The following is a 55,265-nucleotide window of genomic DNA, read 5'->3' on the forward strand; positions in this document are numbered from 1 at the left end:
GTGAAAGAGTTGCAAGCCGAAGGCCGCGTGGTGGCCATGGTCGGGGACGGTATCAACGACGCGCCCGCCCTGGCCCAGGCCGACATCGGCCTGGCCATGGGCGGCGGCACCGACGTGGCCATGGAAGCGGCCGGCATCACGCTCATGCGCTCGGATTTGCAGGGCGTGGTCACGGCCATTGACCTCTCGCGCCAAACCATGCGCACAATTAAGCAGAACCTCTTTTTCGCCTTCATCTACAACACGCTGGGCATTCCTATTGCGGCCGGCCTGCTCTTCCCGCTCACCGGCTGGCTGCTCTCGCCCATGCTGGCCGCCGGGGCCATGGCCCTGAGCTCGGTGTCGGTGCTGACCAACTCGCTGCGCCTGCGCGCTTATAAGCGGACCGCATAAGGCGGCCTTTTCTTTCCTTTTTGTACGTTCCCCTATGGATACTACTCAGCTAATCGTCACCCTGGCAGGCGTGGGCCTGCTGGCCTTTGTCGGCTGGTTTTTCTTTCTGGCCCCGCACCGGGTGGCGGCGGCCGTTTCCTCGTCGGCGGGCATCCAGCAGGTCGACATCATGGTGAAGGGCGGCTACTCGCCCGACGTCATTGAGGTGGAGCGCGGCAAGCCCGTGCAGCTTAACTTTTACCGCGATGAGGAAAACAGCTGCTCCGAGGAGCTGCTGCTGCCCGACTTCAACATCCGGCGCGACCTGGCTCCGTTTAAAACTACGGCCATTGAGTTTTTGCCCCAGCAAGCCGGTACCTTTGCTTTCACCTGCGGCATGCACATGCTGCGGGGAAGCCTGGTCGTAAAATGAACATCATGACGCAGTCCGCCACTTCCACCCTACCGCCCCCCGCGGCCGGGGCGGTTCGCCTTTCCATCCGCAACATGGTGTGCCCCCGCTGCCTGCGGGTGGTGCAGCGCGAGCTGGAGAAGGCCGGGCTGGTGGTGGACGACGTGGCCCTGGGGGCAGCTAATGTGCGCATGGCGGATGGCAGTCCCCTACAGGAGCCCGTGGTGCAGGAAGCCCTGCAGGCCTATGGCTTTGCCCTGGTGGAGGATCCCCGCGATCAGCTGGTAGAGCAAGTGAAGGCTCTGGTGGTAGAGCTGATTCACTACACCCCGGTTGAGCTGCAGCCGTTTCACACCTATTCTCACTTCATCAGCCAGCGGATAGGGCGGTCCTACGCCTACTTGTCACACCAGTTCTCGGTGCGCGAGGGCCTGACGCTGGAGAAGTACATCATTCGCCAAAAGGTGGAGCGCGCCAAGGAGTTGCTCAGCTACCAAGATGAAAACGTAGCCAGCGTGGCCAAACTGCTCGGCTATAGCAGCGCCGCCCACCTGACCAATCAGTTCCGGCAGGTAACGGGCATGTCGCCTTCGGACTACCAGCGCTTAGGGCCGGGCAGCGCCGGGCGCGTGAGCCTTTCCAACCTTGTTTAAAGGTTCAGACTGGAAACTTTACAACGTTTTAGGTTCAATTGTGAGCAAACGGAGGCGGTATTCCACCGTTTAGTCAGGGGTGACACTTTCGTTACCTGTGTACCTAAATCCCTCTTACCATGCTCCGTTCTCTTCGACTTCCCCTGCTTGCTTCTATCCTAGCCTTTGGCACGCTGACTGCGTGCAATAAAGATGATTCTGATGGTCTTGAACTCATCAAGCATGATGAGAGCGTTTACATGCGTAATATGCATGAGAGCATGGCCATGATGGAAGCAATGCCCAAAACGCAAGACCCCGATAACGACTATGCCAGCATGATGATTATGCACCATCAGGTGGCTATTAAAAACAGTCAGGAGGAGTTGAAAAGTGGCAAGGACGCCACTATGAAGCAGATGGCCCAGACCATCATCGACAAGCAGCAGGCGGAAATCGCCCAGTTCAATGCCTTTCTGACGGGCCACCCGGCGCATGCCCCGGCCGTGCCAGAGTTCAATGCTTTGCAGATGATGAATATGATGCAAATGATGAAGGCAGTGGACCTTCGCCCGTTAACCGGCGACCCAGACTTTGATTTTGCACAGCTCATGATTGACCACCATCAGGCCGCCGTGGAGAATTCCGATGCGCTGCTCAAGTACGGCCGCGAGAACACGACCAAGGCCCTGGCCCAGCAAATTATCACGGACCAGAAAATGGAAATCAAGATGCTGCAGGACTGGCTGCTGGCCAATAAAAAATACTAGATGGCTGCTCTCCGGCACCGATGAAAAAGAGTGGCCCCGGTGGGGTCGCTCTTTTATTTTCTCCCTCCCCCTCCTTTTCCCCTGCGTTGCTACACATTGTACTGCATATGCTGGTGCCCGCAATAGTAGCGCTGGTTTTTTACCGGCCGCGTTGGCACCGAGTTTGGCTGGTTCTGGCGGCCGGCCTGCTATTGGATATAGACCATGTGCTGGCCACGCCCATGTTCGACCCCACGCGGTGCCGCATCAACTTTCACCCCCTGCATACTTACTGGGCCATGGGCATTTACGTGCTCTTGCTCTTTTCGCCCCTGACGCGCGTGTGGGCCGTGGGCTTTTTATTGCATATGGCGCTGGATTATGCCGAATGCTGGCAGCTGGGTATCCGCTGGCCACAGTAAGCGGCCTGGTTCTTTACGCTCCACACTGGCTTTTATGAAGCTCTCCGAAACGCTTTCTTTAGCCTTGCAGCAGTTGCGCAGCCGCGGCTATACCGAAGACTTCAGTTTGCAGCCTGATCATTTGTACTGCGCGGCTTACGATTTACCGCTCGGACCCGAGCAGTTTCAGGTCGATGTGATTTTTCGCTTTGAGAGGCATTCCGACCCAGGAGACCAATCCATTCTGTATGCTATCAGGGCAATTGGGTTAGACCTGCGGGGCGTGCTGGTAAATGCCTACGGCGTGTATGCTGACCCACTGACAGCCGCCATGGAGGCTAGGCTGCGCCAGCCGCTCCGCTGAAGATTCTTCTTTTTGGTCTTTTACTTCCTTTCCGTTTTACTTACTCCCCTCCCCTGATGCACCCAATGTCGGAGCCACTGTTTCCGCAGTACCTGCTGTGGATTTGGTTTACTTTAACCGCCCTTTCCGTAGCCTACGTGGCCTGGGACCTGTTTACCCGCACCCCAGAAATGAAGGTGATGAAATGGGGCTGGGTGCTGGTGACGCTCTACACCGGGCCGGTGGGCCTGCTCATCTACTGGTTTTCCTGCCGCGAGCCGGCCCCCGGCACCCACGAGCAGTTTGTAGCCCCGCTGTGGAAGCAAACCGTCGGCTCCACTATCCACTGCTTAGCCGGCGACGCCACCGGCATCATTGCGGCAGCCATCATTACCAGCTGGCTGCGCTTGCCCATGGGCATTGACATCTGGGTGGAGTACGCCGCCGGCTTCTTGTTTGGCTTACTTATTTTCCAGGCCTTGTTTATGAAAGACATGCTGGGGGGGAGCTATAGTAAGGCCATACAGGCCTCTTTTTACCCCGAATGGGTGTCCATGAATGCGGTCATGGCTGGCATGATTCCAACTATGGTTATCCTGATGACCCGCGACATGACGGCTATGGAGCCTGCCTCCGTACGCTTCTGGGGGATTATGTCACTGGCCACCCTGGTAGGAGCCCTCACGGCTTACCCCATTAACTGGTGGCTCGTGAAAAAACAGCTTAAGCACGGCATGGGCACCGAGCGTGCTCTTGGCAAAGGTGGCCCGCCACCCGAGCGCGCCACCGACCCCGCCATCACAGCTCACACCGCAGCCCACGCCGCGCACATGCGCGTAGCCGCTGATGCTTCAGCGCCGGGCGGTCAGCACGCTACTGGCCACCACAACATGGGCGGTCAGCATATATCGGCATCCCGCAAGGCTGCGGTAGCCTTGCTCTCCCTGCTTCTGCTGGCCGTGGGATATTACCTGGCAGCGCAGTACGGGGACCTATCGATGCGGCCGGGTATGCCAATGGATGCAATGCCCGGGATGGACATGCCCGGCCACCAGATGTAGCCGCCATTTCGCGAAATGCCGGGACCCGCGCCGGAAGCATGATGATTGGGCCCGGACTTCTGTGCAACTTAGCTACTGTATTGGTCCTACTCCCTTTTTATGTCTGCCGCCCTACCGCCCCTTATCCAATCGTACAAAGCCGATTCTGAATCCGTTTACAACACCTGGTTTATCAACAACGAGGAGCGGTTAAAGGCTTTTCGCTCCATCCGGCGCGGGGTACAGCAGGTGGTCAAGGACATCAAGGCCGGTAGCTTCGGCAACGATTTCAAGGGCACGTCGCTTGAATTTGTGCTCAGCGTCATCAGCGAGCAAAAGCAGGTGTTTCAGGGCGCGGCCCACCCCTTCTACTGGAAGCCCAAGCTGCGCATTCCCGACATCTACGAGCACGAGGACAATAAGCGTGCCTTCGGGCAATTTCTGGAAAGCTGTCTGGCCGCCACCACCGAGCAGCAATTACTACGCGAAATCGATCTGCTCGACCGCCGCAAAATCAAGGGGCTGGGCCCGGCCGTAGCCAGCATCCTGTATTTCCTGCACCCCACCTTGATGCCACCCTGCAACACGGCCATCGTCAACGGCTTCAATGCTTTATTCGGAGAGAAAATCAAGTTGGGCTCCTGGGCGGAGTACCTGCGCATGCGCGAGCGGCTACGCGACCTGAACCAGGAGCACCGTCAGCACCTGAGCCTGGACTACGGGGCGCTGGCGGGCTTGCTCTTCGACGTGGGCGTGAAGAAGATGATTGCCGGCGACCAGCAGTTTGCCAGCGACGAGGACCGCGATAAGTACCAGCAGCAAGCCCGCAAGCGCCACCAGGAGGTGCAGACCGAGGCCCAGGAGCAAAACCAGCACACCCAGATGCAGCACCACCTGCTGCGCATCGGCAAGGCCCTGGGCTGCGACGTGACCACGGCCATCAACGACCGCAACCGCTTGTGTCACGGCCAAAAGCTGTCATTTCTCTGCCTCGATCAGCACCCTGAGCTGCCCGTGCCGGCCGACGTGGCCAGCACCATTCGCCTCATTGACGTCGTGTGGTTTGCACCCGGTACTAATCGGGTGGTAGCCGCCTTTGAGGTCGAGAAAAGCACCAGCATCTACAGCGGCATTCTGCGGCTGACGGATTTGGCGTCTTCCATGCCCGAGCACGAAACGGCCCTCTACTTAATAGTGCCTGACGCCCGCGAGAAGGAAGTGCAGGCGCAGCTCTCGCGCCCGGCTATTCGGGCCGCTGGCGCAACCATCCACTACATTCTGTTCTCCGAACTCAGCCAGCACTGTGAGGCCTTGTGCAAGTTTGGCGACACGCCGTCGGCCATGCGCAAGATTGCGCGCAACGTCCTGTAATGGGAGCCAATCTTCCCGCCGCCTTGTTTAGGAAGCACCGGTAAAGCCACTACATGCAAGACCTTCAGAATTACCTGAATTACCTCGATACTGCCAGCGAAGATGTCAAGGACCATCACGCGATTACCTCGCGACTGGGCGAAATGGCTGTGCAGCTTACGGAGGCTGGGGACCATGAAAACGCCCGGTTGGCCCGAATAGAGCAGGAAGTAGTAGCCGCCAGTAAACAACTTGACAAAGGGGTAGGTTACCAAATCAGTGGTACCCGAAAAGACGAGCAGGGCGTGGAGCACGAGTTCGGCTGGCCGGATACGAGTGGGTATGGCGCGGCCGAGTATGCGTATGTGCAGCAGCGGTATCGGGCTTCCCCCAACCTTTATCTGAAGAGCGAATACGGTTTGTTTCTGTATTTGCGCAAGCAACTCCGCACCAATGAGGAAGTTCGGGACTTGGCGGCTACGCTCTTTCGATTAGGAAGCAGTTATATCGACAAACACCGCGTGGCCGGGGAGCGGGCCCACTATGCCCTGCATGCGATTGAGGTGTTGCGGAAAGCCTTTCACCTGGCCAACACGCGAAAAAACGACGCGGGCGTTGCAGAGCTGCTGCGCGCAATCGTCGACTACTTGGTGGACCTGCATGCTTCCTGGCCGTTGGAGAGCCGTTCCACCTTGCTGGTCTTGGCCTCCATCACCCGGTTGTTTACCGAGTATTACCGCTCGCTGAACAGTCCGGCGCAGGCCGATGCCTTGCTCGAACAAGATTGGCATGGGGTGCATCAACTGGCGCAAACTTACCGGCATGGCGCCATTGAGCTGGCGGCCGAGGCGGCGGAACTGGCCGTCAAAGCCCGCCGCGAACGGGAGCGGTGGTTGACGTTTCAGGCGCAGCAGCTGGAAGCGCTGGCCCAGGAAGCGGAGGCACAGCACAACATGACAGCCGTCACCTTTACGGAACGAGCCCTGCGCATCTACCGGCAAGTGAAAGACCAGCCTAATAGCCAGCGCCTGGAGCAGGAATATCAGCGCCTGCGTACGCGCTTTGCCTTGACGCAGACCCGCACCCAAATGCCGGACGAGGCCACCCGGGCGTTAATGGAGTACATCGATGAAGTTGTGCGTACCAAGGATGCCGAGGGCATTCTGACGGAATTGTGCCTGACGCCCATGTTCCATAGTTTGGATAAGGTGAGTGAGGCCGCCCAGGCCCAGCGTGACTCTTTCATGGACATGCTGCCCAAGAGCTTAGAAGACAAGCACGGCAACACGGTTCAGACGTTTTACACGGAAGAAGAGAAGGAGCAGTTTCAGTTTTTGAATACCTACAGCCTGCTGGCCCAGCTCTCTACCCAGACGTTGGTTAAACTGATGCTGGAAGCGTTTAAAGCTGGAAAGCTGACGGATGCCGCCATTGAAGCGTTCTTGCAGCGCAGTTGGCTGGGTGAGCCCCGTATGGTGGAATCGAGTGGGCAGCAAACCCAGACTTCCCCTTTGCGCCTAATCATGTCGGGCATTCGCCTGCTCTTCCAAGAACTGGAAGCGTGGCGGCAGGACCCTGATTATGAACCCGACTTCATTGCCAGCACGGATTCACTGACGTTGAAAGTCGAGTACCTGCTGCGCTACATCTGCGTACGGTTGAATATGCCGACTTTTAAGATGCGCGAGGGCTCGGAGGTGACCATGGAAAAGCTGTTGGACGAATTGCTGGCCGACTTGAAAGGGAAGCTTGAAGAAGAGGATCGGTTCTTTATCAAGTTTTTCCTCAGTGAGAAAGCCGGCTATAACTTGCGTAACCGCGTGGCCCATGGCTTGATGGACGACGACGAGTACGGCGTAGAAAACGTCTTTCTCGTCCTAACGATGATATTGAAATTAGCCTCGTACGAATTTCGTGCAGTAGTAGTATAAGAAGCGCCATGGAACCACAAGTAATGACGATTCGCAAGTCAATTGCCCGCTCTGACCGCCGGTCGGTGAAAGGCATTGACATGTGGTCGATGGACGCGGACGAATTTGTTCGCAACGAGCAGGCCAGCCGAAAAAATGCACGGGGTATTAGCAACAAATTCTCCCTGTTCGAGACCCTTGAGTTACTGGCCATCAAGACCAAGCGAAACCCAGTAACCGGCTTGGGCCTGGTTATCCCGAAGCTCTTGGCGCAGCTGGAGACGTTCCGCAACCTGTCGCCTAATTGGGATTCGTACGGGGCCTTGCCCACCGAGGAGCGCGCCCTGGCCCGTGCCCGCCAGCTCTTAAATTCCCTCTCGCTGCAGTTGGTCTACGCGCCGGCCGTAAGCGTGCATGTATTTCCTATGCGCGATGGTGGCATACAGGTGGAACTGGACCGAGACAATGCCTCGATGGAAATCGAGGTACACCCCGATGGAACCGAGGACTACCTGCTTTTCACGGCGCAAGGCGCTCTCATTGGCACTTACACTAGCCTCTTTGCTGCCTTGCGGCATTTTATTGATCCTCCGCGCCCAGCAAGCAATACATGAGTGTGCATCAGATAACCCCCGAGGATGAATTACTCCGAAGAATCATCTTACAGCCCCAGTTTTTTAAAGTAATGCCGGACGGTGTCCGCCGGCCTACCAGCGCCGCTTTCAAGATGCGCAGCGGAGAAGACGGCCTATCTGTCGATATCATGGCCCTGACCACATTGGAACAAGCCATTGCCACCCGTAGTACGCACACGGGTGCCTTGCTGGCGGCAAAGGTTCCGCTTGACAATCAGTGTCCTTGCGTCCACGACCCGGTAGCAGGAAATCCTGCCCACGCCCTCATCCGGAATGTAACACCGGCCTTGGCAAAGCTATTCGCCGTCAATGCCCGCCTCCTGTAGCGAACCGGGGCCTAGTTCTCCGTTTCCGTAGGGCCGAAGCCAAACACGCCAGGTATAAAACCAGTGGCAGTCAAGGAACCTATGTGATTTTGTAGTGGCCGCGGTACTAAGCAATTGGGAAGGGCCGGTAAATAAACTACGGATAATTCCGTGCCGCAGGCGATTCTTATATGTTGTACAAACGCAACAAACATGGTATATTTGGCCCTGTTTGTTGCGTCTGTACAACATGAATTGGTACTCTCTTTCCGACTTGGCCATCCTGCGCGAACTGGGCAGCAGCCTGCGCCAGATTCGGCTTAACCGCAACCAGTCCCAACAAGCGGTGGCCGAGGCCGCGGGCATCGACCGGGCCACCCTGAGCCAGATTGAGCACGGCCGGCCCACCTCGCTGCTCACCTTTGTGCAGCTGCTACGCACGCTGGAGCAGTTAGACTTGCTGGATACGCTGGTGACCAAAGCGGAAATCAACCCCCTGGCGCTGGCCCGCCTCGCCAAAAAGCAGCGCCGCAACGCCTCGCCGGCTTCATCCACGCCGCCCCCGCCCCCACCCGCTGAATGGTAGAGCTCGCTTTTGTTCGCTTGTGGGGCCAGCTGGTCGGCGCCGTGCGCTGGGATGCGGCCCGGTCGCTGGCCACGTTTGCCTATGACCCCGGCTTTGTGAAGTCCGGTCTGAACGTGGCGCCGCTGCAGATGCCGCTGACGGCCCGCGCCGGCCAAGTGTATTCCTTTCCCCGCCTCAACCCCGACACCTACCACGGCCTGCCCGGGCTACTGGCCGATGCGCTGCCGGACCGGTTCGGCAACCAGCTCATCGACGCCTGGCTGGCCACGCAGGGCCGCGCCGCCGCGGACTTCTCGCCGGTGGAGCGCTTGTGCTACATCGCCAACCGCGGCATGGGTGCCCTGGAATTCGAGCCCCAGGTGGGCAACGTGGCCGGGGCGGGGGCCGAGCCTGTGGAAGTGGCCGCCCTGGTCGAGCTGGCGCAGCAGGTCGTGGGCCAGCGCGAGGCCTTCCACGTCAACCTGCGCGACGAGGCGGCTGACGGACTGGCGGCCCTGCTGGCCGTGGGCACCTCGGCCGGTGGCGCCCGGCCCAAGGCCATCATTGCCTTCAACGAAGACAGTAGCGAGGTGCGCTCGGGCCAGGTAAAGGCCCCGCCCGGCTTTGGCTACTGGCTGCTCAAGCTGGACGGCGTGCGCGACCAGGCCCTGGCCGACCCCCAGGATTTCGGGCGGCTGGAGTACGCCTACTACCTCATGGCCACTGCCAGCGGCCTGCAGATGAGCGAGTGCCGCCTCTACGAGGAAGGGCCGCGGGCCCACTTCATGACCCGGCGCTTCGACCGCACGGCCGCGGGCGAGAAACTCCACGCGCAGACCTTGTGCGCGCTGGCCCACTACGACTACAACCAGCCCGCCGCCTATTCCTACGAGCAGGCCTTCCAGGTCATGCGCGACCTGCGCCTGCCCTACACGGCGGCCGAGCAGTTCTACCGGCGGATGGTGTTCAACGTGGTGGCCCGCAACCAGGACGACCACACCAAGAACATCTCGTTTTTGATGGACGCCGCCGGGCAGTGGCAGCTCGCCCCGGCCTACGACGTGGCCTATGCCTACCAGCCCGGTAACCGCTGGACCAGCCAGCACCAGATGGCCCTGAACGGCAAGCGGGACGGCTTCACCCGCGCCGACCTGCGGGCCGTGGCCCGGGAGATGAACATCCGCGGGGCCGACGAGCTGATAGACGACGTGCTGCAACAGGTGGCACGGTGGCCAGAGTTTGCCGCCACGGCCGGCATGAGCGAGGACCGTACTGCCGCAATTGCCAGTGCGCACCGGCAAGTAAAGTAGTTGGGAGCCGGTCCCTTGTTGGATAAACCAAGGAAGAATTCTGACCCGTAAGGGTAGTCCGGTTTTTCAATGCGGCCGGTTGTGGAAGTAGTCTTGAGTCTTCCTTGCACGCTGAAGCAGCTATTCAATAACGGACAGTCAACTACTCACTATACCTCATCTTTGTCTTACGCTAATTATTTAAGCGTTTGCTTAAATAAGAAAACAATAACTTTGTATAAACTCAAAGTTATGGCTGCTTCCTGCATCCGCGTCTTTGCTGACGCCGCCCACATTGAACACAGCAAGCAGCGTCTGGCTGCAGCTGCGCCGGGCATCGAAGCCATGGCGGCCGTGCTCGCGCTGGCCGGCAACGAGGTGCGGTTGAAGATGCTGTTTCTGCTGCTCGACCAGCAGCTGTGCGTGTGCGACCTGGCCGATGTGCTGCAGATGAATGTGTCGGCCATCTCCCAGCACCTGCGCAAGCTCAAGGACGGCGGGGTGATTCAGGCCCGCAAAGTGGGCCAGACCGTGTTTTACTCGCTGACCCCCGCGCATCAGCCATTGGTGCAGTCGCTGCTATCATCCGTTTCACCCGCCTTGACTGCCGCTGCCGTATGAACCAGCCCGCTTTCACTTCCTCCAAGTCCCTGGCCAGCACGGGCGTGCTGGCGGCGCTGGCCGCCTCGCTGTGCTGCATCACCCCGCTTCTGGCCATCATTGGTGGGCTGGGCGGCGTCGCCTCCACTTTCTCGTGGCTGGAGCCCCTGCGTCCTTACCTGGTGGCCCTGACGGTGGGCGTGCTCAGTTTTGCTTGGTACCAACAACTCAAGCCCGCGCCCGTGGCAGACGATGACTGTGGCTGCCCCGTGCCGGCTAAACCTTCCTTGATGCAGTCACGCGGCTTTCTGGCCAGCGTGACGGTGCTGGCCGGCCTGCTGTTGACCTTTCCCTACTACAGTGCGCGGTTCTACCCGTCGGCGGCACTCAAACCGGTGACAGCCACCAATACGGCGCCGGTGTGGCAAACGAGCTCCTACCGCATCGGGGGAATGACCTGCGAGGCCTGCGCCCGCCACGTGGAGCACGACGTGCAGCAGCTGCCGGGCGTGCAGAGCGTGCGCGTGTCCTATGACCAGGGCACGGCCCAGGTGCGCTATAATGCCGCCGTGACGCCCGTGGCCCAGATTGAAAAGGCCATCAACGGCACCGGCTATTCGGTGCTGAATCCTTCCCGCTAAATGCTCCCGGCTATGATTTCCCTCACGCCTTCTGCCCCTACCCCCTTGGTCACGCTGACGTCGGTGCTTACCTGTCCGGTTTGCCAGCATGCCCAAGCTGAGCAGATGCCCACCGACGCCTGCCAGTGGTTTTACGAATGCACCAGCTGCCACACCGTGCTCAAGCCCCTGGCCGGCGACTGCTGCGTGTTCTGCTCCTACGGCACGGTGCCTTGCCCGCCCATTCAGGAGCAGGGCACAGGGGCCTGCGGCTGCTGCTAGATGCCTTTCCTTCGCCTACTCACTCCTTTACCTTTCCATCTCATGAAAAATCTCCTGCTTGCCCTGACCCTGTTTGCCACCATCAGCAGCGCCGCGGCCCATGACGGCAAACCCGGCAAAAAGAACAAAAAAGCGGTTAAAGAAGCCACCATGCAGTGCTCGAAGGACGAGAAGCCCGGGGCCAGCTGCTGCGCCAAAAAGCCAACCACGGCCGCCGTGGTGACCCCGGCTGCTGCGGAAGCCGTTAAAAAGTAGGCTTCTTAGGCAGCGGTTACCATGCGGCCGCATGGACGCAAAAAAGCGCCTGACTCGTGAGGTAAGGCGCTTTATTGTTTGGATAGTCTGCCCCCATTACGCCTGCGCAGCCACGCTGTTCCCGTCGTACCAGCGGCGCCGAAACCAGAAGGCTAGGTTGACCAGTGCAATTAGTGCCGGCACTTCAATCAGCGGCCCGATTACGCCCGCAAACGCCTGCCCCGAGTTGAGCCCGAACACGCCAATGGCCACCGCAATGGCCAACTCAAAGTTGTTGCCCGTCGCCGTAAAGGCAATGCTGGCATTCTCGGCGTAATCGGCCCCCAGGTACTTGCCCGCCGCGAAGCTGAGCACGAACATGATGCCGAAGTACAGGGCCAGCGGCAACGCAATGCGCAGCACGTCCAGCGGCACCTGCACGATGCTTTCCCCCTTGAGGCTGAACATGACCACGATGGTGAGCAGCAGCGCTACCAGCGTCACGGGACTGATGGCCGGGATGAAGACCTGCTCGTACCACTCATTTCCTTTGAGCCGACGCAACACTAGGCGCGACAGAAAGCCCGCGGCAAACGGAATGCCCAAGTACACCAGCACGCTCTGCGCGATGTTCCCAATGCCAATGTGTACCGCGTACCCTTTCAGCCCGAAGTAAGGCGGCAGCACGGAGATGAACAGCCAGGCCAGCAGGGAGTAAAACAGCACCTGAAAGATGGAGTTGAGTGCTACTAGCCCGGCCGCGTATTCCCGCGAGCCGTCGGCCAGGTCGTTCCATACCAGCACCATGGCAATGCAGCGGGCAATGCCAATGAGAATCAGGCCCATCATGTACTCGGGCTTGTCGGGCAGCAGCCAGATAGCCAGAAAGAACATCAGCAGCGGGCCGAGTATCCAGTTCAGGAACAGCGAGAGGCCAATGATGCGCGTGTTCTTGAACACCGTCGGCAGCTGCTCATACTTCACCTTGGCCAGTGGCGGGTACATCATCAGAATCAGCCCTACGGCCAGCGGCACGTTCACCGTGCCCACCGAGAAGTAGTTGATAGCCCCGTTGATGCCCGGCACCATATAGCCCAGGGCCACGCCCAGCGCCATGGCCAGGAATATCCACAGGGTCAGCCCCCGGTCTAGGCCCGAGAGTTTCTTTTCCGCCAGCGCGGCCGGAGCCGGCGCGGCGGGCAAATGTTGATTCAAAGTCGTCATAAAAAGCAGTTGTATTAAGCGATGCCGACGGTCGGGCTGCGCCGCTCCATCTGCACCGTGTTGCGCCACACGCCGTGGTGCTGGCCGATTCGTTCGCGGTGCCCAATCACCCGGAACCCCGCCTGCGTGTGCAGGCCGATGCTGGCTTTATTCTCTTCAAACGTGCCGGCCTGCAGCGTCCAGATGCCATGAGCTTCCGAATCCGCAATCAGGGCCTGCAGCAGCTGCCGGCCCACGCCTTGGCCCCGCGCCTCGGCCCCGATGTAGATGCTGATTTCGGCCACCCCGCCGTACACGCAGCGGCTCGATACCGGCGAGAGCGCCGCCCAGCCCAGCACCGTGCCAGCCTCGTCCACCGCCACCAGCCGGCTATGGCCCAGGTGGGCGGTATCCCATGCTTCCCAGGCCGGTGCCTGCGTTTCAAACGTGGCATTTCCCGTCGCAATGCCAGCTTCGTAAATGGCCTTTACCGCCGGCCAGTGCGCGTCCGTCATCGGAATAATCGTCATGGCAGAATCCGTTTAATAGGCGTTACGGAGCATGTCCGCGTATTCGTTGGGCAGCGGCGAGGCCTCGACGGCCTGCGCTGCCTTCTCCACGTCGTACTCAACCCGCACCAGCTCCGAGCGCACACTGTTAGGGTCCGTCAGCTGGGTGTTTTCGTCCAAGTGCAGCAGTTGGTAAGCGGCCCGCGGGTCGCCGTCCTTGGGCTTGCCCACCGAGCCAATGTTGAGCGCGTGGCGGTAGCGGGTTTCACCCTCGTGCTCGTAGGCAAACGTGCGGTGATAGGGCTTGTGGGTGTGCCCAAATAGCAGGATGTCGGCGTTGGCATCGGCCAGCACCCGCAGGAAGCTGGCCTCGGGCCGGTCCTCGAACAGGTACTCGTTAATTTTGCGTGGGGAGCCGTGCACCATCAGCAGGCTCAGCGTGTAGGGCTCCTCCTGAAAGTCCAGCCGCATGTGCTTGGGCAGGTAGCGTAGGTAGCGCCGCTCGTCCGGGCCGACGATGTGATTCGTGTACGCAATGCTCTGCGCACCCAGTCCCTTTTCCACATCGGTTTTGTAGGCGCAGCCGCAGTTCTCGCTGGCCAGCCCGATGCCCTGGTCGTAGTTGCCGGCCAGCGTCGGGATGCCGCGCCGCCTCACCTCGTTCACCACCTCGTTGGGCCAGGGGGCGTAGCCCACCAAGTCGCCCAAACAAAAAATCATGTCGGGGCGGCGCTGCTCCATATCGGCCAGCACCGCTTCCAGCGCCGGCAGGTTGCCGTGCACGTCGGAGAAAAAGGCAATTGTCATCAGAAACGAAGAAGAAATGCGGGGATTTAAGCAAAACGGCGCTGCCCTGTAGGGTAGCGCCGTTAAGAGCGGTTAGCAGCACCCGCCGCCTGGGGTGCAGCAGGCGGTTTGCAGTTGCGGGAGCGCAATCTGGTGTTCCGCAATGCCGCAGGCATCCTGTGCCAGGCAGGCCGTCTGTTTGGGCGTCAGCACGAAGTCCGTGCCGTCGAACGCAAGGCCGAATTTGCCAATGGTGTCCTGCTGGTATTCTACCTCGATGTCCAGGTCCTCGCTGCCGAGAATCTTCTCCGAGAGCTTCAGAATGTGCAGGAATTTCTGTGGGGCCAGTCGGTGGTCGTAGTCGCCGGCTTCCCACAGCTGAAAGTTGGCCACGGTTTCCCGACGTTCTACGCCGCCGCAGTCGATGAAATGCTTGCTCACTAAGCCTACTTCCGTCACGTGGAAGTGGGATGGCAGGTAATCGCCGGTGGGCAGGCGGAAGTTAACGGCGTCGAGTCCGGCCAGGGACTGCTTCATTTCGGAGATTTTCATGGGTTGGAGCGGTTTGGTGAAGGATATGGTTAGCAGCCACAGGCGTCGGCCGGCCCGCAGGCCGCGCTCGTCGTGGCCTCGATGAAAAAGGCCGTGAATTGCTGGTGCACCTGGCGCAGCAGTTCGGTATTCAAACAGTAACAGACGGTGAGGCCATCAATTTCCCCGCGAATCAGGTCCAGGGCTTTCAGCTCCTGCAGGTGCTGAAAGACGGTGGTGCGCGAGAGCGGCAACTCCGCCGCAATGTCCCCGGAAATGCAGGTTTGCTTACTGGCCAGCAACTGAATGATGGCCACCCGGGCGGGGTGAGCCAGGGCTTTGGCCACGCGGGCCAGCTGCTGTTGCTCAGTCGTAAAGGCCGTGGTTTTCGCGGTTGTCATAAAGAGGTCAGTAACTATGTCGTAAATATACGACATAGTATGTCGCAAGTTTACGACATAAGGAAAATATTTTTCACAAGGCCAAAAAAAAGCCTGAGCCGGCGCCGCGCAACTGCATGGACGACACGGCTCAAGCCTATTTCAAGCGAATGACTAGCTACCTATTTTTTGGTGCAGCAAGCGGGCACACCTGCCAACGTGCAGGCCGTGCCCTTGTCCGGGCAGTTTTTCACCAAGGGGCACTCGGGGGTGCCTTTCAGGGGGCAGTCGGCAGCGGTCGGGCTGGTAAAGCCGAACAGGACACCGCCAGAGAGCAGCACCGCAGCACTGAACATCAACGCTTTGCCTTTCCTGGCTGGGTGGTTAAAACGCAACAGCCCGGCCCAGCGGATGATGTTAGCGGGAGAACGGACCGGGCGCCGTTAAGTAAAAGCGTTGCGTCGGTTAGGCTTTCTCGGCCTGGAACCCGGCGTCGGCCACAAGCGCCAGGACCTGCGCCTCGCTTAGGTCGGTGGTCACGGTTAGCACCTTGCTAGGGTTCTCCGTGTCCACTTGCCAGGAGGCAATGGCAGGCTCCCCGTTCAGAGTGGGTGTTACCGCGCGGACGCAGTTGGCGCAGTTGATGTTGGTGGTAAAGCGAAGCGTATTCATGGGAGAAAGGAAGGTGGGGCCAGCAGTGGCCGCTTCAAATAGATAACAGCACGCATGATGGGGGAGTGCGCGCAAATAGTGCAGAATTGAGCGATGGAGTTGCAGGATTTCGCTTCCCCACCGCCCCTGCATAGTAGGGCAGTGTCTTAGCCGTCGAGCAGATTGATGAACACCCGCACGTAGTAGCCGCTCACAAACAGCAGGGCGATGCCGCTCACCAGCTGAATGCCCCGCCGCCAGCGGGTCGACTGCGCCAGCGCCGTCAGCGACTTGGCAAACACGCCGGCCAGCAGGAACGGCAGGCCCCGCCCGATGCCAAAGGCCAGGGCTAGCAGCAGCCCCCGCCCCACGCTGGCCTGCCCCGCCGCCACGGCCAGCAGCAGCAGCAGCGGCGCGGCCGAGGTGCCCAGGCTGAAGATGAAGCCGTACACGAACGTGCCGCTCAGCCCCGGCTTGCGCAGGGTTTGCAGCTGGTGGGGCTTCAGGTAGGGCCCGTAAAACGCCACGACCGCGGCCAGCAGCGAAATGCCCGCCATGGCCAGGGCCCAGTACCGCCCGAAGGACTCGGTCAGGATGACCCCCAGCCGGCCGGCCACGGCCCCGAGCACCGTCAAACTCATCACGATGCCCAGGAAGAAAGCCACCGCCACGGGCAGCCCACTGCGCTTGCTGGCCGTTTCGGAGTTCGTGCTCACCAGGCCCGCCAGCCCCAGGCCCACGGGCAGCGAGCACGGGCACACGCTGCAGGCCACCACGCCGGCCATTACGGCCAGCAGCGCGGAGACACCCGGGCCCCCGGCCAACGAAGCGGCCGATTGGTGCAGGAAATCTTCTAAGCTCATTTGCCGGTGACGGTGGTCAGCGCGCCGGCCTTGTAGCCCTTGGCGTTGACAGCGGCCTGAATCTGCTCCGGCTTCACCTTTTGGGGGTCGTAGGCCACCGTGGCCGTGCGCTGCTCCAGGCTCACGGCGACCGTTGAGATGCCATCGAGGCCCTTGAGGGTTTGCTTGACGTTGGATACGCACGAGCCGCAGGACATGCCTTCGATGGGCAGCGTGGCGGTGGTGTAGCCCACGAGCTGGGCGGGTGTTTTAGCCGCCGGCGCTGCCTGCGAAGGCGTTTGCTGCCCGCAGGCCGTCGTGGCCAGGCTCAGGGTAAACAGGGCGCCCAGCAGGACGGATTTGGAAGCATTGAATGCGAACATGGGGAGGGAATGTTGAAGTAGTGAAACGGAGAAGACTGGTTGGCGCTCCGGTTAAGCCGGAGCCCGGGTTTCGGATTTAAACAAGTGGGTAGCAGCCAGAGCCAGCCCCGCTTCAAACACGGTGAAAGCGAGCAGTGCGGCGGGCAAGCCAGCTCGCAAGGCTTCGCCGAACAGCCAGCTGCCAAGCCCAAAGCCCACAAACAGGGCGAACACGTTCAGGCCCATGGCTTGCCCGGGCCGCTCCTTGCCCACGTCGGTAACAATGGCGGCCAGCAGCGGCTGCGTCAAATCGTAGCCCAGGGAAAGCACCGTCACGGCCAGCACGGCAACTGCCAGTGGCAGGTCAGCCCGCAGCAGCAACGTGGCCAGGGCACTGAGGGCCAGGCCGGCCGGAATTAGCCAGCGCCGGCCCCAGCGGTCGGCTAGTCGCCCGATGAACGGCCCCAGCAGAAAGCCCGGCAGGCCGTAGCCCACCAGCGCCAGCCCGATGCCGATTTCACCCAGCCCAAAGCGTTGCTGGAAATACAGCGCTAACCAGGTAAACACGCCGCCGTGGAAAATGCTGTTCAACAGTACGTAGACGTAGGTACGTGCCCCGCGCCCGCTGCCCAGCAGCTGCCCGTAGCCCGCCACCACGGCCCGCCAGGGGGACGGCGCGGCGGGCGGCGGAGCCGGGGTGGTCGGAGGCACCAGGCTCCGCCGAACAACGAACCAGACGAGCAGGCCCGCGGCGGCCACGCCCAGAAACAGGGCCCGCCAGCCCACGTAGGGTTCCAGCAGCACGCCCAGCGTAGAACCAAACGCGCTGCCGCCAGCCATGGCCCCAAACAGCCAGCCCAGCGCCCGGCCGCGCTCGCCGTAGGCAAAGCGCTTGCTCACGAGCACCAGCGCCATGGGCACCACGCCGCTTGCGCCCAGGCCGGTGACCAGCCGCCAGCCCACTAGGGCGCTGGCCGAGGACGCCGTGGCCGTCAACGCCGTCAGTGCTACGAAAGCCAGCAAACTGCCGAGCAGGATGCGCGGCGGCCCCAGCCGGTCGGCCAGCAGGCCGTAAAACAGCGTAGCCACGCCGTAAGGAATTAGGTAGGCGGGCACCGCCAGCCCCACCGCCTGTGCCTCCACCCCGAAGAGCGTGGCCAAGCGCGGAATCAGAGGCGCCACCATGTAGGCCTGGAAAAAGACCACGAACGTGGCCGCTGCCAGGGCCCACAGCAACCGCGGCGACGAAGCCACCGCGGCGGCCGTTGTGGGAAGGGGTGTCGCTGCTACGGGCTTCATACTTCCACGGCGGTAAAGCCGGATTCGGCCAGCGCTTCCACTAGCTGCTGCTGCTTGACTTGCCCTGGCTGGTACTGCACGTACACCTGCTTCTGCGCCACCTTCGGTTTCACTTCCTGCACACCGGGCAGCTTGGTGAGCTTGGCACTGATGGCCCCCGCGCAGCCCTCGCAGACCATGTTGGGCACGCTGAATTCCACTTGGGCCAGCGTGCTTGCCTCGGGGGGAGTTTCCTGGCCTCGGTCCAGCTTAATAGTGCGGATGCGCAGCGTGTTGAGCAGGATGGCGAAGATGCTGAATATCATCACCGCAATGGCCAGCACGGGGGTAATGTAGCCCAGCGCCGCCAGGCTCATGCCCACCACGTTGAAGAGCACGGCCACGAGCACGTTGCCGGTCATGGTCCGGTAACTGGCCTTGCCCAGCACGAGGGCGTTGACCACGTCGTCCAACCGGTCGCCGATGAGGATGACGCCGGCCGACTCGATGGCCACGTCGGTGCCCGCCCCGATGGCAATGCCCACCTCGGCCTGCGCCAGGGCGGGGGCATCGTTGATGCCGTCGCCGACCATGGCCACTTTGCGGCCCTGCGCCTGCAGCTTTTCAATGACGGCCACCTTGTCGGCCGGCAGCAATTGGGCGTGAATCTCGTCGATGCCCAACACCCGACCGATGGCCTGCGCCGCGCCGTTGGCGTCGCCGGTAAGCATGACCGTGCGGATGTTCTGCTGCGCCAACCGGGCCATAACGTGCTCGGCACCCCGGCGGGGCGTGTCCTGCAGCGCCACCAGGGCCAGCACCTCGCTGCCCCGGGCCAGCACCACCACGGTTTTGCCGGCCGCGTCGAGGGCCGCCAATCGGCTCTGCACGGCGGCGCTAAACGTTACGCCGCGCTCCTGAATAAACCCGGGCTTGCCGGCTAGCACCTCCGCGCCGCTGACCAGGGCCGAAACGCCCTTGCCCGGCGTGGCGCGGAACTGCTCGGTGGCCAGCTCCACCGCGCCTTCTTTCTTGGCAAAGAAACCGATGGCCTGCCCCAGCGGGTGCTCGCTCTGCCGTTCCACGGCGGCTAGCAGCGCCAGCGCGTCCAGGCGCTCGCCCTTAATCACTTCCACGTCGGTGACCGTGGGCCGGCCGTAGGTGAGCGTGCCGGTTTTGTCGAACACCAGCGTATCGACAATGGAAAGGCCATAAAACACCTCGCTGGCTTTCACCAGCAGGCCGATGGAAATGCCCTTGCCGCCGGCAATGGCCGCGAGCATGGGCGTGGTGATGCCCAGGGCGCAGGGGTAGCCCATGATGATGGTCGTCACCAATGCAAGCGTCGCTTTATTATAGTCGCCGGTCAGCAAGGCCCAGGCCGCAAAGGCCAGGCCCGCCACGATAAAGACTACGGGGCCGTAGTAGTTCATGAGCTTGTCGGCCAGCAGCTCCACCGGGGGTTTGCGCTCGGCAATCTGGCTCATGAGCCGCACGACCTGGTTGAGGAAGGAATCCAGACCCACCTTGGTCACGCGCACCTGCAGGGCGCCGTCCAGGTTCAGCGTGCCGCCGATGACTTTGGACCCCGCTTCCTTGGTGGCCGGCACCGACTCACCGGTAAAGCTCGACTCGTCCACGCTGGCCTGCCCCGACACCACTTCGCCGTCCAACGGCAGCCGCTCGCCGGGGCGCACCTCCACGAGTTCGCCCACGGCCACGTCGCTGGTGAGCACGTCCACGGCCTGGTCGCCGCGTATCACCCGCGCCCGCGGCGGCTGTAGGCTGAGCAGCTTGCGCACAGCCTCGGAGGCCTTTTTGCGGGTGTCGAGCTTGAAATAGGCGAAGAACAGGTGCAGCGACATCAGCCAGGCGGCCACGGGCAGGAAGTTGGGCCAGCGCGCATCCGTCAGCGACAGGCTGCCGATGATGAACGAGCCCCAGGCGCCGGCCGAGAGTAGCACGTTGGCGTTGATGACCCGCTGGCTCAGGGCCATGAGCGTCTTGCGCAGGATGGGGTAGCCCACCCAGAACAGCACCACCAGGGCCACCGCCAGGCTGAAATAGCCACGGGTTTGCGTCGGCAGGCCGAAAAGGTTGAGCGGGTCCACCAGCAGGTCGATAGCCGAAAGCACCATGCCGATGGTGCCGCGCTGCTTGATGACCTCGAACAGGTCCTCGTCATTTTTGTACTGCTGCGTTTCGGTGGCCGAGACGGTGTAGCCGAGCTTTTCCACGGCCACCGCCAGCTCCTCCCGGCTCATCTGCGCCGTGTCGGCCTCGACGAGCACGATGCCGTGCACGAGGTTGACCATGACGCTGTTCACGCCGGGGTTGCGCTTCAGGGCCGACTCAACGCTCATCGTGCAGAACGAGCACATGAGCCCCGAGACTTTCATTTGCACCATTTCGGTTGCCATAACTCACAGGGTAAGGGAGCCACTGGCCGCTTATGAGCATGGCCGGCAGCCGGGAAAGAAGGGCGTTCCATCAGGGACTGGTCCCCGGGAAAGCAAGCAGATATGGGGAAGGGTGCTACGCGGCGGGTTCCGCCGTCACGGGGGCCCCTTTGCCGATTCCGGCGGCCTCCAGGGCTTCTTTGGTGATGCCGCCGCCCTGGCAGCAGGCCAGCAGGGCGCCGTTCACGGCCACGGCGGGCAGGGTTTGCACGCCCAGCAGGCGGGCCCGGCGCAGAGCCGGGTTGCCGGCAGCCGTTTCGGTCAGGTTGTGGGTGATGATGTCGCAGCTGCCGCAGGCGGTGCTTTTGACCAATTCCACCACGGGGTTGCACAAGGGACAGCCGGCGGTGAATACTTCGATGATGCGTTTCATGGGGAAAGGGTTAGCGAAAACAGTAAGACAAAGCTCCGCTGGCCCCCCGGGTGTCTGTCAAGACTTATTTTCATCTTTTTTCCCCAGGCCCGCATTGTGCTGCTCCAGCCGCCCGCCAATCTCGCGCAACTCCTGCATCTTTTGCGTCAGCTCGGCCTCCGTCAGGTTTGGGAACTGTTGCCGAAGCTCCTCGATGCGCCCGGCGTCCTGGCAGTCGCCGGGGCAGGCCCCCACCACGTCCACGATTTGCAAGGCCAGGCCCTTGCGAAATACCTCGTCCAGCAACAGGTGCTCCGCGCTGCTCAGCCCGTTGGTGACGGCCTTGAATTGGACCAGCACTTGGTCGGGCTCGATGTTCTCCGCGTCCAGCATCTTGCCGATACCTTGCAACTGGCCGGCCAGCATGTTGAGGCGGCTTTTCAGGTCGCGGGTAAGGTCTTTGGGAAGCATAGGCAGGGGTTTCTAGCAATAACGAAGTCGCCGGGGGTGTCCGTCAAGTAAAAAGAAAAGGAATGCCCAAAACAGGTTCAGGCATTCCTTTTTGCAGGTCGCGCAAGGGCGTTAGGTATGCTATTAAATAGCGGCGCGGCAGGCTTCTTCACAGCGGCGGCAGGCGTCAGCGCACTCCTGACAATGCTGCATGTGGCTGTGCTTGGCGCACTCATCCCCACAGGCTTTGCAGACTTCGGCGCACTCGCGCAGCAGGTGCTGACCGTGGACGGAGCCACGGGCTACCAAGCGCGCGGTGAGGGCACAGATGTCGGCGCAGTCGCGGTCGAGGCTGATGCAGGATACCATCATTTTTACGTCCTGCTCTTGCAGGCAGGCGGTAGCGCACCACTCGCAGGCGGCGATGCAGGCATTGAGGGCGTCGAGCAGACTCTGATGTTGGTTGTTCATGGGTTGGGAGATTAAGTGAATGAAAGAAGAATGAAAAAATCGCTTGGTTCGGGGTTCTATTTTTTCACTAGGTCCATGCCGCACTTAGGACACTTGCCGGGCTCGTTGGCAATAATTTCCGGGTGCATGGTACAGGTATAGGTTTCGGCAGCGATGCCCGGTCCGGGGTTGCCGCTTGGCGTGGCGGTGCTATCGGAGGTGGCGTTGGTGCCGGCCGCCGTGCTGGTTTCAGCCGTGCCCTTGTTATCGGAGCAGGATGAGAGAGTGGCGGAAAGGCTGGTGAGCACCAAGCCGAGAAAAAGAAGCTTTTTCATGAATGTTGGGGAGGGTAATGAAAAAAAGTGCTGAACCGCAGCACCATAACGGATTAGGAATTGGGTTTTCGATGGCTTACATGGCCATGCCGTTCATGCTGTCGTTGGCGCCCTGGCGCAGGGAGAATTCGCTTTGCAGCAGGTAGGCGCCGGATACGACGACCTTGGTTCCGGCCGGTAAACCTGCCGTGACGGGTACGCTGCTGGCCGAGCCCTCGCCCGTGCTTACCCGCACCCGGCGATACTGCCGCTCGCCGGTTTGCGTCCAGAGGTAGCTGTTCTCGCCGTCGCGGATAAGGGCCTCCACAGGCACGCGCAAAGTGGTTTGGGCGGTAGCGGCCGTCCTTGGAGCATTGAGCAACACGTTCGCCTGAGCCCCGGGTAGTAGACGGCCTCCGGGGTTAGCCAGCTGGATGCGGGCCAGGGTGACCTGGCTGCTGCCACTGAGTTCGGGACTCAGAAAGACAACTTTGCCACGGCGTGCGCCGGGCTCTCCAGCCACCTGCACCGTGACGCTTTGGCCCAGCGGCAGTTGGGCCATGTCCTGCGGATAGAGCTGCGCTTCGACCCACACGGTGGTCAAATTGGTGAGCGTCACCAGGGGGCTGCCTTCGGTCACATACTGGCCCTGTACCACGTCGAGCGCCTGCACGGTGCCGGTGGTTGGGCTGTAGTACGTGACCACCGGGTTGGGCCGGCCCCGAGTGGCCAGCTGCCGGAGCTGGACGGAAGTCAGACCCAAGAGGCGGAGCTTCTGGCCGGTAGCTTCGGCGAATTGACGGTAGGCGCCGCCCTGCTCGCGGCTTTGAGCCAGGGCCAGCAGGTACTCCTGCTGCAGCGCCTGCAGCTGCTCGCTGTACACGGAAAACAGGGGTTCACCTCGTTGTAGCGGCTGCCCGGTCTGGCGTACGTACAAATGCTCGATGCGCCCGGCTACCCGGCTGCTCACGCTTTCCGTTTGGAGGGCATCGGTCGTTACGGTGCCGGTGAGCACGGTAGGAGCGGGCAGCTCCAACGGGCTGGTCCCGATAACCTGCGCGTGAATGTTACCCAGCGTCACCTGCTGCGCGGTCAGCGTCAGGTCCGCGCCGCTGGCCCCTGCGCTTCCCGCCGGAGTCGGATGCCCGGCCTGTTTCACCAGGTCCATGCCGCAGATGGGGCAGAGGCCGGGTTTGGATTGATGTACCTGCGGGTGCATCGGGCAGGTGTACGCGGTGGGGCTGGCAGCAGCCTTTTTGACTACTGGCCCCGTCTTCACCGCTATCAGTTCCATGCCGCAGATGGGACACTTTCCGGGGGCGTCCTCGTGAATCTGCGGGTGCATGGAGCAGGTGTAGTACACTTTCTCCCCCACGGCCCCCTCGTTAGCGGGCTTGGTTTTCTGGCAAGCCGCGCTGCTTAGGGCCACCAGCAGCATCAGCAGCCAACGGGCAGTAGAAAGCCGCCAAAAGGTTTGTAGGCTATTCATGGGTAGCATCTGATGGGGTGGAAGAAGTTTGCAGGAAGCTTTCGCTGTCGACCAGGTACTGGCCGTTGGCCGCCACGGCTTCGGTGCCGCTCAGGCCCTGCCTGATTTGTACCTGCGCGGCCGTACGCTGGCCCACCAGTACGGTGACAGGCACGAACGTGCGGCCGCGCCGCACAAAGGCCACCTGCCGGGTACCCAGGTCCACCACAGCGGCACGGGGCAGCCACCAGCCGCTGGCGGTAGGGCTCGACAGCCGGGCCGTGAGGCGGGTGCCGCGCCGCAGCAGACCCCGAGGGTTGGGCAAGGACACGCGCACGGCCGGCGTACTGGCTCCCGCCCGGTAGGTAGGCTCGACCAGCTCCACGCGGGCCGTTATGGAATGGGTTGGGTCGCTAGGCACCGTTACCTGCAGCATTTGGCCCGGCCGCATCTGCCCGAGTTCGCCGGGCCCGGGCTGAAACAGCCCCCAGACCTGCGCGGTGTTCACCACCTGAAACAAGGTCTGCCCGGTGCTCACGTAGCCTCCTTCCTGGAGCGTGAGGGCCGGGGTTGGAGCGGAAGGTGCGGCCGTTGCTGTTGCTGCATCCGCTCCTGGACTCATAGCCGAGGCGCTGCCCATGCCCCCCGCCGGGGCGCTGGCTTCGGGCATACCGGCGGAGGAAGGCGGGGCTAGGGATGCCGCGGCCACCGTGTTTTCGACCACGTACCCGTCGTAGGGGCTGAACACGGCCACCCGGTAGTCGGGCCGCCGGGTGCGGGCCAGGGCGCGCAGCTGGCCTTCACTCAAGCCCAGCAGCCGCAGCTTTTGCCGGGCTCCATTGACAAGGACCGTATTGTCAGCGTCGTTGCCCAACAAGAAGATGTATTCCTGCTCGGCCGTCACCAGCTCGGGGCTGTAGAGCTCCAGCAGCGTCTGGCCTTTGCGCACGGGCTGGTAGTTGAAGCGCACCAGCAGGCGCTCGATGCGGCCCCCCACGCGGGCGGCCACGGCCCGACTCCGGCGCGGGTCATAGTCGACTACGCCAGGCAGGGAAAGCGTATCCGAAGCGGCCCCCGAGGTTGGGCGCACGGTTGCGATGGCCGACACCACGGAGCCATTGGGGGAGGTAACCAGGTGGTCCAAGTCGGCCCCGGCCGTGTCAGCAGCGTCTTGGGCTTCGCCGTTGGCTTTGGGCACCAGGTCCATGCCGCAGATGGGGCACTGGCCGGGGGCGTCGCGCACGATTTGCGGGTGCATCGAGCAGGTGTACAGTTGCGCCCCGGCCGTGGCCTCGGGCTGCGCCGGGGCCTGCGCGGCCGGGCCGTGGGCCTTGCCTTTGCAGCCAGCCAGCAGCGCCAGCACGAGCACGCACCATGTCGCGCAGCGCAGTTTATTGCTCCAGTTCCTGGTCATAGCGCACGTGTAAGTTCATGAGTTCAGTTTGCGTATCGAGGTATTGCAGGCGGGTTTGCAGCCAGGTTTCCAGGGCTTCGACCACGGCTGGTAGTTGGGCGGTGTTCTGCTGGTAGGCGAGCAGCGTCACCTGGTAATTCTTGCGCAGGGCGGGCAGGATGCCCTTTTCGTAGTTTTCCACCTGCTGGCGCTTGGTGCGTAAGTCCGACTGCAGGGTGGTGATGCGGCCGGCCGCTTCGGTGAGTAGGCTGGCCCGCTGCTGCTGCACAGCCTGGGCCTCGTAGCCGAGCGCGGCGGTGTTGGCCTTGTACTCGCGGGCCGCCCAGGGGGCAATGGGGATGGAGACCATGCCCATCACGGTGAACTGATTGGGCGTAACCCCAATGCCGTTCATGTGGTCGTAGCGCACGCCAAAGTCGGGCCGGCGGCGGTTGGCTTCCACGTTTTGGTTGAGGCGCAGCACGGCCAGCGAGCGGTCGAGGCTGCGCACGTCACTGCGCCGGCGGGACAGCGCGGCTGTGTCGGGATAAGGCCCCGCGAAGGAGGTAGGTAGCAGCGTATCCACCGCAAACTCGCCTTCCGGGTCGCGGGCCATGAGCGTGTTAAGGGCGATGGTGGTCTGGCGCAGCTGCCCGTAGAGTTGCGCGTGGTCGTTGCCGTGCATCGCCACCCGTGCCTGGGCCTGGTAGATACTGCCCAAGGTGCTCTGGTTGTAAGGATAGCGGGCCTGCGCCACCTTCAGCAGGAAAGCCAGCAGCTCCTCGCTTTCGTCAAGCACCTTAAGCTTCTTCTCCAGAATGACCCGGCCGTAGTAGAGGCTGCGGGCCTGCGCCCGCAGCTGGTTGAACATCGCCGTTTGGTCGGCCTGGTCCACGGCGGCTTGGCCGGCCAGGTACTCCCGCTTAGCGCGCTGTTTGGCCGGGTTGGGAATCATCTGCTCGACGGACACCATCTGCATACCCTCGCCCTGGCCGTTGTTCATCTCCTTGATGGGTCGCTGGTTGTAGGGCGTCATCCAGTAGCCGGCGCTCACCTTGGGCGCTTCCCAGCTGCTGGCGCCCGCCACGGCGGCCTGCTTGGCCTGGGCCCGGTAGCCGTACTGGCGCAGGGCCGGGTTGCGGCGCTCCACGGCCCGCAGCACCGAGTCCAGCTGCAGCACCTGCTGCGCCCGGAGCGGCTGCCCGGCCAGGAGCAGCAGCGCTAGTATTATACAGTTTCTAAGGGTAACTAACATGACTTTCATGGCTTAATGCTTCACGGCCAGCACGTCGAGCTTGCCGAACTTGCGCAGCTCGTACTCCTTGGTCATGAGAAAAATCAGAGGCGTGACCAGCAGAATGTGGGTCGAGGAAGTGAACACCCCGCCAATCATGGGCAGCACGATGGGCAGCATCACGTCCGAGCCCGTGCCCGTTGCCCACAGCACCGGTACCAGGCCGAACAAAGCCACCGATACCGTCATCAGCTTGGGCCGCAGTCGCTTGGCCGCCCCGTGAAACACGGCGTCCCGCAAATCCTGCTTCGTAATCGTCTCGCTGGAATTGCCCTTGGCAGCTACCAGCTGCTGCATGGCGTCGTTGAGGTAGATGACCATGATGACACCCGTTTCCACAGCCAGCCCGAACAGGGCGATGAAGCCCACGGCCACGGCCACGGACAGGTGCACCCCGTAGAAATACACCATGTAGGCCCCGCCAATCAGAGCGAAGGGAATGGTGACCAAACTCAGCAGCGCCTCCCGCACCGAGTGAAACGCGAAGTACAGGCAGCCGAATATTACCAAAAGCACGATGGGTAGGATGAAGAGCAGCGTGCGCTGCGAGCTAATCAGGTTCTCGTACTGCCCGCTCCACTCCAGGTAGTAGCCGGCCGGCAGCTTGCCCTGGATGCTCTGCACCCGCTGCATGGCTTCTTTCACGGTGCCGCCCAGGTCCCGGTCGCGCACGTTGAAGAGCACCGCCCCGCGCAGCTGCGCGTTCTCGGAGTTAATCATGGGCGGGCCGTTGACAAAGCGCAGCCGGGCCACCGCGGAGAGCGGTACCGGCCCGTAGGCCGTGGTTTGAATGGGGATGCGGCCCATCGCGGCCACGCTGTTGCGGAAGTCTTCGGCCAGACGCACGCTGATGCTGAAGCGCCGGCGCCCTTCCACGGTGGTGGCCACGGGCGCCCCGCCGATGGCCGTTTCCACCACCTCGTTCACCTGGTCCACGCTCAGCCCGTAGCGGGCCAGCTGAGGGCGGTCAAGGTCAATCTGTAGGTACTTGCCGCCGGTGATGGGGTCCACGTAGAGGTCCTGCACGCCGGGCACGCCGGTGAGCGCGGCTCTTACTCGTTGCGACACCTGTTCAATGGTATCTAGCTGCTGGCCGTACACTTTCACGCCCACGTCGGTGCGCACCCCAGTGCTGAGCATGTTGATGCGGTTGATGATGGGCTGGGTCCAGCCGTTCACCACCCCGGGAATCTGCAGCTTGTCGTTGAGCTCGGCGATGAGTTTGGCCTTGGTCATGCCGTCCCGCCACTCGCTGCGGGGCTTGAGCTGGATGATGGTTTCAATCATGCTCAGCGGGGCATTGTCGGTGGCCGTGCTGGCCCGGCCGGCTTTGCCCAGCACCCCGGCCACTTCGGGTACCTGCTTGATAATCTTATCCTGCACCTGCAGAATGCGCTTGACCTCCGAGTTGGACACGTCGGGCTGCGTGATGGGCATGAACAGAATGGAGCCCTCGTCCAGCGGGGGCATGAACTCGGTGCCCAAACTCAGCAGCAGTGGGATGCTCAAGGATAGCAGCGCCAGGTTGATGGCGATGGTCGTCTTGCGCCAGGTCAGGCACCAGTTTATCAGGGGCGCATACACCCGCTCCAGGCCCCGGTTAATGGGGTTCTGCTCCTCGGTCTTGAATTTGCCCTTCATGAAAAAGGACAGCAGCACCGGGGCCAGCGTGACGGCCAGCACGGCGTCGATGAGCAGGATAAAGGTCTTGGTGTAGGCCAGCGGGTGAAACAGCTTGCCCTCCTGCCCGGTGAGTAGGAACACCGGCAGGAAGGAAGCCACGATGATGATGGTGGAGAAGAAGATGCCCCGCGAGACCTGCTGGCTGGACTTCTCGATGATGGCGAGGCGCTCGTCGTTAGTCATGGCGGACGGGTTCAGGCGTGGAAAAAGGAACAGTGGGCACGGGCGGCGCACCGGGCGGCCCGGCGGCCGCGGCTTCTTCAGCAGCCTGGTGCAGGGCCAGGCTGCGGTAGGCGTTTTCGGCCATCACGATGCCGTTGTCGACGATGACGCCAATAGCCAGGGCGATGCCGGTGAGCGACATGATGTTGGAGGAGATGCCGAAGGCGTTGAGTAAAATGAAGCTCGTGGCGATGGTGATGGGGATTTGCAGCAGGATGCTCAGGGCGCTGCGCCAGTGGAAGAGGAACACCAGCACCACCAGCGACACCACGGCCATTTCTTCCAGCAGCGTGTGCTTGATGTTGGCCACCGACTCCTCAATCAGTCCGCTGCGGTCGTAGACGAGGTTGAAGGAAACGCCCGCCGGCAGGCCCTTGGCCACCTCCGTCATCTTGGCTTTGACGCGGGTGATGACGTCGTCGGCATTCTCGCCGTAGCGCATCACCACGATGCCGCCCACGGCTTCGCCCTCGCCGTTGTGGTCGAAGATGCCCAGGCGGCTTTCGCCCGTCATCTGCACCGTGCCCAGGTCCTTGAGGCGCAGCGGCACCCCACCGGGCCGGGTGAGCACCGGCACGTTTTCGAGCGTGGCCACGTCCTGGATGTAGCCGCTGGTTTTGATGATGTAGCCGATGCCGGCCTGCTCGAACTTGCGGCCGCCGGCCTCATTGTTGTTACTGCGCACGGCCGCGAGCACCTGCGGTAGTGTCACGTTGTAGTAAGTAAGCTTGGTGGGGTCTACCGTCACCTGGTACTCGGGTTGGAAGCCACCGAAGCTGGCTACCTCGCTCACACCAGGCACGGTTTGCAGCCCGAACTTGACATACCAGTCCTGGAGGGCGCGTTGCTCACCCAAGTCGAGCTTGGGGGCGTTGAGCGTGTACCAGAGCACGTGGCCCACACCGGTGCCGTCGGGCCCCAGGGTGGGCGTGATGCCGGCCGGCAGCAGGCGCTGGGCGTAGTTAAGGCGCTCCAGCACCCGCTCGCGGGCCCAGTAGATGTCGGTGTCGTCGGTGAAGATGACGTACACGAAGCTCATGCCGAACATAGAGGCGGCGCGCACGGCCTTCACCTGGGCCAGCCCCTGCAGGTTGGTGACCAGCGGGTAGGTCACTTGGTCTTCCATAATCTGCGGGCTGCGGCCCATCCACTCGGTGAAGACGATGACCTGGTTTTCGGACAGGTCGGGGATGGCGTCAATCTTGCTGGCCCGCACCGAAAACGCCCCCCACACGAGGAGGCCGGCGGCGACCAGCAGCACCAGCACCCGATTCCGCAGGGAAAAGGAAATGAGTTGCTCTATCATCGAGAAACAGCAATAGGGAGAAGCGCCGGCCAACCGGAAACCCGTAACGGGACATCGGCAGGCCCCGTGGCAGTAGTGCCCGGACGCGGGTGCGGCCCAACCGCCGGGGCCGGACGCACCAAAGCCCCAGCGCCGACCGGCGTGGGGAACAAAGCAACCTGAAAAGCTAGACTAAAAAGGCGTGCCCGCGCACGTAGGCCGGGCATTCGGGCGGCGGGGCCGCGTGGGCCAGCAAATCAGCGGCCGGCTCATCGGCAGGGTAAGCCACTTGCGCGAGCTGCCACACCAGCCGCAGCACGGCCGGGGCCGGCACCGCGTCGGGGGCCTGCAGCTGGAAGTGGGCGGCCGAAAGCTTAACGTCCTTGAGCGCGCTGCTTACCTTCTGGTCGTGGCAGCAGCCCGAAGCCGGCTTGCCCGTATCCTGGCAGCAGCAGTTCGTGTCGCCGTCCTGCGCCACCGAAACCGCCGTCAGCTCCTGGCCACAGAAGTGCATGCTGTACACCAGTCCGGGGCTGGACAGCAGGTAGCTAAAGAGCAGAAACAGACTGGCGAAACGCTTCACGCAAAGACGACCCATACTGGGCCAAGGTGGACTGCAAAGTACGGGAACTACACCCGCAGGTTATGAACAGTATTTGTCCGGGAAAGTGCACAATTACGAGGCGCCTCGCAGGGACGCCTATGTCTTATTTTAAGGGAACTGGCTTTGAACACGCCAGTATGGCCTAAATAAAAAGCTTACTGGCACACAAACTGACGCCGGCTGCAAAGTGCCTGCTAGCCCTGCGCGGCTGTGGGCCCGGCGTGCGCCACACAGCTGCGCAGGGATGCTCCGGCTATCATAACGGGCCAGCAGCAGGGGAAAGCTTAGCAGGGGGCAGGTTGAGGCAACAGCATTCGGAATGTTGAGCAGCATCAAGAGCAAGAAGTAGTTAGTTGGAGGGCGCCAAGGCATGGGCCTTCAGCCAGCGCTGGTACTGCTTGACCTCCACTTGCTCATCCCGAACAATGTTGCGGGCAGCGGCTTTGACCTCCTCATTGCGGCCGAAAGACAGCTCCACCCGCGCTAAGGCTACGCCGCTCTGGTGGTGGAGCTGCATGAGGGTGGCAAAATCAGCATCAATGCTGCCCGTAGCGGGCGGCAACTCCCGTAGGGGCGCTAGGGCGGCCGTCATCCGCCGCACAAATGGGTCTTTGGTATTGTCCGGGCGGTATTCTTGTCCCGCCGGCGGCTCGCGGGTAAGGGCCAGCGTGAGGACGTGGTTGTCACGCTCATGGCCTTTAAGCACGTGCTTCGCCATGGCCTGCAGGGTTGAATCCTTGCCCTGCGCTATTTCCACTGCGGCCAGGCGCTGAGCCCCGGCGTGGTGCACGGTCATGACGCGGGCAAAGTCCTCGTCCCAGCAGCCGATGCGACGCACCGTGTCGAGCTGTTGCATCAGCAACTGTACGGTGTCACGCAGGGAGGTCGGCCGCTTCACGGGTGCCGGCACCGGCTTCGTCTTGGCTCCGGCTTGGTCCTTCTGCTCGTATTCGTCGGAATCGTGCCGGGAGCTGCAGCTGGCGGCGACCAGACTGCCGACCAATAAGCCGGCCACAAGAACAAGGTGCGGTTTCATGATAAGAATTGATAAAGTCGGTTAGGATTCAGAGCGAGGTGATTCCCCTTTGCTGGTGAAGTCCATGCGCTGAATCCGCACGGCGTTCAGAATCGCCAGCAACGCTACCCCCACGTCGGCAAACACCGCTTCCCACATGGTGGCCAGGCCGCCGGCGCCCAGGGCCAGCACCACGGCTTTCACGCCAAAGGCCAGCCAGATGTTCTGCCACACCACCGTGTGCGTGGCACGGGCAATGCGCCGGGCGGTGGCAATCTTGCTGGGGTGGTCGGTTTGAATCACCACGTCGGCCGTTTCGATGGTGGCGTCCGAGCCCAGCCCACCCATGGCAATGCCCACGTCGGCCAGGGCCACCACGGGCGCATCGTTTACCCCATCGCCCACGAAGGCCAGCTTGTGCCCGTCGTTGAGGTACTGCTGCACGTAGCGGGCTTTGTCCTCCGGCAGCAGCCCGCCGTGCGCCTCATCAATGCCTAACTCCTTGGCCACCCGCTGGGTGATGCTGTCTTTGTCGCCGGAGAGCATCACGATTTTGGTGATGCCGTCGGCCCGCAGCTCGCGCACGGTCTGCTGAGCGTCGGCCTTGGGGGCGTCGGCCACGGTCAGGTAGCCGGCGTACCGGCCGTCCACGGCCGCCACCACGATGCTGTCGACCACTTGGTCGACTTCGGCCGGATAACTCACCCCGTATTTGGCGAGCAGCTTGGTATTGCCGGCGAGCACCTCGCGGCCATCGACCCGGCCCCGTAACCCGTGGCCGGCAATTTCCTCCACGTTGTCCACCACGACGCCAGCCGCAGCCGCGCCCACGTGCTGCACCACGGCCTTGGCGATGGGGTGGGTGGACTTGGTTTCCAGCGCCCCAACCAAGCGCAGCAGGGCAGCCGGCTCGGTGCCGGGCACCGCAACCACCTGCTGCACGGCAAACACGCCCTGGGTGAGCGTGCCGGTCTTGTCCATGACCACGGTGTCAATTTCGCGCAGCACGTCCAGGAAGTTCGAGCCCTTGAACAGAATGCCGGCTTTGGAAGCGGCCCCGATGCCACCGAAGTAGCCCAGCGGAATGCTCACCACCAGGGCGCAGGGGCAGGAAATCACCAGAAACACCAGCGCCCGGTACAGCCAGGTGCGAAACACGTAATCGTCGACCACGAAGTAGGGCACCACGATGAGCAGCGTGGCCAGTAGCACGACGATGGGCGTGTAAGTTTTAGCAAACTTGGTGATGAACAGCTGGGTTTTGGCCTTGCGGCTCACCGCGTCCTGCACCATGGCCAGGATTTTGGCCAGCTTCGTGTCCTGGTAGCCTGCCGTGACGGCCACCTGAATCAGGCTTTCCAGGTTGACCATGCCGGCCAGCACGACTTCCCCCGTTTGCTTGGTCTGCGGGGCCGACTCGCCGGTCAGCGCGGCCGTGTTAAAGCTGGCCGGCCCCTGGGTCAGGGTGCCGTCGAGGGCCACTTTCTCGCCCGGTCGTACTTCGATGGTGTCGCCCAACTGTACCTGCTTGGGGTCCAGTACCATGCTTCGCCCACCGCGAACTACAGTCACTTCGGTGGCTTGAATCTCCAGCAGGGCGCGGATGCTGCGCTTGGCCCGGTTCACGGCTGCGTCCTGAAACAGTTCGCCCACGGTGTAGAACAGCATCACGGCCACCCCTTCCGGGTACTCACCGATGGCAAAGGCGCCCAGCGTGGCCAAGCTCATGAGCAGGAACTCGTTGAAGATGTTACCCGAAGGAATGCTCTGTACGGCCGAGCGGATAACTTTCCAGCCCACTAGCAGAAAGGCCACCCCGTACCAGAGCAGGCGGACGTACTTGGTGAAAAAGGCCACGTCGTAATAGTCCAGGGCAAGCCCCGCCAATAGCAGGATTAGGCTCGCTATGGCCGGCGCGTAGGGGTTGCGCCACCACGACTCGCTGGGTTCGGCGGCCGGTGCGTGGTCGTGGCCGGCTACGTCGTGGCCCTGGGGTTCGGCCGCGGCGGTTGGGGTTAGTTGGTCGCGGGTCAACGCGCCCACGTTCTCCAGCTGCACCTGCTTGGCCGTGTTCAGCTCTTCGTTCAGTTTTTCAGGGGTTCTATCAGGCATGGCAAGTCGGAAATGGGCACAGCGGCCGGTTGCGGGGACAACCCCTGGACACCGGTGCATGCAGTCTTGGGAATTAAGATGTCGCGGAGGGGATGAGTCAGGTCTATTCTTCCTCTTCGGCGTTTTTCATTTTAGCTAGCAGCGAATAAGCTCCGTCGGTAACGAAGGGCGTAGTGGCCGGTACCGACTCGGGCAGGGTGACTTCGGTGAAGCCGTCCTCGCTGCGGCCCAGCGTGACGGGCACCATGCGGTAGCGGCCGGGGGCCTCCACCGCATAGGCGTAGTTCTTGCTCTCGAAGCGCACCAGCGCCGCATCGGGCAGCGTAGGCGCCTGGGTGCGGCCCGTTTCGATGGTGGCCCGCACGTAGAGGCCGGGCAACAGGGCGGGGTCGTTTTCCTGGTCGAGGTGGCCGTGCACGCGGACGGTGCGGTCCTCGCCAATGGCTTTGCCCACCAGGTACACGTGGGCCGTGCGCTCGCGCCGGGAGCCGGTGGAGTCGCTGGCCAGGGTGAAGCGAATCAGCTGCCCTTTCTGCACCCGGGCCACGTCGCGCTCGAACACGGTGAGCTCCACGTGCAGGTGCTCCGGGTCCACGATTTCAAACAGGGCATCGGTGGCTGTCACTGCTTGGCCCACCGTCACGTTCACGGCCCGCACGAAGCCGGCCCGCGGGGCGCGGACGCTGGCCGTGGTGACCATCCGGCCGCCCACGGGCAGGCCGGCCAGCCGCAGCCGGGTGGCCTGGGCAGAAGTTTGCACCTGCAGGGTATGATAGTCGGCCTGGGCGCGCTGGTAGTTTTTCTGCGGGGCCACCTCCTGCTCGTAGAGCTCTTTCTGGCGGGCCAGCTCGGTGCGGGCGTATTCGAGGCGGGCCCGGGTTTCGAGGTAGTCCTGCTGCAGGGTCACGAACTCAGGATTGCGGATGGTGGCCAGCACTTCGCCTTTGCGCACCCGGGTGCCCTGCAGCAATTCCGTGTTTTCCACGAAGCCGCCCAGCGGGGCGGTGATGGAGACGGCACTTTCCGGCGGCACGTCCAGCGTACCCGTTACGGCCAGACCGGAGCCCATGGGCCGGTCGGCGAGGCGCCCGGTTTTCAGACCGGCGGCCTGCTGCTCGGCGGGCGAGAGGCGGACCATGTCGGAAGCTTCTGCGGCCTCGCCGCTTTCCCCACCTTCGGCGGCCTCCTTCGTTTCGGCCGCTTCGGTATCCGCAGGCTCGGTTTCTTTCTTGTCGGTGGTGCAGCCTGCCAGGGTTAGGCCGAGGAGCAGCACCAGGGATGCAATCTTATTCATGGTTGTCAGGTCAGAGGGAGCCAAAGGCTTATTGAGCGGCAGCGCCCAACAGGTACTCCAGGTCGATGGCGGTTTGGTTGTGTTCAAGCACGGCGTCGAGGTAGGCCGTGCGCACGCTCAGGGCGCGCTCCAGGTTGAGCAATAGCTCCGAGTAAGTGGTTTCGCCGGCCTTGTAGGCCCGCTGGCTGAGGCGCACGATGACGGCGGCTTGCGGCAGGCCGGTCTGCTGGTAAAACTCCACCCGCTGCCGTTGTTCCTGCAGGCGCAGGCGCAGCTCATCCAGCTGGGCGGCAGCTTCGGCCTGGTAGCGCTGGTAGGCCGTCGATGCCACCTGCTCTTGCAGCTTGGCCGCCTGCACCCGGGCCTTTTGGGGCCCGCGCAACAGCGGTATGGCCACGCCGGCCTGCACGCTCTGGAATCGGTCGCCGGCCCCGTAGGTCAATGTTTGCCCTACTATCTCGTAGGTGCCGCGCAAGGACTGGTTGGTGTAGCCCACCGTGACATGGGGCAGGGCCTGGGCCTGCTCTACCCGGGTTTCGGCGCGGCGCTCCGCCAGTTGCTGCTGCAGCACCCGGGCCTGCGGGGTGGCGGCCAGGGTGGCCGTATCCGCAGGACCCGTAAGGATAGGCAACAGACGCAGGGTGCTGTCGGCAATGGCTACCGGTTGGGCGGTTTGCAACAGTGCCTGCAGCTGGCGCCGGGCAATGGCGTAGTCGGCCCGGGCGCGGGCCAGCAGGTTCTGCGTTTCACCCTGTTGAATCAAGGCGTTGGCCGGCTCCAGGCGGGCTACTTCGCCGGTCTTGAAGCGCAGTTGAGCCGAGCGCAGAAATTCGGTGTAGATGCTGTCCTGCCCGCGCAGGGTGCGCAGGCGGTGCCGGGCGTGCACGGCCCGCTCGTAGCTCAGACGCACCTGGCGGCGCAATTCGGCCTGCACCTGCTGGAGCTGCTGTTCCCGGCCCCCAATCTGGGCCTGGCTCAGGCCGGCCTGAGCCCGGTAGTAGCCGGGCAGGGCCAGGGTCTGGCCGATACTGAGCAGGTTGTCGGAAAGCGGGGAGTTCACCTGCCCGTAGGTACCTGAGATGGTGGTACGGCCCACGTCGAAGGCGGTGCGGCGCAGGGCCTGCTGGGCTTCCAGGGAGCGTTGGGCGGCCTGCACGGTGCCATTGGCCTGCAACGCTTGCCCCACGGCCTGGGTGGCGGTAATCGGGCCCTGAGCCCGGGCGGGCGTAGCAGCGAGCAAACCACCCAGCACGAGCAGCACCGCCGAAACCGGCACGGCCGTGGCGGATTGCGGCTTTTCTTCTCCCTGTTGTTTCGACCTGCGTTCAGACAAGGCGTAAAGCACCGGCAACACGAGCAGGGTTAGCAGCGTGGCCGTGACCAGCCCGCCGATGACCACCGTGGCCAGGGGGCGCTGCACCTCGGCACCGGCCGACTGCGACAGGGCCATGGGCAGAAAGCCCAATGAGGCCACCGTAGCCGTCATCAGCACCGGTCGTAGGCGCACCTGCGTGCCCTCCAGTATGCGCTGGTAAAGGTCGGTGCGGCCTTCGTCCTTGAGCTGGTTGAAGTAGCCGATGAGCACGATGCCGTTGAGCACGGCCACGCCGAAGAGGGCAATGAAGCCCACCCCGGCCGAGATGCTGAAGGGCATGCCCCGCAGCCACAAGGCCAGCACCCCACCAATGGCCGAGAGCGGAATGGCCGTGAAAATCAGCACCGACTGTTTGAGTGACTTGAACGTGAAGAACAAGAGCACGAAAATCAGGAGCAAGGCCACGGGCACGGCAATGCTCAGCCGTTCGGATGCTTGGCGCAGGTTCTCAAACTGGCCGCCGTAGGTGGTGTAGTAGCCGGGCGCGAACTTAAGCTGCCGGTCTACTTTGCCCTGCAACTCGGTCACGACGCTTTCCACGTCCCGGCCCCGCACGTTGAAAGCCACGGTGATGCGGCGCTTGGCGTCGTCGCGCTGAATCTGGTTGGGGCCTTCCTGCAGCTCCACCGTGGCCACCTGCTCCAGCGGGATTTGCTCCCCGCTGGGGGTCGCCACCAATAGCTGGCGCACGTTGCCGATGTTCCGGCGCAGTTCGGGGGCCAGGCGCAGCACCACGTCGATGCGGCGCTCCTGCTCGTAGAGCTGGCCAGCGGTCTGGCCAGCGAAGGCCGTTTGAACGGTACGGTTCACGTCCTCGGCGTTGAGGCCGAACCGGGCCAGCCGGTTGCGGTCCAGCTTGACCACAATTTGGGGCAGGCCGGTGACCTGCTCCACGTACACGTCCTCAGCTCCTTCGACCTGGCGCACCAGGCGGGCGGCCTGCTGGGCATAGGAAGCGAGCTGCTGCAGGTCCTCCCCGTAAATCTTGAGCACCACGTCCTGTTTGGCGCCGCTGATGAGCTCGTTGAAGCGCATCTGGATGGGCTGCTGGAAGCCGAAGGTCATGCCGGGAATCACGCTCAGTGCCTTGGCCATCTTCTCCGCCAGCTCCTCCTGCGTGCTCGCGGAGGTCCATTTGCTTTTATCCTTCTCCAGAATGACCATTAAATCACCGCCTTCGACTGGCATGGGGTCGGTGGGAATCTCGGCCGCGCCGATTTTAGTCACCACCTCCAGCACTTCGGGAAACTGCTTTTTAAGAATAGCCGCCGCCTGCTGACTTTTCTCCACCGTGTAGCTCAGAGAGGAGCCGGTGAGCGTGCGCATTTCGACGGCAAAGTCGCCTTCGGCGAGCTGTGGGATGAATTCGCCGCCCAGGGTGCGAAACAGCAGCAGGGCGCCCGCAAACATCATTACTGCCGCGGACAGCACCACTGCTTTGCGGCGCAGGGCCCATTCCAGCACTGGGCGGTAGCGGGCTTCGAGCCAGTTCATCATCCGGTCCGAGAAGTTGCGCTTCACTTCCGTGGAGCGGCTTAGCGCCAGGGCCGACATCATGGGCACGTAGGTCAGCGAAAGGATGAAGGCGCCCAGGATGGCAAAGGCTACGGTTTCGGCCATGGGCCGGAACATCTTGCCTTCGATGCCGGCCAGGGCCAGCAGGGGCAGGTACACAATCAGGATGATGATTTCCCCGAAGGCGGCCGAGGAGCGGATTTTAGAAGCCGCGTGGTAGGTTTCCTCATTCATCTGGTCGGCACTTAGTCGGTTGCCCGGCACTCGCAGCTGCCCGCCGTGCAGGCGGTGCACGATGGCTTCGACGATGATGACGGCCCCGTCCACGACGAGGCCAAAGTCGATGGCCCCAAGCGAGAGCAGGTTGCCCGATACGCCGAACAGGCGCATCATGCTGATGGCAAAAAGCATGGCCAGCGGGATGACCGAGGCCACCACCAGCCCCGCCCGCCAGTTGCCCAGAAACAGCACCAGCACAAAAATGACGATGAGCGCCCCTTCCAGCAGGTTTTTGCTCACCGTGTGGATGGCGCGGCCCACCAGGTCGGAGCGGTCCAGGTACACGTCGATGGTCACGCCCTCGGGCAAGGACTTTTCCACCGTTACCATGCGCGCCTTGACGGCTTTGATGACCTCGTTGGCGTTGGCGCCCTTGAGCATGAGCACGATGCCGCCGGTGACTTCGCCCTCCGCGTTGCGGGTCATGGCCCCGTAGCGCACCGCGGAGCCTAGGCGCACGTCGGCCACGTCGCGCACCAGCACGGGCAGCCCGCCCTGGGTGTTGCGCACGACAATGTTGCCCAGGTCGGCGGCATTCTCGGCCAGGCCTTCGGTGCGGATGAAGTAGGCGGTGGGCTTCTGGTCGAGGTAGGCGCCGCCGGCGTTCTGGTTGTTGCGCGAAACGGCTTGGTACACCTGCTCCACGGTCACGCTCAACGAGCGGAGCCGGGCCGGGTCCAGCCGGATTTCGTACTGCTTGAGCAGCCCGCCAAAGCTGGCCACGTCGGCCACGCCGGGCGTGCCCAGCAGCTGGCGGCGCACAATCCAGTCCTGAATGGTGCGCAGCTCGCGGGCGTCGTACTTCTTCTCGTAGCCGGGCTTGGCGCGCACCAGGTACTGGTACACCTCGCCCAGGCCGGTGCTGACCGGCGCCATTTCCGGCCGGCCGATGCCCTGGGGAATCTGGCTTTCGGCCTCGCGCAGGCGCTCGGCTACCTGCTGGCGGGCCCAGTAAATGTCAATCTTGTCCTCGAAGACGATGGTCACGACCGAGAGGCCAAAGCGCGAGAAGGAGCGTACTTCTTCGCGGCCGGGAATGGTGGCCAGGCTTTGCTCGACGGGAAAGGAGACGAGCCGCTCGATGTCGCCGGCGGCCAGCGAGGGGGCCACCGTGTAGACGACGACCTGGTTGGTGGTGATGTCGGGCACCGCGTCAACCGGCAGCCGACTCAGCGAGTAGCCGCCCCAGGCGACCAGGGCCAGGGTCAGCAGCCCGGGCGCACAACGGGCGCGTCAGGCTACCCCGGCGGGGGAGACAGCAGGAAACGGGAAGGGTTAGGCCTGGGGCGGCTGCCACACGGCCGCGGCGGCCCAGGTGGGGGCACCCACCCGCAAACGGGCGTGGCGCAGGGCAGAGGCCCACGTCACGGCTGGAGTTGCTGTTAGGGTCGGCAGGGGCGCTAGCGGCACCACGGCCCCGCCACAGCAGTGGCATTGGCACAGCGGGGAGCACCAGTCGCCCAGGGCACCGGCGTCGCAGTCGGTGTGCGAGGCGGCGGCCACGGTGGTCTGCTTGGCGTCTTTGCACACGACTTCGCCGTCGGCGCAGGTCAGCGTCGAGAGGCAGGCGAAGTAGAACGCAAAAAAGAGGGCAAGCAGGCGCATCGGGGCAAAGGTAACAGCATTCAGAAAATGCCGGCTACCGCTGTACCGGCAGAAGCGGGTAAAGGTTCCTGTGGCAGTAAATTTGAAAAGTGCGCTTAGCGAGGCTGACGGGGGGAGCACCGGCCGCAGGGCCGTCGGCCAAGTTTTTCCGCTGCTTCTTTTGAAAGCGACTTTACTGTCCTAGTACACCAAGCCAAGCCGCCGCGCATGTGGGGCGCGCTCATCGACCGCGGTAGCGGCTCGGCCCACTCCGGCCGGGCAAAGAAGAAATCAGTCTATTAGTAGGTCAAAATTCTCTTTCATCGAAGAGCCACTTTCAAAGGAAGTGGCTCTTGTCGTTAACGGCAGTAAGTAACTCGGTGAATTAATTAAGCGTCCTGCATAGCAAATGCTTGCATCCGCTTCAAATGCGATTTTTGGACCAAACTTTTAAGACAGGCCACTGTTCCGGCCGGCGGGCATGGATCCTTGTACCAACCGGCTGGAGACAGTGCCTTACACACAATGCTTAGACAATTTATAGCTCGGCCTTAGACTCGGTGTCATATCAGCTTGAATAGTTGCCGGATTTAGTGATCTAACACATCAAAACGTGTCATGTGCGATTTATAGCAGCCGCATTTAATTTAGGAGAGTGTATATGGACTGAAATGTATAGTTCACTTCTTGTAATTTATAATGGCCGCTTATTTGAAAATCGGGAATAAGTAGAGGTAGCACTCTAGAATACGTTACAGCTTTTCGTTGTGCTTGACAAGCCATTGCTCCCCTTCTCGATCTTCTATTCTGAAGCCATCGCGAAAATATACTTGCTGTAAATGTTGTTCGAACGTGTCTGCCTGCTTCTGTCGCTGGGCATAAGGCCCGGGATTTTCGAACATTTCTCGTACCTCGCTTAGACGAAAGGATACTTCCGAGGCAATAGAGGGCGCTGGAGTTTCTACCTTCCTTTTTGTGTTAACGGCTGTCTTTGCCTGCTGGTAATCCGCCAACAGATATTTTTCAATTAAAGCCTTGTAGATAGCACCTGCGGGCTTCTTGATTTTGCCCTTGCGGAACTGACTCGCTACAATGCGTACTACATAGGCAATATAGTCCACCTCGTATTCACCAGATTCCAGTTGCTGGCGGACCACGGCCAAGCTTTTTTCGCCGACCCCTATTTCTGCCAAAGTTTGAGCCCAAGCGGGCACTTCGGCTGAGGGCGATTTTGTAGGCATAACCTTTCCCTCAGCTGGAGCAGCCAGTAGAAATTTTACCTCCGAGACGACTTTGCCTTGCTTCTGCAGCTCGTAAGTGAACGGCATATCCGTCGATTGCATCTCAGTCTGGGCTTTGTCCAAAATGCGGGTGCGCAGGTTATTAAAGCGCGGATACTCTCCCTCCTGCAGATCTAGTAAGAAACGGAGTTGAGCAATTGTAATTGTCCGCTCTTTGAAGGTGGCATACTCTTTCAGCAGCCAATAGATGCGGTAGGAGTAAAAGCTCTTCAGCTTATTGAGCTGCTCAAGTTGCGCAAGAGTGAAGTTACCACTCTCCCGCAACTGTAGTAGATAAGGCATAATCAGGGGGTTAAACGAGGCTACCACCCCTCCCCTATCGCTTTCGTAAGCGGCCTTCGCCATCAAGGGGATAAACTCGAAGTCAGGCTTTTTGCTCCGCTTCCGAGTACCCTGTTGCGTGTCAATCAGCTTTTCAATATACAGCCGCCGGGAGGTAATGTTATTGCACATTTGCTTTACCTCATCATACGCTGAGCCTCCCGTGCGTTCATGAATTATCTCAGCCATAGGTACAAAGTGTTCCCGAAATTGCTCGTCTCCCGGTTCAATACGCGTGAGTAAAGAAATAAACAATCGCATCTCCAGAGGTACAAAACTGAACCTTGCGTTAATGAGCGCATTGTGCTGGGCAACCGTTTTGTCAACAATCGGAACCAAGGGCGATTTTGTAGGCATAAGGAAGGCAGCAAGGCGGTTTTGTAGGCGTCAAAGGGCGATTTTGTAGGCGCTAATCGTCGATTTTGTAGGCATGAAAGGGCGATTTTGTAGGCTTATTCCATTCCATGATACATATAATCAGGCCGTTACGGCTCCTGTAATTACTAATATAGTATAGGTAATCAGCTAGCTTGTTTAGGGCGATTTTGTAGGCATGAAAAGACGGTCGCGGTAAAAGCAAAAAAAAGTAATAAGCGAAAATTTTTGCGGCGCTTTTTATGCTTTTTTATACTGTAACTATTTGAGTTTCTTGCCATTCAGTCGATACTGTTCGTCTTCTGGCAGCGGCCGATCAGCTCCTTCCATCGTGTCTAGAAAAGCACAAAGTGCTGAATCAACTGCTTTCTTCAGCACCAGTCGGTCCCAGTACTCACTTTGCTTTAAGCGAACGTAGGTGCTGCGTCGCAGAAAGCTGCTGAATTTCAACCATTCTTCTTCCGTCGAAGTGGAAGCAGTAGTTTCCGGTTCGGACGAAGCAGCAGGGGTTGGGGCTACCTGCGGTAAGATGCTCCGGTTTACCCCGTATAGGAGCGCGTCATTCGTTAGCGATGGCGCCGAGGCATCCAAGTCATCCCCAAAATTTGGTTTCTTGCTCTGCTTGCTCATACTCGGGCAATGATTTCTTGGGTAAGCGATTCGTAATCAGTGGCGCCATTGCTCTCGGGCGCCCACCGGTAGATGCTCTGCTTCTTTATCTGAGCTTCCGCCAGCGAAACGTTTTCACGAATAGTGGTTTCCATGAGCAGCTTGGCCTCAGAATACTTGGAGTCAATCAGGGCCACAATGTCATGATGAAGCTTTTTACGGTAGCGGCTACTGTACTTGGTAAAGAAAATACCTCCTATAGTCAGATTGGGGTTATAGAGGTCTTTCACCCGCTCGCAGGCTTGCATGAGCTTATTGAGCCCTTCGTACCCAAAGTATTCCGGTTGACACGGAATAAATACCGCGTTACAAGCTACCAGCGCCATGTACGTAAGGGCAGATAATGAAGGCGGGGTATCAATCAGACAGTAGTCATACTGGTCCTGCAGAGGTGCCAACCCCTTCCGCAGGATACTCTCGTAGCCTAATTGCTGGCCAACCATTTTTTCTAGATAGTCCAGATCCGGGGTAGCGGCCACTAAGTGCAAGTGTTCCTCTATCGCCAGGACAACGTCGGTCAACTGAGCTTTTTTCTCTAAAACCAATCCTAGATCCGGATAGCCTGCCGGCAAGCGGAAGGCAAGGGAAAGATTACGCTGGGCGTCGCAATCAATTAAGAGCACGCGGTAGCCGTCACGTGCCAAGGTTTGAGCCACGCTAAGCGTAGACGTAGTCTTTCCGACTCCCCCCTTGTGGTTAGCAAATACAATAATCTTCATGGTGCAGCACACGCTTGATCTGACAGCAATAATAAAGAATTAAAACTTCCTCGACTTCTGTCACCTGCCAAGCTTCCTGAGGAAGTTAAAGAAGTCTGACATGTTTAGCTTCTTAAAGAAGTCTAACATGTTTAGCAAGTCAAAGAAGTTAAAGAATCAAGTGTTCTTAGGCTTCTTAAAATTCCTCAAGAAGTTCAGGAAGTTAATATACTAGACTCAGTCGCTCACCAGATTAAATATTCATCTGTTTTACAGTGGGTTACTAACAGGACCGGGCTGACCTGTTGCTATTGTTGATGAATAACGAAAGAGCCGCTGAACCGTCATAGCAGCATATTTTTTTCCGGCGGCTGTACGAAACATGGCTGCGTTTAAATGCGCTGCGATTTGACGAAACGTCAATCCTTGGGCGCGTAGCAGAACCACGAGGCTGGTTGCCTGTTGATTCTGCGGCGTGCGCTGGCGCTGCTGCCGGCGAGCGGCAGCCCCTTTCAGCCGGGCTTCCTGCGTTAGGTTCTGGGGGCTGCCTAGCTGTTGGCCCCGCGCCTTCTTCGCCTGCAGCGCGTCCTTCGTGCGCTTGCTGATGGTTTCCCGCTCGTGCTGGGCTATCACGGCAAAGATGCCAACCGTGAGCGTATTGGCATCGGGCATGTCGCAGGCAAGAAAGTCGACTCCGGAATCACGCAACGCGAAGATGAAGCCAGCGTTGCGGCTCAGGCGATCCAACTTGGCGATGAGCAACGTGGCGCCTTGCTGCTTAGCAGCCGCCAGTGCGGCCTTGAGCTGGGGCCGGTTGTTCTTCTTGCCGGACTCTACCTCGATGAACTCCTGCAGCAGTCGCCCTCCGGCTGGCACATAGGATTGCACCAGGTACTGCTGTGATTCCAGGCCGAGGCCACTGGCGCCCTGGCGGGCCGTGCTTACCCGGTAGTAGGCAATGTAGGTACGCATGGCTTACTCCGATTCGTCACCATGTAAAGTCTCCATCTCGATCTTATCTAGGCGCTGAATTGGTTCGGGCTTGCCTGCTTCCGCGACGCTAGTGGCTTGCTCAGGTCCGTACAGCGTATGTAATTCACGAGTGGCACTGGTAATGCGGTAAGCGGTCTTGTCCTTGCCTCTTCGCTTATACCGTGCCTGCTTTAGCACATGCGCTGCCTCGTACTCGATGCGGAGCTTCCAGCCCAGCAGCGTATAAGTCGTATCTAGCTGCTGGTGGACAACAACATCCTGGTCCTGAGATTCAGGGAGTTGAGAAGGATCTTCTACCACAGCATCGACGTACCCTTTAAACGCCTTAGATACCCGCGTTTTCATCTGCAGGATATAGCTCAGTTCCGCCGCTGTGTCTATGTCGTCGCCTGTGAGCTTGAACCGTCGAAATCGGATGTTGAACCCCTTCTCCACTACCTGAAGGGTCTGCATGTTCCTCTCTAAGCTTTCTCCTTGTTTGATAAAAGGAAGGCCCCGAGGTGTTTCCTCCTTGCTCCAGATCCGCTCTCCATCTTCATACAAAGCGATTCCTTCCCCCCTGCCTAATGACTGTAGAATTCTGGCATGTAGCAGGCCACTATCAACTGAATCAGTATAGCGATGCCGACGAGAAACTGTAGCCGAGTACTTAAAGCCTTTCGCGTGAATGTTCTTCTTGGGTACACGGATCTGAACCTTGTGCAGATCCTTGTACACCAAAAAGTCTACCTGCTCAGGGCTGGAGTAGATGCGTAAGGTGGCATCGCGGATGCAGAGTCCTCCAGTAAACTCAATATCAACTGTTTTCTCAATGGTATGGGAGCGTACAAACACCAATGAGCCCATTTCCAAGCCCAGGTTTACGCCCCCTACCCGCCATTCAAAATCAACCAGTTGGGAAGGACCTATATGATACGCCAGGCCCGACAACCCTTGTTGAAATTGAGTAAGCGATGCGCGCCCGTCCTCGCGAACGGTTAGGGTCACTTGCCCCGCTACCTCTCCCTGTACTCCAGTAAGCTGCGAGATATGATACCCGTTCTCGCTAGTCTTAATCGTTGGGTTAAGCCCGAGATTACGCAGGAACTGCGTCGTTGGCCCCAGTTCAATCCCTCCCTTTTTTAAGGCGGGTACCGCAGTATCCTTCAGGTCCTGCAGCAGGTCGGCAATTAACTGTTCCCCGGTAGATTGAATGTAGGTGACGTTGTGGCGCTTGAGCCAGTCGATGCGGAGCTGACTCAAATTGGGGGAAACTAGGTAGGCCCCGCGCATATTGCCTTTTACCGCATCCAGGATGCGCTCAAATAAGACCAGTACATTCGGGTCTTCCAGGCCGTAGCCAACGAAGAGCAGAGTTTTACTCGCCATAAGCGCCTGGATGGCACCCCACAGCAGGTGGTCGGCCTTGGAGTAAAATGCCCGGTAGTCTTCCTCCGTGATCAGCAGACGGTTCAAGTCCTCCAGGCTGCCATGCACCTTATACAGAGTAGGTTTATTTGGTTCCTGATACGGTATCTGCTCACCGTTGGTAACAATGTGAAGTTTATCCTGGCCGTACGCCTGCTCAAAGAGCGAGTCGTAGTTCGTGGTAACGATATGCTCGAAGAAAGGAATGGTAGCCACCTGCTGATGAGTCTTTAGTGACTTGGGCCGCGCAGAATATACGGCCTTTACCTCTTTGCGCAACTCGTGCAGGCGCCCGTTAAACAGGTTGACGAACAGACTGGCAAAAGCAGGTAGCGGCATGTTAGGATAACCGTCTGCATCCAGCGAGGGGGCATACTCCCGGGCCTGCTGCTGCTGGGCTTTGCTGAGCGTATCAAACAGGTGACGTACCAAGCCGCCGCCCATGGGGTAGCCGGCATACTTTGAAAACCCGGCTCCAGCCCACAGGACAACCTCCCGGTTGCGTATAGTCTTAAATAAGGTTTCCTGATCCATACATACTGGGGGTGTTTGGGGATAGGTGTTATTTCTGGTTGTTGTCGTGCACTAGAAGGGCGACCTCGCCGACTACCTGGGCCGGGTAGTTGGGATAAGCGTTCAGTTCAGGATTAAGAATGTAGAGGGCATTTACCCACTGATTAATAGAACCGCTCTCCTTGGCCTGGGTGCGCACCTGCTGGGCAATGTTCTGCTGCATGGCAGCGGAATACTCGCGAAAGTGTTTCATGGGGTAGTTTACGTGCTGGTAGGTGAAGGTAGCGGGTTTGTAACAGATCACAAACGGGCGTTTATGATCTGTTACAAGAAGCTTCCGTTGAGTGGACTCGAGTAGACCGAGCCAATTACCAGAGTATTTTTCTAGTGCTGCGCGATGAGCTCATCCACCACTACGGCTTGTTGCGTTGCGTCTCAGTGCACCCGCCCAACTGCTACTCTCGCCGAAGAGAAACGGCTCGTGCTGTACGGCCCCTCTTTGCCGCTGTCAAGTCATCCTCCTCAACGCGCCGTCATCGGCAGGCATAGGAAAATAATCGTGACCGGAAATAGCCTGGTTCTGAAAGGGTACCCCATCCTGCTTTCGCTGCTACTGCTGGGCGCCTGCCAATCAGAGAGTGTCAACAAGTTTGCCATCAAGGCCGAAGTGCTTATAGCGGCTGAGGGAATGACTTTGATAAATGCGGACAGCTTTCCTTACAAGAAAGCCACGCTGATGTTGCGCCAACAAGGTCACACGGCCGGGTACTTAGCCGTCGTGTTAAGTGAACTTGAAGCTCGAACGTGGCCGACTCAAGGAGCTACTTTGCTAGGGAAAAACGTAAGATGAATTACCTATCCCAATAGACAAGGTGCCGTCTGCGTAGCTTACAGAAAATCTAAATGGCCCCTATATGGCGCGCACCCTACCTCTGCTCAACGGGGTCCAGCGCCGCACGCTTGACTCTCCACCTTCCTTCGCAGCTCGTGCTGTCCACACGCTCTAAAAAGGTGGAAACCAATCTCTGTCCTACCGAAAGTCAACGAATAAGCCCCGCCGACTGAGGCCGGCGGGGCTTTTTTAGTCAAACTTCTAACGCAGTACTATACAAACGGTCTATCAGAAAGAATGGGTTCAACCATATCCGTTGCGCACGGCCATCTATACGTACGCTGGGTACATTGAGCAGATCACTTCTAGTGTTCAGAAGGCTTCTGCTGGCAGTTTAGTTGAAGAGCCTATGCTTCCGGGTCGGGTGGTAATTGCGCGAGTTGTTGTTGCAGGGCATGCATGCCTTGCTGAATGGCGTGCCGCCCAGCGGCTGAGAGCGTGGGAACGGCGGCCAGTTGCTCAAGGGTCGTTAGCGACTCCAAGATGCGGGCCCGGGACAGGGGGGCAGCGGGCGGATCGGCGTGCCCGGCTGGAAATTTCGGCGTCGCATTTTTTGCCTGCTGGCTGATGTGCGCGTTGGCTTGCAGGAAGGCGTCGATGATCCGTTTATCGGGAACGTCGATATAGTGCAGCGTGGTCCGCATCGACTTATGGTTCATCCATTTCATTATATCCAATAGGCTCATTTTGCCGCTGTTATACAGGCTCGTAATTAGCGTCGTGCGAGCCCGGTGGCTGGTAATCGGGCCGTATGCATCATGCGTGGGAATGCCCGCCTTGCGGCAGAGTAAGGGAATCAAGCGGTGATTGAGGTACGTGCGCCCGATGGTGCCGCCCCGCCGCGTAAACAAAAAGTCGGTAAGTTCCCCGGTTTTCGGGTCCGGCTGGGCTGGGGTGGCCGGCCGCACGTGCTGCCACGCAAGCACCGCGTCGCCCACTGCTTGCGGAACTGGTTTTTCAAAGGCTCGTCCGGACTTATGCTTCGGCACGCGCAGGTAACAGGCCCCGGGCACCTCATCCTGGGGTAACCAAGCTGCGTAGCCGGTGACCCTGGGTTGGCACCGCACGCAGCCTACTGCTAGCCGTCCGAGCTCGTCGCTTCGCAGGCCCGCCAGCAGCCAGATAACAGCGATGGCGCGTACCATTTCGAAGGGGTAATGGGCCCGACGCTCGCCGGTGCTGCCATCCGGGCGGGTCAAAGGCGCGTAGGCCAGGTCCTGAACCGTTAGGGTCGCACTGGCCTCCCGCAACTTCATCCAAACATCGTGTTCCAAGACGCGGGGCTTGATGTTGCACTCGTCCCGGATGGCGCGTGGCGTGGCCAGCAGGCGTTGCGGGCTGAACTGCACCGGAAGCCAGCCCCACTCCTGACAATCAGTAAAAAAGCGGCGCAGGCAGCTCAGCAGCTGGGCGCGGGAAGCCGGTTTCATTTCCCGATCAGCAAGGCTATACCGCCCGGCATGGGCCGGGTGCAGCCACTGGCCCATGCGCATGGTTTTCACGGCCGCTACGAATTGCAGAGCAATCGGAGCTGTCCACTGCTCGGGTGTGGGTGCGCCGGGCTGAGAAGCCGACCACCGGGCAGCTTTGGCCGCGGCCGTTAGGACTTGGTTGCGCACGCTTTCGTTGCAGCTCTCCGTCGAGGCCCACCGCTGCAGAAGCGACCGCCAGGCCTCGGGCATGGAATCCTGCTCGCCTCGGCGCCCGACTCGGAGGCGAGGACCGGGAGTTAAGGCCTCGGTCAGGATGCCCAGCCCGTGCAAGGCTTTGGAGAGTAGAATGCAGGCGCGTCGCAGGTAGGGCAAGTCCGCCGCCAGATCGTGGACACGCTGCAGGACAGGAAGCGCGAGGTCGGTTAAATGGGGGCTGCGGGCCAACAGGAGCGCCTGGCTGAGGCAGGCGGCCAGCACGGGGTTGCTACCGCTATTGGTCCACCCGCCGCGCTGCAGCTCGGTCTGGACGGTGGCCAGCGCAGCCTGTAAGGCACCATGGTCTAACAGCTGGCGGGCGGCAACGGTCACGGGCTGACCGGGAGCAACGAGCGAATAGATGGGTATGCCTTTAAGTAGGTAAGCACAGCACATTAAGTGTTCCCGGACCCGGGCCGGGGTGGCGCCCAGCTGCCGCAGGCCGGGCGCGCGCGCTACCGAGCCCGCTTGTTTGGTTTTACCGATCAGGCTTACCCAAACTGCTTCATCCCAAGCCCATAGCGATGTGCCCCGGTGCTGCATCTGGCTTACCAGTACATCCAGGCAGGCGAGGACACTGGGCTCGCTGGCTTCCTCGTAACCGCAAAAGGCCAGGGCGCAGCGTACCGGCTCCAGTAAACGCGCCAGGTCGGGTCGCGTGCCCTGCCCCGGCGGCAGTGCACTGCCCGGCAGGGGCTGCGCCCGAACGCATTCAAGTAACGCATTCTTTTCGGGGACCAGCAGGCCGGGCTCTTGATTGAATTCCGCCAGGCGGGTGGCCCATACTTCCAATCGGTGGGGAGTGCTCATACTGGCCTTAGCAAAGGGAGGAGTCCTGTTCATCATCCAGGGAGCGCAGGGCGTCAACTACTTTTTTGGCTATCTCAGGCGGGCGTAGATGTAGGTAGCGCATCGTCGTTTGCGGATTCTTGTGGCCGGCAATTTTGGCGATCGCCAAGAGGTCAACCCCTGCCTCCGCCAAATGCGTAAGGCGTAAATGGCGCATGGTATGGGTTCTCAATTGAGGTAAGCCGCTGCGTAGCGCTACGGTGTGCACGATCTTGCTCCAGGACCAAATCGTGATGGGCCGGCCGGTATTGCGCCGGGACTCGGAGACAAAGAGGGGCTCGCGGGGATGGAGCGGGACCGGCCGAATGGCCAGGTAGGCGTCGTACACTAACTGTGTTTCCCGGGAGAAGGGCACGATGCGCTGCAGTTTGTTCTTAGTCGTTTCTCTGCGCACGGTTAGCAACAGGTTTGCGTGATCCAGGTCGCCCACCTGCAGCGAGCAGACTTCTTCCCGGCGTAATGCTCCATCGTAGGCCAGCTTCAGCATAAGCAGGTTACGCAGGGAAGTTCGTTGCATGCGAGCGGTAATCGCTGCCCACTCCTGTGCATTAGGTATCCAGGCTTCGCACTCCTCCGCCTCATGGGCTCCGGAGCTGTAATAGGGATGAGTGCCGTGGGGGTTGGTGCTTTTGCGAAGCGGGATAGTGGTTCGTTCACCAGAATCCACCAAATATGAATAGTACAGCTTAAGTATCATCAGGTGCTGACGAATGGTGGATTTGGACAGGCCCGTTCGGGTGACATGTCCTTTTCGCCAGGTCTTTTTGCCCAGGTTGTTCTGGTAAAGCGCAGTATGCTCCCGCGTTGCAAGCAGGTGGTCCACTGGGTGTTCCTGGCAATGGCGTAAGAAGTCACTTAGTACCCGAGCGTATTTGAGTACCGTGTTCTTGACTACTCCTTCATTCGTAATGATTTGCAGCCAACAAGCAACAGTGGGGTGACCTGCGAGCGCAGGAAAGCGAGCATACAACTCTTCCATAAAAAGCGGTTTGTGAAGTATTGAACAGACCGCAAAGGTATTAATGCAATATAATCATTTCAAAGTGCAATCATTTCTAATTGCACCGAATTCAGATAGATTACACGGATCAAGTAGTATGTGTATATTAATAATACAATTTATAAATTATGGATAGGGTATTATTTTTTAATAATTTTGGTGGATTAGCATAGCTCAAAAGAGTTTTTGGGCTGATTTAGAGCAAAAAAGAACATGCGATATAATGTAAAGAAGAGTAAGCCTATTTACTCATGGATGCACACTACTTGATAAAGTTACAAATGGTATTTTGCCGCTTTTTGGCCAAATTTTGTCTTGGATGAAAGCCAGACCAATTTTAGCTTGTAATGGAGTTGTAACTACACTGCCTTCTGCTTACTACTCTGTTGACTTAGGTGTAATTCAACTCGCCGCAGCAGCGTGGATGGCTTCTCGTTCAGAGCTTGGGCCAAGTTGAATAGCGTTACTAAAGAAGGAGCTTGCTTACCGTTTTCTAAATGTGAAATATAGGTGCGATTCAAACTGCTGGCATAGGCCAGCTCTTCCTGGGACATACTTAGCTGTTTTCGTGTCTGCTGGAGTACTTGGCCAAAGATCTCTGCTATCTCGTCACTCATTCTTTGGTAGCATAAAATAGGGTGAGCTGTTCGCCGGGCTTGCCAGAAACTGCAACAGGAATGCAAAGCTTAGCGGCAGTAAGCCACCAATCAGGTAATGGAGGAAAAGTCAAATAATTCCCGCACGTCTATCTGCAAAGTGCGCGCTAAGACGAAGACAGTACTTAAGCTTGTGTTAATGATACCCCGCTCAATCCGACCGATTTGACTGAATTCTATCTCCGCAGCTGCTGCTAAGCTTTCTTGCGTGAACCCCTTGGCCGTCCGCAAGTGGCGCAGGCGAAGCCCGAATTGCTGCAGGCCATGTTGATCCCGGAGGTATTTCACCCCGCAAAAGAGGCGGCTGAAGTCAGGAAATGTTAGGGCAAATTTGCCCTATTTAAATATTAAGCTATCTTAGTGACCGGTTTCTACAGGTTGTTTACTTGCTATTGCTTGGCATACCTACCTTCTTTCCCTATTAGCAGACGTTGCTCTCCACTTTATATAGATCAAGGTTGCTGCCGGTGCTTTCCATACCGAAAATCCACCTTCTTCACTTTGCCACTGCCCCTTCATGGAAAGCGTACGAAAAATTAGAATCGTTATTGAGGCGGACCTGCGCGAGCGGGTTCCAACCATGCCTTCTTCGTCTGCGACAGATCTTGACCCACTAGAGTATAGCTATGAGCAGGCACTCTTTAGTGCCTTGCGGGCCGATCCTGAGCGCTATGCGGCGTTTATCAAGATACGCGCCATTACTAGCCTGGAAATCCTTGGGTTGCACAACGAGATTTCTAGATTAGCTCAGATCCGGGATAGCTATACGGCCAGTATAAAAACCTTGGAAAGTCTACTCCCAAGTCTTCCCCAGCCAGCGCAGCAATACCTACAAGAGGCGTTAACGAAGGGGTGGATTATGGATGATACGGATAGCATATATAACACGGTGCAAATTGAGCCGCTAAGTTTGGCAATCGAGTATCCAACCGATCGTACATAACGAAGTACTACACGCACTATAGGGTTCTACTACCCTACCTCAGTGCTCTGACTGTTCGTACAAGACGCTGCTCTTTACCCTGCTTGTAGGATATGCTGGGTGTAAGCTGGCACCCAAAATTCGTATTGACCCGTTACGTATTCATTGCGTTAGAAGGTAGGTGTGACGGCACCCACTTCTTTAAACCCTGGAGCCCCCAGCCTCCGGGGTTTATTCGTTTATAAGCAACCGAGTTGGTGGGTGGATACCGTGCGTTATCCTTAAGATACATATAACAAACCACATTTTAGGCCAGAAACGCGTTTTCAGCAGGCAATTTGCCCGGCCAATCGATTCTTTTTTTTGCTCCTGATTTGGAAGTCTAAAGCGAATAGCCGTCTTTTTTCGACACCAACTTTTCCATTCCAGCCATGAGCAACACCTTACTTGAACAAGTCAAAGCCCTGCACCGCTACTACAATCAGGTTGCGGAAACGCAAGTGGGTATGCCCTCCAAACGCCCCCGGACGCACGACAACTACGCGGCTCAGGAACAGCGCGTGATTGATGAGGCTTTTGAAGTGTCACGGGTGGCCCGGAGCCTGCCTACTGCTGGCACCGAATACGAGGCGCAAGTAGAAAACATCATCGACGGCTGCCGGCAGATTCAATCCAACCCATATTTGCGGCTTGGCGGCATCGTGTAAATTCAGCCTGCTAAACTGCTGGAACTGCTGGTCAGGATGGGTAAGCAGTTGGCGCATACTCATAAGCGGGCAGAAAATTGCTTGGATCTGGACACCAGAAAAAAAGTTTGTGATAATTCACCATATCCACTCCTTATAGTATAAAGGGAATAAGACGGCTAAAACGCTCTGAGGCTAAAATGCTTGTTTTTAGAGTATTGCAGTCGCTATCTATGCACAACAAAGTTTATTCCACCAACTTTTAACCATCATCTGACCATGCAGCAACCCACGAGCCCTGAACGCCAGGAAGCCTACTACAAATGGCTCGACCAGCAGGAAAAAGAAGAAAACGAGGAACGATTCCGGCAGATCAATGAAGGGGACGACCTGGGCGAGGAAACAATTGAATCCATTCTCGGTGACCTATACCCCAACCGGGAACCGGATGAGGAAATCGAAATCGACGACTACGAGTAGTCAGCTGGTGCCTGAGCACCACTGGCACGAAAAACGCCCGAGGCAAATATGGCCTCGGGCGTTTCATTGTCGTCGCGCTCCACTCAGGCCTTCTGGGCCAGCTGCTGCAGGGCGTAGGTACAGTGGGACAGCTCCAGCTCGTCCGGATTTATTTTGGCCCCGGCGGCAATGCACACCCCAATAATCTGCTTGATCATTTCCTTCTCGACGCCACGAAACGAGCGAAAGGGGTTCAAAAAACAACGTGACCGTGGTGGAACCGCGGGTTAACAAAGCGTTCGAAGCCAACAACAGACTGACCACCGCGCGGGATGCTTCCGTGCCGGCCAGCCATCTGAACCTGAAGCTGCAGGAACTCTACGTGGTGCAGGAATTCCAGGAGAAAGTGCAGGGGAAGATTCAGAAGCAGATGCGCGAGAAGGAACTCGCGTAGCGGGAACAGGACGAAGCCCGCCTGAATGCCGTGAAAGAGGAGCGCCACTATGTGGAGGCCCTTCGCAAAGCCCAAAAAGTGTGAAGCTCTACCAGAAACCTTAAACAGCTTTCAAACTAGGCGCTCTTGCAGCCGTGGGGCTGCTGGTTTACCTAAGTAAGAAGGACGATAAGCAAGCCGGAGAGCCAGCGTCCGTGCGTGCACTTTCGCGTCAAACTGGGTAGTTGGATAGCTTATAGCCTGCCAGCAGGTGCAGGTAGCCTAGGCGTGTATCTGGGTAAGTGAACACGACAGAGCGGCCAGCACGGTGCTGGAGAGGCGCTATGCAAACGAAAGCCCCTCGCGTCACTTCCTGAGGATAGCGGGCGAGGGGCTTTACCATAGCGCATTCTGTTATGGGGCGTTGAGACCTCGACAAGGCGACTTACTGTAAGTCGCAGGTAGGCCTACTAGTCGCCTTTCTTATGCTTATGCGGTTTCAGATCGGGGTGTTTCGGTCTGTTTTCTTCCGTCACCCGTCTTCTTCTGTCCGGAGTACCATCTTCTTTATTAGGCTTAGGGCCGGGTTTGATAGCCATGGTAATAGGTAGTGGTTAAGGGTAAAACATGTATCTACGTGTTGAAATATACACGCTTATCGGATAAGAGGAAACGATCGTCCAGCCTTTTAATAGCCTTTATTTCCTGCCGGACAGCAAACTGAGTAATTATAGCGACTGCCCAGTTGCCCGGAGCGCGGAAACGTGTGCTATTAGTAAAACTATCACGCCGCAATAGCATTGTATTCAGCTCGTATAGGTACGTTAGCCCGGTGTAAGATCACTGAGAGTGATCAAAGAAGGCTGATAAGCCTCTGACACACGTGGTAGTTTAACTTTCTCTTTTACTTACCCTACATGAAAGTATCTGAAGTGTCGTCCGAATCACTTGTAACCATGGGATTGTTCGCCCTCTACGCGGCCGGTTACCTGATTGTGAATATGTACCTAGCGACTCACAATCTGACAGAAGCAAGTTGGTTGAGCTTTAACTATATCAAAGCGGGCATCAGCTTCTTAGGCTTTACGCTACCTCCCGTACTAATAGCCTACTATACCACGCACGATCAAGAGCAGGTACCCATACCTATAGTGGATGCTGCGTTTGCTGTACTGGGAGCTCTTGGGTATGGATGCGTTGCGTTCACCATAACGGGGAGCTTCTCGGCAACGGCTGAATCGGTTGCGCCCATAAAAGTAGTGATCATAGCCGTCGCATTTGTTGCAGCCAGTACATTCTTATTTGCGGCGCTTAAACCGGCTGCAGGCACTCCTAATTGGGGCAAAAAGCATGGACTGCCGTGGTTCTACCTACTAGTGGCTGTTGTAATAATATGGGTAGGCGTATATGGCATAAGCTTACTCATCCTGTACTTCATCTCCAGTGGAGTGGTCTGCCAAGTAATAGTTCGGCAGATGCGCCGGATTAGGGAAAAACCTTCGCTCCAGCGAGCAGTGTGGGCTGCTATAGCAGGCATTACTTTTCTCCTAGTAGCGTGCGTGTTATACGGAGTGCTCTTCTATCGCTGGATGCCGTTGCAGTTGGGCGGTGGGCGGCCCTACTTCACCCGCTTTTACCTGCAGGCAGAAGCGCTTGACAAGCTGGTAAAAAGTGGGGCTATTACATCCCCAGCTGTGCTGCAGGCACCTGTCGAGGTGGTGTACATCTCGGAAAAAAATTACTACGTGCTGCTTAATGGCAATGCGGTTGCCTTACCCATCGAGAGCATAACTGGATACGCAGGATCCGGCACCCAAAATCTCTGACCAAATTGCTTGATGTCGCAAAAGCAAGCAGTTAAGGCAGTGGTTCAGAAAATTAAATGTTACGACACCTACCTGGTGCGCATTGAATCCTTCCCATTAAGCCTTGCATTTGTCCTTACGGGCAACTCAACAATTACACTTACATCGC

At 59.7% G+C, this 55,265-nt stretch carries 58 protein-coding genes (1 of these 58 only partly in view); 22 read left to right on the forward strand and 36 right to left on the reverse strand.

Going from position 1 to position 55,265, the window contains the following annotated elements; translation table 11 throughout:
* The 17 genes from EU556_RS25175 to EU556_RS25255 form a co-directional block, all read left to right on the forward strand.
* A protein-coding gene (locus tag EU556_RS25175) for a heavy metal translocating P-type ATPase (protein WP_317128735.1) crosses the window boundary here: on the forward strand, positions 1 to 393 show its 3' end. The gene continues 1,938 nt to the left of window position 1, outside the view; only the last 393 of its 2,331 coding nucleotides appear in the window; its start codon lies beyond the left edge, outside the window; the stop codon is at positions 391 to 393.
* Positions 394 to 427: 34 nt separating this feature from the next.
* Complete coding sequence (locus tag EU556_RS25180) at positions 428 to 805, forward strand: cupredoxin domain-containing protein (protein WP_044019239.1); 378 nt, start codon at positions 428 to 430, stop codon at positions 803 to 805.
* Between the two features lie 5 nt (positions 806 to 810).
* Positions 811 to 1,437 carry a helix-turn-helix domain-containing protein gene (locus EU556_RS25185; protein ID WP_135437013.1) on the forward strand — a complete coding sequence of 209 codons (627 nt, stop codon included), beginning with the start codon at positions 811 to 813 and terminating at the stop codon, positions 1,435 to 1,437.
* Positions 1,438 to 1,556: 119 nt separating this feature from the next.
* A complete protein-coding gene (locus EU556_RS25190) occupies positions 1,557 to 2,186 on the forward strand; it encodes a DUF305 domain-containing protein (RefSeq protein ID WP_135437014.1) in 630 nt (209 codons plus the stop codon).
* A 20-nt stretch (positions 2,187 to 2,206) separates the two neighbouring features.
* Positions 2,207 to 2,587, forward strand: a complete 381-nt coding sequence (locus EU556_RS25195) for a DUF6122 family protein (RefSeq protein WP_262709688.1) — start codon at positions 2,207 to 2,209, stop codon at positions 2,585 to 2,587.
* Between the two features lie 34 nt (positions 2,588 to 2,621).
* Complete coding sequence (locus EU556_RS25200; protein WP_135437015.1) at positions 2,622 to 2,930, forward strand: phosphoribosylpyrophosphate synthetase; 309 nt, start codon at positions 2,622 to 2,624, stop codon at positions 2,928 to 2,930.
* A 65-nt stretch (positions 2,931 to 2,995) separates the two neighbouring features.
* Positions 2,996 to 3,970, forward strand: coding sequence for a DUF4396 domain-containing protein (locus EU556_RS25205; protein ID WP_245326374.1), 975 nt, complete (start codon positions 2,996 to 2,998; stop codon positions 3,968 to 3,970).
* A 99-nt stretch (positions 3,971 to 4,069) separates the two neighbouring features.
* Positions 4,070 to 5,320 (forward strand): hypothetical protein, encoded by a 1,251-nt coding sequence (locus tag EU556_RS25210; protein ID WP_135437017.1) that lies wholly within the window; start codon positions 4,070 to 4,072, stop codon positions 5,318 to 5,320.
* Positions 5,321 to 5,373: 53 nt separating this feature from the next.
* Complete coding sequence (locus EU556_RS25215; RefSeq protein WP_135437018.1) at positions 5,374 to 7,230, forward strand: DUF4209 domain-containing protein; 1,857 nt, start codon at positions 5,374 to 5,376, stop codon at positions 7,228 to 7,230.
* 8 nt (positions 7,231 to 7,238) lie between these two features.
* Positions 7,239 to 7,823, forward strand: coding sequence for a hypothetical protein (locus EU556_RS25220; RefSeq protein ID WP_044019229.1), 585 nt, complete (start codon positions 7,239 to 7,241; stop codon positions 7,821 to 7,823).
* 71 nt (positions 7,824 to 7,894) lie between these two features.
* Positions 7,895 to 8,170 (forward strand): hypothetical protein, encoded by a 276-nt coding sequence (locus EU556_RS25225; RefSeq protein ID WP_125433336.1) that lies wholly within the window; start codon positions 7,895 to 7,897, stop codon positions 8,168 to 8,170.
* A 229-nt stretch (positions 8,171 to 8,399) separates the two neighbouring features.
* Positions 8,400 to 8,735: a helix-turn-helix transcriptional regulator gene (locus EU556_RS25230; protein ID WP_125433335.1), complete on the forward strand. Its 336-nt coding sequence runs from the start codon at positions 8,400 to 8,402 to the stop codon at positions 8,733 to 8,735.
* Complete coding sequence (locus EU556_RS25235) at positions 8,729 to 10,024, forward strand: type II toxin-antitoxin system HipA family toxin (protein ID WP_135437019.1); 1,296 nt, start codon at positions 8,729 to 8,731, stop codon at positions 10,022 to 10,024. The genes EU556_RS25230 and EU556_RS25235 overlap by 7 nt, the downstream gene beginning before the upstream one ends.
* Before the next feature lie 231 nt (positions 10,025 to 10,255).
* A complete protein-coding gene (locus EU556_RS25240) occupies positions 10,256 to 10,624 on the forward strand; it encodes an ArsR/SmtB family transcription factor (RefSeq protein WP_044019301.1) in 369 nt (122 codons plus the stop codon).
* Positions 10,621 to 11,244 (forward strand): mercuric transport protein MerTP, encoded by a 624-nt coding sequence (merTP, locus tag EU556_RS25245; protein ID WP_052381917.1) that lies wholly within the window; start codon positions 10,621 to 10,623, stop codon positions 11,242 to 11,244. The genes EU556_RS25240 and merTP overlap by 4 nt, the downstream gene beginning before the upstream one ends.
* 12 nt (positions 11,245 to 11,256) lie before the next feature.
* Positions 11,257 to 11,505: a GDCCVxC domain-containing (seleno)protein gene (locus EU556_RS25250; RefSeq protein ID WP_052381937.1), complete on the forward strand. Its 249-nt coding sequence runs from the start codon at positions 11,257 to 11,259 to the stop codon at positions 11,503 to 11,505.
* 42 nt (positions 11,506 to 11,547) lie between these two features.
* Entirely contained in the window at positions 11,548 to 11,760 is a 213-nt protein-coding gene (locus EU556_RS25255; protein WP_044019220.1) for a hypothetical protein, read from the forward strand.
* Between the two features lie 96 nt (positions 11,761 to 11,856).
* Here EU556_RS25255 and arsB read toward each other — a convergent pair whose 3' ends face one another.
* From arsB to EU556_RS25430, 35 genes are all read right to left on the reverse strand, one after another.
* Positions 11,857 to 12,963, reverse strand: coding sequence for an ACR3 family arsenite efflux transporter (gene arsB, locus EU556_RS25260; protein WP_135437020.1), 1,107 nt, complete (start codon positions 12,961 to 12,963; stop codon positions 11,857 to 11,859).
* Positions 12,964 to 12,977: 14 nt separating this feature from the next.
* Positions 12,978 to 13,472, reverse strand: coding sequence for a GNAT family N-acetyltransferase (locus EU556_RS25265; protein ID WP_044019218.1), 495 nt, complete (start codon positions 13,470 to 13,472; stop codon positions 12,978 to 12,980).
* A gap of 12 nt (positions 13,473 to 13,484) precedes the next feature.
* Positions 13,485 to 14,258, reverse strand: a complete 774-nt coding sequence (locus tag EU556_RS25270) for a metallophosphoesterase family protein (RefSeq protein ID WP_135437021.1) — start codon at positions 14,256 to 14,258, stop codon at positions 13,485 to 13,487.
* Positions 14,259 to 14,330: 72 nt separating this feature from the next.
* On the reverse strand, positions 14,331 to 14,789 hold the full coding sequence (locus EU556_RS25275; RefSeq protein WP_044019216.1) for a DUF6428 family protein: 459 nt from the start codon (positions 14,787 to 14,789) through the stop codon (positions 14,331 to 14,333).
* 29 nt (positions 14,790 to 14,818) lie between these two features.
* Complete coding sequence (locus tag EU556_RS25280) at positions 14,819 to 15,169, reverse strand: ArsR/SmtB family transcription factor (RefSeq protein WP_044019299.1); 351 nt, start codon at positions 15,167 to 15,169, stop codon at positions 14,819 to 14,821.
* Positions 15,170 to 15,613: 444 nt separating this feature from the next.
* The gene (locus tag EU556_RS25285) at positions 15,614 to 15,820 is read right to left on the reverse strand and encodes a heavy-metal-associated domain-containing protein (protein WP_125433329.1); all 207 of its coding nucleotides are present in this window, start codon (positions 15,818 to 15,820) and stop codon (positions 15,614 to 15,616) included.
* A gap of 146 nt (positions 15,821 to 15,966) precedes the next feature.
* Positions 15,967 to 16,662 carry a cytochrome c biogenesis CcdA family protein gene (locus EU556_RS25290; RefSeq protein ID WP_125433328.1) on the reverse strand — a complete coding sequence of 232 codons (696 nt, stop codon included), beginning with the start codon at positions 16,660 to 16,662 and terminating at the stop codon, positions 15,967 to 15,969.
* On the reverse strand, positions 16,659 to 17,024 hold the full coding sequence (locus EU556_RS25295) for a heavy-metal-associated domain-containing protein (protein WP_125433327.1): 366 nt from the start codon (positions 17,022 to 17,024) through the stop codon (positions 16,659 to 16,661). The genes EU556_RS25290 and EU556_RS25295 overlap by 4 nt, the downstream gene beginning before the upstream one ends.
* 51 nt (positions 17,025 to 17,075) lie before the next feature.
* Positions 17,076 to 18,302 carry an MFS transporter gene (locus tag EU556_RS25300; RefSeq protein ID WP_125433326.1) on the reverse strand — a complete coding sequence of 409 codons (1,227 nt, stop codon included), beginning with the start codon at positions 18,300 to 18,302 and terminating at the stop codon, positions 17,076 to 17,078.
* Entirely contained in the window at positions 18,299 to 20,701 is a 2,403-nt protein-coding gene (locus tag EU556_RS25305) for a heavy metal translocating P-type ATPase (protein WP_135437022.1), read from the reverse strand. The genes EU556_RS25300 and EU556_RS25305 overlap by 4 nt, the downstream gene beginning before the upstream one ends.
* Before the next feature lie 115 nt (positions 20,702 to 20,816).
* Complete coding sequence (locus EU556_RS25310) at positions 20,817 to 21,113, reverse strand: glutaredoxin (protein ID WP_135437023.1); 297 nt, start codon at positions 21,111 to 21,113, stop codon at positions 20,817 to 20,819.
* A 57-nt stretch (positions 21,114 to 21,170) separates the two neighbouring features.
* Positions 21,171 to 21,563 carry a metal-sensing transcriptional repressor gene (locus EU556_RS25315; protein ID WP_135437024.1) on the reverse strand — a complete coding sequence of 131 codons (393 nt, stop codon included), beginning with the start codon at positions 21,561 to 21,563 and terminating at the stop codon, positions 21,171 to 21,173.
* A gap of 123 nt (positions 21,564 to 21,686) precedes the next feature.
* Complete coding sequence (locus tag EU556_RS25320; protein ID WP_135437025.1) at positions 21,687 to 22,013, reverse strand: four-helix bundle copper-binding protein; 327 nt, start codon at positions 22,011 to 22,013, stop codon at positions 21,687 to 21,689.
* A gap of 56 nt (positions 22,014 to 22,069) precedes the next feature.
* A complete protein-coding gene (locus tag EU556_RS25325; protein ID WP_135437026.1) occupies positions 22,070 to 22,327 on the reverse strand; it encodes a heavy metal-binding domain-containing protein in 258 nt (85 codons plus the stop codon).
* A 76-nt stretch (positions 22,328 to 22,403) separates the two neighbouring features.
* Positions 22,404 to 23,795 (reverse strand): efflux RND transporter periplasmic adaptor subunit, encoded by a 1,392-nt coding sequence (locus EU556_RS25330; RefSeq protein ID WP_135437027.1) that lies wholly within the window; start codon positions 23,793 to 23,795, stop codon positions 22,404 to 22,406.
* Entirely contained in the window at positions 23,788 to 25,188 is a 1,401-nt protein-coding gene (locus EU556_RS25335; protein ID WP_135437028.1) for an efflux RND transporter periplasmic adaptor subunit, read from the reverse strand. The genes EU556_RS25330 and EU556_RS25335 overlap by 8 nt, the downstream gene beginning before the upstream one ends.
* Positions 25,166 to 26,422 carry a TolC family protein gene (locus tag EU556_RS25340; RefSeq protein ID WP_167855716.1) on the reverse strand — a complete coding sequence of 419 codons (1,257 nt, stop codon included), beginning with the start codon at positions 26,420 to 26,422 and terminating at the stop codon, positions 25,166 to 25,168. The genes EU556_RS25335 and EU556_RS25340 overlap by 23 nt, the downstream gene beginning before the upstream one ends.
* Positions 26,423 to 26,434: 12 nt before the next feature.
* A complete protein-coding gene (locus EU556_RS25345; protein WP_135437030.1) occupies positions 26,435 to 28,327 on the reverse strand; it encodes an efflux RND transporter permease subunit in 1,893 nt (630 codons plus the stop codon).
* Complete coding sequence (locus EU556_RS25350) at positions 28,320 to 29,672, reverse strand: efflux RND transporter permease subunit (RefSeq protein WP_245327905.1); 1,353 nt, start codon at positions 29,670 to 29,672, stop codon at positions 28,320 to 28,322. Before EU556_RS25350 ends, EU556_RS25345 begins: the two co-directional genes overlap by 8 nt.
* A 166-nt stretch (positions 29,673 to 29,838) precedes the next feature.
* The gene (locus tag EU556_RS25355; protein ID WP_135437031.1) at positions 29,839 to 30,249 is read right to left on the reverse strand and encodes an HYC_CC_PP family protein; all 411 of its coding nucleotides are present in this window, start codon (positions 30,247 to 30,249) and stop codon (positions 29,839 to 29,841) included.
* A 355-nt stretch (positions 30,250 to 30,604) separates the two neighbouring features.
* A complete protein-coding gene (locus EU556_RS25360; protein ID WP_135437032.1) occupies positions 30,605 to 31,291 on the reverse strand; it encodes a DUF305 domain-containing protein in 687 nt (228 codons plus the stop codon).
* Positions 31,292 to 31,312: 21 nt separating this feature from the next.
* Positions 31,313 to 33,382 carry a heavy metal translocating P-type ATPase gene (locus tag EU556_RS25365; RefSeq protein WP_135437033.1) on the reverse strand — a complete coding sequence of 690 codons (2,070 nt, stop codon included), beginning with the start codon at positions 33,380 to 33,382 and terminating at the stop codon, positions 31,313 to 31,315.
* A 103-nt stretch (positions 33,383 to 33,485) separates the two neighbouring features.
* A complete protein-coding gene (locus EU556_RS25370; protein ID WP_135437034.1) occupies positions 33,486 to 34,676 on the reverse strand; it encodes an efflux RND transporter periplasmic adaptor subunit in 1,191 nt (396 codons plus the stop codon).
* 28 nt (positions 34,677 to 34,704) lie between these two features.
* A complete protein-coding gene (locus tag EU556_RS25375; RefSeq protein WP_135437035.1) occupies positions 34,705 to 39,057 on the reverse strand; it encodes a CusA/CzcA family heavy metal efflux RND transporter in 4,353 nt (1,450 codons plus the stop codon).
* Positions 39,058 to 39,120: 63 nt separating this feature from the next.
* Positions 39,121 to 39,450 (reverse strand): DUF6660 family protein, encoded by a 330-nt coding sequence (locus tag EU556_RS25380; RefSeq protein WP_135437036.1) that lies wholly within the window; start codon positions 39,448 to 39,450, stop codon positions 39,121 to 39,123.
* A gap of 731 nt (positions 39,451 to 40,181) precedes the next feature.
* Positions 40,182 to 41,408 carry a replication initiation protein gene (locus EU556_RS25385; RefSeq protein ID WP_135437037.1) on the reverse strand — a complete coding sequence of 409 codons (1,227 nt, stop codon included), beginning with the start codon at positions 41,406 to 41,408 and terminating at the stop codon, positions 40,182 to 40,184.
* A gap of 279 nt (positions 41,409 to 41,687) precedes the next feature.
* Positions 41,688 to 42,056 carry a hypothetical protein gene (locus tag EU556_RS25390; protein ID WP_125433395.1) on the reverse strand — a complete coding sequence of 123 codons (369 nt, stop codon included), beginning with the start codon at positions 42,054 to 42,056 and terminating at the stop codon, positions 41,688 to 41,690.
* A complete protein-coding gene (locus tag EU556_RS25395; RefSeq protein ID WP_044019208.1) occupies positions 42,053 to 42,814 on the reverse strand; it encodes a ParA family protein in 762 nt (253 codons plus the stop codon). Before EU556_RS25395 ends, EU556_RS25390 begins: the two co-directional genes overlap by 4 nt.
* 249 nt (positions 42,815 to 43,063) lie before the next feature.
* Positions 43,064 to 43,765: a recombinase family protein gene (locus EU556_RS25400; RefSeq protein ID WP_044019207.1), complete on the reverse strand. Its 702-nt coding sequence runs from the start codon at positions 43,763 to 43,765 to the stop codon at positions 43,064 to 43,066.
* Positions 43,766 to 43,768: 3 nt separating this feature from the next.
* Positions 43,769 to 45,727, reverse strand: a complete 1,959-nt coding sequence (locus tag EU556_RS25405) for an SIR2 family NAD-dependent protein deacylase (protein WP_135437038.1) — start codon at positions 45,725 to 45,727, stop codon at positions 43,769 to 43,771.
* A 28-nt stretch (positions 45,728 to 45,755) separates the two neighbouring features.
* A complete protein-coding gene (locus EU556_RS25410; protein WP_135437039.1) occupies positions 45,756 to 45,959 on the reverse strand; it encodes a hypothetical protein in 204 nt (67 codons plus the stop codon).
* A 986-nt stretch (positions 45,960 to 46,945) separates the two neighbouring features.
* Positions 46,946 to 49,096, reverse strand: coding sequence for a tyrosine-type recombinase/integrase (locus tag EU556_RS25415; RefSeq protein WP_167855717.1), 2,151 nt, complete (start codon positions 49,094 to 49,096; stop codon positions 46,946 to 46,948).
* 7 nt (positions 49,097 to 49,103) lie between these two features.
* Positions 49,104 to 50,114 carry a tyrosine-type recombinase/integrase gene (locus tag EU556_RS26605; protein ID WP_135437041.1) on the reverse strand — a complete coding sequence of 337 codons (1,011 nt, stop codon included), beginning with the start codon at positions 50,112 to 50,114 and terminating at the stop codon, positions 49,104 to 49,106.
* Positions 50,115 to 50,494: 380 nt separating this feature from the next.
* Positions 50,495 to 50,752, reverse strand: coding sequence for a helix-turn-helix domain-containing protein (locus EU556_RS25425; RefSeq protein ID WP_135437042.1), 258 nt, complete (start codon positions 50,750 to 50,752; stop codon positions 50,495 to 50,497).
* 90 nt (positions 50,753 to 50,842) lie between these two features.
* On the reverse strand, positions 50,843 to 51,079 hold the full coding sequence (locus EU556_RS25430) for a helix-turn-helix domain-containing protein (RefSeq protein ID WP_135437043.1): 237 nt from the start codon (positions 51,077 to 51,079) through the stop codon (positions 50,843 to 50,845).
* Positions 51,080 to 51,308: 229 nt separating this feature from the next.
* On the opposite strand from EU556_RS25430, the gene EU556_RS25435 reads away from it, so the two are divergent.
* The 3 genes from EU556_RS25435 to EU556_RS25445 all read left to right on the forward strand — a co-directional run bounded on the left by EU556_RS25435 (position 51,309) and on the right by EU556_RS25445 (position 52,879).
* A complete protein-coding gene (locus tag EU556_RS25435) occupies positions 51,309 to 51,734 on the forward strand; it encodes a hypothetical protein (protein ID WP_135437044.1) in 426 nt (141 codons plus the stop codon).
* A 410-nt stretch (positions 51,735 to 52,144) separates the two neighbouring features.
* On the forward strand, positions 52,145 to 52,420 hold the full coding sequence (locus EU556_RS25440; RefSeq protein WP_135437045.1) for a hypothetical protein: 276 nt from the start codon (positions 52,145 to 52,147) through the stop codon (positions 52,418 to 52,420).
* 258 nt (positions 52,421 to 52,678) lie between these two features.
* On the forward strand, positions 52,679 to 52,879 hold the full coding sequence (locus EU556_RS25445) for a hypothetical protein (RefSeq protein ID WP_135437046.1): 201 nt from the start codon (positions 52,679 to 52,681) through the stop codon (positions 52,877 to 52,879).
* Positions 52,880 to 52,962: 83 nt separating this feature from the next.
* Here EU556_RS25445 and EU556_RS26235 read toward each other — a convergent pair whose 3' ends face one another.
* Entirely contained in the window at positions 52,963 to 53,115 is a 153-nt protein-coding gene (locus EU556_RS26235) for a hypothetical protein (RefSeq protein WP_167855718.1), read from the reverse strand.
* Between the two features lie 17 nt (positions 53,116 to 53,132).
* On the opposite strand from EU556_RS26235, the gene EU556_RS25450 reads away from it, so the two are divergent.
* A complete protein-coding gene (locus EU556_RS25450; RefSeq protein WP_135437047.1) occupies positions 53,133 to 53,312 on the forward strand; it encodes a hypothetical protein in 180 nt (59 codons plus the stop codon).
* A gap of 896 nt (positions 53,313 to 54,208) precedes the next feature.
* Entirely contained in the window at positions 54,209 to 55,117 is a 909-nt protein-coding gene (locus EU556_RS25455; protein ID WP_135437048.1) for a hypothetical protein, read from the forward strand.
* The last annotated feature ends 148 nt before the right edge of the window (positions 55,118 to 55,265 follow it).

Source organism: Hymenobacter fodinae, assembly GCF_004745825.1.
GTDB classification, from domain to species: Bacteria; Bacteroidota; Bacteroidia; order Cytophagales; family Hymenobacteraceae; genus Hymenobacter; species Hymenobacter fodinae.

What these genes read in the sequence shown, in the direction of transcription:
- EU556_RS25370 (WP_135437034.1), bottom strand. Translation starts at nt 34,676, where the DNA reads ATGAATAAGATTGCATCCCTGGTGCTGCTCCTCGGCCTAACCCTGGCA.
- EU556_RS25240 (WP_044019301.1), top strand. Translation starts at nt 10,256, where the DNA reads ATGGCTGCTTCCTGCATCCGCGTCTTTGCTGACGCCGCCCACATTGAA.
- EU556_RS25415 (WP_167855717.1), bottom strand. Translation starts at nt 49,096, where the DNA reads ATGAGCACTCCCCACCGATTGGAAGTATGGGCCACCCGCCTGGCGGAA.
- EU556_RS25180 (WP_044019239.1), top strand. Translation starts at nt 428, where the DNA reads ATGGATACTACTCAGCTAATCGTCACCCTGGCAGGCGTGGGCCTGCTG.
- EU556_RS25335 (WP_135437028.1), bottom strand. Translation starts at nt 25,188, where the DNA reads ATGACCAGGAACTGGAGCAATAAACTGCGCTGCGCGACATGGTGCGTG.
- EU556_RS25275 (WP_044019216.1), bottom strand. Translation starts at nt 14,789, where the DNA reads ATGAAAATCTCCGAAATGAAGCAGTCCCTGGCCGGACTCGACGCCGTT.
- EU556_RS25220 (WP_044019229.1), top strand. Translation starts at nt 7,239, where the DNA reads ATGGAACCACAAGTAATGACGATTCGCAAGTCAATTGCCCGCTCTGAC.
- EU556_RS25325 (WP_135437026.1), bottom strand. Translation starts at nt 22,327, where the DNA reads ATGAAAAAGCTTCTTTTTCTCGGCTTGGTGCTCACCAGCCTTTCCGCC.
- EU556_RS25445 (WP_135437046.1), top strand. Translation starts at nt 52,679, where the DNA reads ATGCAGCAACCCACGAGCCCTGAACGCCAGGAAGCCTACTACAAATGG.
- EU556_RS25355 (WP_135437031.1), bottom strand. Translation starts at nt 30,249, where the DNA reads ATGGGTCGTCTTTGCGTGAAGCGTTTCGCCAGTCTGTTTCTGCTCTTT.
- merTP (WP_052381917.1), top strand. Translation starts at nt 10,621, where the DNA reads ATGAACCAGCCCGCTTTCACTTCCTCCAAGTCCCTGGCCAGCACGGGC.
- EU556_RS25215 (WP_135437018.1), top strand. Translation starts at nt 5,374, where the DNA reads ATGCAAGACCTTCAGAATTACCTGAATTACCTCGATACTGCCAGCGAA.
- EU556_RS25390 (WP_125433395.1), bottom strand. Translation starts at nt 42,056, where the DNA reads ATGAGCAAGCAGAGCAAGAAACCAAATTTTGGGGATGACTTGGATGCC.
- EU556_RS25280 (WP_044019299.1), bottom strand. Translation starts at nt 15,169, where the DNA reads ATGACAACCGCGAAAACCACGGCCTTTACGACTGAGCAACAGCAGCTG.
- EU556_RS25405 (WP_135437038.1), bottom strand. Translation starts at nt 45,727, where the DNA reads ATGGATCAGGAAACCTTATTTAAGACTATACGCAACCGGGAGGTTGTC.
- EU556_RS25270 (WP_135437021.1), bottom strand. Translation starts at nt 14,258, where the DNA reads ATGACAATTGCCTTTTTCTCCGACGTGCACGGCAACCTGCCGGCGCTG.
- EU556_RS25320 (WP_135437025.1), bottom strand. Translation starts at nt 22,013, where the DNA reads ATGAACAACCAACATCAGAGTCTGCTCGACGCCCTCAATGCCTGCATC.
- EU556_RS25435 (WP_135437044.1), top strand. Translation starts at nt 51,309, where the DNA reads ATGGAAAGCGTACGAAAAATTAGAATCGTTATTGAGGCGGACCTGCGC.
- EU556_RS25210 (WP_135437017.1), top strand. Translation starts at nt 4,070, where the DNA reads ATGTCTGCCGCCCTACCGCCCCTTATCCAATCGTACAAAGCCGATTCT.
- EU556_RS25225 (WP_125433336.1), top strand. Translation starts at nt 7,895, where the DNA reads ATGCCGGACGGTGTCCGCCGGCCTACCAGCGCCGCTTTCAAGATGCGC.
- EU556_RS25400 (WP_044019207.1), bottom strand. Translation starts at nt 43,765, where the DNA reads ATGCGTACCTACATTGCCTACTACCGGGTAAGCACGGCCCGCCAGGGC.
- EU556_RS25380 (WP_135437036.1), bottom strand. Translation starts at nt 39,450, where the DNA reads ATGCGCCTGCTTGCCCTCTTTTTTGCGTTCTACTTCGCCTGCCTCTCG.
- EU556_RS25295 (WP_125433327.1), bottom strand. Translation starts at nt 17,024, where the DNA reads ATGTTCGCATTCAATGCTTCCAAATCCGTCCTGCTGGGCGCCCTGTTT.
- EU556_RS25265 (WP_044019218.1), bottom strand. Translation starts at nt 13,472, where the DNA reads ATGACGATTATTCCGATGACGGACGCGCACTGGCCGGCGGTAAAGGCC.
- EU556_RS25360 (WP_135437032.1), bottom strand. Translation starts at nt 31,291, where the DNA reads ATGAAACCGCACCTTGTTCTTGTGGCCGGCTTATTGGTCGGCAGTCTG.
- EU556_RS25455 (WP_135437048.1), top strand. Translation starts at nt 54,209, where the DNA reads ATGAAAGTATCTGAAGTGTCGTCCGAATCACTTGTAACCATGGGATTG.
- EU556_RS25290 (WP_125433328.1), bottom strand. Translation starts at nt 16,662, where the DNA reads ATGAGCTTAGAAGATTTCCTGCACCAATCGGCCGCTTCGTTGGCCGGG.
- EU556_RS25195 (WP_262709688.1), top strand. Translation starts at nt 2,207, where the DNA reads ATGAAAAAGAGTGGCCCCGGTGGGGTCGCTCTTTTATTTTCTCCCTCC.
- EU556_RS25235 (WP_135437019.1), top strand. Translation starts at nt 8,729, where the DNA reads ATGGTAGAGCTCGCTTTTGTTCGCTTGTGGGGCCAGCTGGTCGGCGCC.
- EU556_RS26605 (WP_135437041.1), bottom strand. Translation starts at nt 50,114, where the DNA reads ATGGAAGAGTTGTATGCTCGCTTTCCTGCGCTCGCAGGTCACCCCACT.
- EU556_RS25300 (WP_125433326.1), bottom strand. Translation starts at nt 18,302, where the DNA reads ATGAAGCCCGTAGCAGCGACACCCCTTCCCACAACGGCCGCCGCGGTG.
- EU556_RS25345 (WP_135437030.1), bottom strand. Translation starts at nt 28,327, where the DNA reads ATGACTAACGACGAGCGCCTCGCCATCATCGAGAAGTCCAGCCAGCAG.
- EU556_RS25190 (WP_135437014.1), top strand. Translation starts at nt 1,557, where the DNA reads ATGCTCCGTTCTCTTCGACTTCCCCTGCTTGCTTCTATCCTAGCCTTT.
- EU556_RS25285 (WP_125433329.1), bottom strand. Translation starts at nt 15,820, where the DNA reads ATGAATACGCTTCGCTTTACCACCAACATCAACTGCGCCAACTGCGTC.
- EU556_RS25205 (WP_245326374.1), top strand. Translation starts at nt 2,996, where the DNA reads ATGTCGGAGCCACTGTTTCCGCAGTACCTGCTGTGGATTTGGTTTACT.
- EU556_RS25395 (WP_044019208.1), bottom strand. Translation starts at nt 42,814, where the DNA reads ATGAAGATTATTGTATTTGCTAACCACAAGGGGGGAGTCGGAAAGACT.
- EU556_RS25255 (WP_044019220.1), top strand. Translation starts at nt 11,548, where the DNA reads ATGAAAAATCTCCTGCTTGCCCTGACCCTGTTTGCCACCATCAGCAGC.
- EU556_RS25230 (WP_125433335.1), top strand. Translation starts at nt 8,400, where the DNA reads ATGAATTGGTACTCTCTTTCCGACTTGGCCATCCTGCGCGAACTGGGC.
- EU556_RS25200 (WP_135437015.1), top strand. Translation starts at nt 2,622, where the DNA reads ATGAAGCTCTCCGAAACGCTTTCTTTAGCCTTGCAGCAGTTGCGCAGC.
- EU556_RS25185 (WP_135437013.1), top strand. Translation starts at nt 811, where the DNA reads ATGACGCAGTCCGCCACTTCCACCCTACCGCCCCCCGCGGCCGGGGCG.
- EU556_RS25425 (WP_135437042.1), bottom strand. Translation starts at nt 50,752, where the DNA reads ATGAGTGACGAGATAGCAGAGATCTTTGGCCAAGTACTCCAGCAGACA.
- EU556_RS25250 (WP_052381937.1), top strand. Translation starts at nt 11,257, where the DNA reads ATGATTTCCCTCACGCCTTCTGCCCCTACCCCCTTGGTCACGCTGACG.
- EU556_RS25340 (WP_167855716.1), bottom strand. Translation starts at nt 26,422, where the DNA reads ATGTTAGTTACCCTTAGAAACTGTATAATACTAGCGCTGCTGCTCCTG.
- arsB (WP_135437020.1), bottom strand. Translation starts at nt 12,963, where the DNA reads ATGACGACTTTGAATCAACATTTGCCCGCCGCGCCGGCTCCGGCCGCG.
- EU556_RS25330 (WP_135437027.1), bottom strand. Translation starts at nt 23,795, where the DNA reads ATGAATAGCCTACAAACCTTTTGGCGGCTTTCTACTGCCCGTTGGCTG.
- EU556_RS25440 (WP_135437045.1), top strand. Translation starts at nt 52,145, where the DNA reads ATGAGCAACACCTTACTTGAACAAGTCAAAGCCCTGCACCGCTACTAC.
- EU556_RS25365 (WP_135437033.1), bottom strand. Translation starts at nt 33,382, where the DNA reads ATGCCTGATAGAACCCCTGAAAAACTGAACGAAGAGCTGAACACGGCC.
- EU556_RS25385 (WP_135437037.1), bottom strand. Translation starts at nt 41,408, where the DNA reads ATGCCTACAAAATCGCCCTTGGTTCCGATTGTTGACAAAACGGTTGCC.
- EU556_RS25315 (WP_135437024.1), bottom strand. Translation starts at nt 21,563, where the DNA reads ATGCTTCCCAAAGACCTTACCCGCGACCTGAAAAGCCGCCTCAACATG.
- EU556_RS25350 (WP_245327905.1), bottom strand. Translation starts at nt 29,672, where the DNA reads ATGATAGAGCAACTCATTTCCTTTTCCCTGCGGAATCGGGTGCTGGTG.
- EU556_RS25410 (WP_135437039.1), bottom strand. Translation starts at nt 45,959, where the DNA reads ATGAAACACTTTCGCGAGTATTCCGCTGCCATGCAGCAGAACATTGCC.
- EU556_RS25305 (WP_135437022.1), bottom strand. Translation starts at nt 20,701, where the DNA reads ATGGCAACCGAAATGGTGCAAATGAAAGTCTCGGGGCTCATGTGCTCG.
- EU556_RS25310 (WP_135437023.1), bottom strand. Translation starts at nt 21,113, where the DNA reads ATGAAACGCATCATCGAAGTATTCACCGCCGGCTGTCCCTTGTGCAAC.